The 54,684-nt window shown below is 69.0% G+C and carries 56 protein-coding genes and 1 pseudogene (2 of these 57 running past the window's edge); 35 read left to right on the forward strand and 22 right to left on the reverse strand.

The annotated features are described in order from the left end of the window. Nucleotides 1-176, reverse strand: the 5' end (the start) of a protein-coding gene (lolB, locus tag AC3IRM_RS12840; RefSeq protein ID WP_489203487.1) for a lipoprotein insertase outer membrane protein LolB. It extends 502 nt beyond the left edge of the window; the window shows 176 of its 678 coding nt (coding positions 1-176); its start codon is at nucleotides 174-176; its stop codon lies off the left edge, out of view. Next, nucleotides 173-1,870, reverse strand: coding sequence for a tetratricopeptide repeat protein (locus tag AC3IRM_RS12845; protein WP_489203488.1), 1,698 nt, complete (start codon nucleotides 1,868-1,870; stop codon nucleotides 173-175). Before AC3IRM_RS12845 ends, lolB begins: the two co-directional genes overlap by 4 nt. Before the next feature lie 91 nt (nucleotides 1,871-1,961). Here AC3IRM_RS12845 and hemA point away from each other — a divergent pair, with 91 nt between their 5' ends. From hemA to ppk2, 5 genes are all read left to right on the forward strand, one after another. Then, nucleotides 1,962-3,260 carry a glutamyl-tRNA reductase gene (gene hemA / locus AC3IRM_RS12850; protein ID WP_489203489.1) on the forward strand — a complete coding sequence of 433 codons (1,299 nt, stop codon included), beginning with the start codon at nucleotides 1,962-1,964 and terminating at the stop codon, nucleotides 3,258-3,260. After that, entirely contained in the window at nucleotides 3,238-4,320 is a 1,083-nt protein-coding gene (gene prfA / locus AC3IRM_RS12855; protein ID WP_489203490.1) for a peptide chain release factor 1, read from the forward strand. Before hemA ends, prfA begins: the two co-directional genes overlap by 23 nt. A 75-nt stretch (nucleotides 4,321-4,395) precedes the next feature. Further along, complete coding sequence (moaB, locus tag AC3IRM_RS12860) at nucleotides 4,396-4,917, forward strand: molybdenum cofactor biosynthesis protein B (protein ID WP_489203491.1); 522 nt, start codon at nucleotides 4,396-4,398, stop codon at nucleotides 4,915-4,917. Then, on the forward strand, nucleotides 4,917-5,258 hold the full coding sequence (locus AC3IRM_RS12865) for a helix-turn-helix domain-containing protein (protein ID WP_489203492.1): 342 nt from the start codon (nucleotides 4,917-4,919) through the stop codon (nucleotides 5,256-5,258). Before moaB ends, AC3IRM_RS12865 begins: the two co-directional genes overlap by 1 nt. A gap of 22 nt (nucleotides 5,259-5,280) precedes the next feature. Then, nucleotides 5,281-6,057 (forward strand): polyphosphate kinase 2, encoded by a 777-nt coding sequence (gene ppk2, locus AC3IRM_RS12870; RefSeq protein ID WP_489203493.1) that lies wholly within the window; start codon nucleotides 5,281-5,283, stop codon nucleotides 6,055-6,057. A 12-nt stretch (nucleotides 6,058-6,069) separates the two neighbouring features. Here the strand turns inward: ppk2 and AC3IRM_RS12875 are convergent, their stop codons facing one another. Both AC3IRM_RS12875 and AC3IRM_RS12880 read right to left on the reverse strand, forming a co-directional pair. Beyond that, nucleotides 6,070-6,651, reverse strand: a complete 582-nt coding sequence (locus tag AC3IRM_RS12875) for a TlpA family protein disulfide reductase (protein WP_489203494.1) — start codon at nucleotides 6,649-6,651, stop codon at nucleotides 6,070-6,072. Beyond that, a complete protein-coding gene (locus tag AC3IRM_RS12880; RefSeq protein ID WP_489203495.1) occupies nucleotides 6,648-7,922 on the reverse strand; it encodes a YihY family inner membrane protein in 1,275 nt (424 codons plus the stop codon). The genes AC3IRM_RS12875 and AC3IRM_RS12880 overlap by 4 nt, the downstream gene beginning before the upstream one ends. A gap of 241 nt (nucleotides 7,923-8,163) precedes the next feature. Here AC3IRM_RS12880 and wrbA point away from each other — a divergent pair, with 241 nt between their 5' ends. The 3 genes from wrbA (at nucleotide 8,164) to AC3IRM_RS12895 (ending at nucleotide 9,673) form a co-directional block, all read left to right on the forward strand. Further along, a complete protein-coding gene (wrbA, locus tag AC3IRM_RS12885; protein ID WP_489203496.1) occupies nucleotides 8,164-8,757 on the forward strand; it encodes an NAD(P)H:quinone oxidoreductase in 594 nt (197 codons plus the stop codon). Next, a complete protein-coding gene (locus AC3IRM_RS12890) occupies nucleotides 8,754-9,110 on the forward strand; it encodes a DUF2069 domain-containing protein (RefSeq protein ID WP_489203497.1) in 357 nt (118 codons plus the stop codon). The genes wrbA and AC3IRM_RS12890 overlap by 4 nt, the downstream gene beginning before the upstream one ends. 74 nt (nucleotides 9,111-9,184) lie before the next feature. Beyond that, complete coding sequence (locus AC3IRM_RS12895; protein WP_489205922.1) at nucleotides 9,185-9,673, forward strand: asparaginase domain-containing protein; 489 nt, start codon at nucleotides 9,185-9,187, stop codon at nucleotides 9,671-9,673. 2 nt (nucleotides 9,674-9,675) lie between these two features. Here the strand turns inward: AC3IRM_RS12895 and AC3IRM_RS12900 are convergent, their stop codons facing one another. The 4 genes from AC3IRM_RS12900 to sufT all read right to left on the reverse strand — a co-directional run bounded on the left by AC3IRM_RS12900 (nucleotide 9,676) and on the right by sufT (nucleotide 15,409). After that, a complete protein-coding gene (locus AC3IRM_RS12900) occupies nucleotides 9,676-10,125 on the reverse strand; it encodes a hypothetical protein (RefSeq protein ID WP_489203498.1) in 450 nt (149 codons plus the stop codon). Nucleotides 10,126-10,210: 85 nt separating this feature from the next. Then, entirely contained in the window at nucleotides 10,211-12,529 is a 2,319-nt protein-coding gene (locus AC3IRM_RS12905; RefSeq protein WP_489203499.1) for a pre-peptidase C-terminal domain-containing protein, read from the reverse strand. Between the two features lie 134 nt (nucleotides 12,530-12,663). After that, complete coding sequence (locus AC3IRM_RS12910; RefSeq protein WP_489203500.1) at nucleotides 12,664-14,397, reverse strand: S8 family peptidase; 1,734 nt, start codon at nucleotides 14,395-14,397, stop codon at nucleotides 12,664-12,666. 460 nt (nucleotides 14,398-14,857) lie between these two features. Beyond that, the gene (gene sufT, locus AC3IRM_RS12915) at nucleotides 14,858-15,409 is read right to left on the reverse strand and encodes a putative Fe-S cluster assembly protein SufT (RefSeq protein WP_489203501.1); all 552 of its coding nucleotides are present in this window, start codon (nucleotides 15,407-15,409) and stop codon (nucleotides 14,858-14,860) included. Nucleotides 15,410-15,551: 142 nt separating this feature from the next. Between sufT and AC3IRM_RS12920 the strand changes: the two genes are divergently transcribed. After that, nucleotides 15,552-15,932 (forward strand): hypothetical protein, encoded by a 381-nt coding sequence (locus tag AC3IRM_RS12920; RefSeq protein ID WP_489203502.1) that lies wholly within the window; start codon nucleotides 15,552-15,554, stop codon nucleotides 15,930-15,932. A 12-nt stretch (nucleotides 15,933-15,944) separates the two neighbouring features. Here AC3IRM_RS12920 and AC3IRM_RS12925 read toward each other — a convergent pair whose 3' ends face one another. Continuing rightward, on the reverse strand, nucleotides 15,945-17,333 hold the full coding sequence (locus tag AC3IRM_RS12925; RefSeq protein ID WP_489203503.1) for an NAD(P)(+) transhydrogenase (Re/Si-specific) subunit beta: 1,389 nt from the start codon (nucleotides 17,331-17,333) through the stop codon (nucleotides 15,945-15,947). Nucleotides 17,334-17,376: 43 nt separating this feature from the next. Then, nucleotides 17,377-17,676, reverse strand: coding sequence for an NAD(P) transhydrogenase subunit alpha part 2 (locus tag AC3IRM_RS12930; protein ID WP_310150697.1), 300 nt, complete (start codon nucleotides 17,674-17,676; stop codon nucleotides 17,377-17,379). A 136-nt stretch (nucleotides 17,677-17,812) separates the two neighbouring features. Between AC3IRM_RS12930 and AC3IRM_RS12935 the strand changes: the two genes are divergently transcribed. From AC3IRM_RS12935 to AC3IRM_RS12945, 3 genes are read left to right on the forward strand one after another with little or no spacing between them, the layout of a single operon-like run. Next, the gene (locus tag AC3IRM_RS12935) at nucleotides 17,813-18,424 is read left to right on the forward strand and encodes an RNA polymerase sigma factor (protein ID WP_489203504.1); all 612 of its coding nucleotides are present in this window, start codon (nucleotides 17,813-17,815) and stop codon (nucleotides 18,422-18,424) included. After that, nucleotides 18,421-18,804 carry a hypothetical protein gene (locus AC3IRM_RS12940; protein WP_489203505.1) on the forward strand — a complete coding sequence of 128 codons (384 nt, stop codon included), beginning with the start codon at nucleotides 18,421-18,423 and terminating at the stop codon, nucleotides 18,802-18,804. The genes AC3IRM_RS12935 and AC3IRM_RS12940 overlap by 4 nt, the downstream gene beginning before the upstream one ends. Before the next feature lie 2 nt (nucleotides 18,805-18,806). Beyond that, the gene (locus tag AC3IRM_RS12945) at nucleotides 18,807-19,250 is read left to right on the forward strand and encodes a DUF3106 domain-containing protein (RefSeq protein ID WP_489203506.1); all 444 of its coding nucleotides are present in this window, start codon (nucleotides 18,807-18,809) and stop codon (nucleotides 19,248-19,250) included. A gap of 132 nt (nucleotides 19,251-19,382) precedes the next feature. Here AC3IRM_RS12945 and AC3IRM_RS12950 read toward each other — a convergent pair whose 3' ends face one another. The 3 genes from AC3IRM_RS12950 to AC3IRM_RS12960 all read right to left on the reverse strand — a co-directional run bounded on the left by AC3IRM_RS12950 (nucleotide 19,383) and on the right by AC3IRM_RS12960 (nucleotide 25,124). Continuing rightward, the gene (locus tag AC3IRM_RS12950; protein WP_489203507.1) at nucleotides 19,383-20,495 is read right to left on the reverse strand and encodes an NAD(P) transhydrogenase subunit alpha; all 1,113 of its coding nucleotides are present in this window, start codon (nucleotides 20,493-20,495) and stop codon (nucleotides 19,383-19,385) included. Nucleotides 20,496-20,581: 86 nt separating this feature from the next. Continuing rightward, on the reverse strand, nucleotides 20,582-22,708 hold the full coding sequence (locus tag AC3IRM_RS12955; protein ID WP_489203508.1) for a DUF1631 family protein: 2,127 nt from the start codon (nucleotides 22,706-22,708) through the stop codon (nucleotides 20,582-20,584). 79 nt (nucleotides 22,709-22,787) lie between these two features. Further along, the gene (locus AC3IRM_RS12960; protein WP_489203509.1) at nucleotides 22,788-25,124 is read right to left on the reverse strand and encodes a DUF1631 family protein; all 2,337 of its coding nucleotides are present in this window, start codon (nucleotides 25,122-25,124) and stop codon (nucleotides 22,788-22,790) included. A gap of 71 nt (nucleotides 25,125-25,195) precedes the next feature. On the opposite strand from AC3IRM_RS12960, the gene AC3IRM_RS12965 reads away from it, so the two are divergent. From AC3IRM_RS12965 to AC3IRM_RS12975, 3 genes are read left to right on the forward strand one after another with little or no spacing between them, the layout of a single operon-like run. Further along, a complete protein-coding gene (locus tag AC3IRM_RS12965) occupies nucleotides 25,196-25,789 on the forward strand; it encodes a nitroreductase family protein (RefSeq protein WP_489203510.1) in 594 nt (197 codons plus the stop codon). Then, nucleotides 25,786-26,742: a 5'-3' exonuclease gene (locus AC3IRM_RS12970; RefSeq protein ID WP_489203511.1), complete on the forward strand. Its 957-nt coding sequence runs from the start codon at nucleotides 25,786-25,788 to the stop codon at nucleotides 26,740-26,742. Before AC3IRM_RS12965 ends, AC3IRM_RS12970 begins: the two co-directional genes overlap by 4 nt. 58 nt (nucleotides 26,743-26,800) lie before the next feature. Then, nucleotides 26,801-27,346 carry an NUDIX hydrolase gene (locus tag AC3IRM_RS12975; RefSeq protein WP_489203512.1) on the forward strand — a complete coding sequence of 182 codons (546 nt, stop codon included), beginning with the start codon at nucleotides 26,801-26,803 and terminating at the stop codon, nucleotides 27,344-27,346. A 21-nt stretch (nucleotides 27,347-27,367) separates the two neighbouring features. Here the strand turns inward: AC3IRM_RS12975 and AC3IRM_RS12980 are convergent. The 3 genes and pseudogenes from AC3IRM_RS12980 to prmC all read right to left on the reverse strand — a co-directional run. After that, nucleotides 27,368-27,577, reverse strand: a pseudogene (locus tag AC3IRM_RS12980) (alkylphosphonate utilization protein); the annotation flags it as partial. A 101-nt stretch (nucleotides 27,578-27,678) separates the two neighbouring features. After that, nucleotides 27,679-28,620: a prolyl aminopeptidase gene (gene pip / locus AC3IRM_RS12985; protein WP_489203513.1), complete on the reverse strand. Its 942-nt coding sequence runs from the start codon at nucleotides 28,618-28,620 to the stop codon at nucleotides 27,679-27,681. A gap of 35 nt (nucleotides 28,621-28,655) precedes the next feature. Then, nucleotides 28,656-29,507, reverse strand: a complete 852-nt coding sequence (gene prmC, locus AC3IRM_RS12990) for a peptide chain release factor N(5)-glutamine methyltransferase (RefSeq protein ID WP_489203514.1) — start codon at nucleotides 29,505-29,507, stop codon at nucleotides 28,656-28,658. Between the two features lie 60 nt (nucleotides 29,508-29,567). On the opposite strand from prmC, the gene AC3IRM_RS12995 reads away from it, so the two are divergent. The 6 genes from AC3IRM_RS12995 to rnk all read left to right on the forward strand — a co-directional run bounded on the left by AC3IRM_RS12995 (nucleotide 29,568) and on the right by rnk (nucleotide 34,621). Then, nucleotides 29,568-30,431, forward strand: a complete 864-nt coding sequence (locus AC3IRM_RS12995) for an alpha/beta hydrolase (protein WP_489203515.1) — start codon at nucleotides 29,568-29,570, stop codon at nucleotides 30,429-30,431. Continuing rightward, the gene (locus AC3IRM_RS13000; RefSeq protein WP_489203516.1) at nucleotides 30,428-30,613 is read left to right on the forward strand and encodes a hypothetical protein; all 186 of its coding nucleotides are present in this window, start codon (nucleotides 30,428-30,430) and stop codon (nucleotides 30,611-30,613) included. Before AC3IRM_RS12995 ends, AC3IRM_RS13000 begins: the two co-directional genes overlap by 4 nt. Before the next feature lie 163 nt (nucleotides 30,614-30,776). Further along, nucleotides 30,777-31,340, forward strand: coding sequence for an alkyl hydroperoxide reductase subunit C (ahpC, locus tag AC3IRM_RS13005; RefSeq protein ID WP_159679990.1), 564 nt, complete (start codon nucleotides 30,777-30,779; stop codon nucleotides 31,338-31,340). Between the two features lie 183 nt (nucleotides 31,341-31,523). Continuing rightward, a complete protein-coding gene (gene ahpF / locus AC3IRM_RS13010) occupies nucleotides 31,524-33,107 on the forward strand; it encodes an alkyl hydroperoxide reductase subunit F (protein ID WP_489203517.1) in 1,584 nt (527 codons plus the stop codon). A 73-nt stretch (nucleotides 33,108-33,180) separates the two neighbouring features. Then, a complete protein-coding gene (locus tag AC3IRM_RS13015) occupies nucleotides 33,181-34,092 on the forward strand; it encodes a LysR substrate-binding domain-containing protein (RefSeq protein ID WP_489203518.1) in 912 nt (303 codons plus the stop codon). 106 nt (nucleotides 34,093-34,198) lie between these two features. Continuing rightward, entirely contained in the window at nucleotides 34,199-34,621 is a 423-nt protein-coding gene (gene rnk / locus AC3IRM_RS13020; RefSeq protein WP_489203519.1) for a nucleoside diphosphate kinase regulator, read from the forward strand. Between the two features lie 51 nt (nucleotides 34,622-34,672). On the opposite strand, the gene msrA is transcribed toward rnk, so the two are convergent. From msrA to AC3IRM_RS13035, 3 genes are all read right to left on the reverse strand, one after another. Then, nucleotides 34,673-35,323, reverse strand: coding sequence for a peptide-methionine (S)-S-oxide reductase MsrA (gene msrA, locus AC3IRM_RS13025; RefSeq protein ID WP_489203520.1), 651 nt, complete (start codon nucleotides 35,321-35,323; stop codon nucleotides 34,673-34,675). Nucleotides 35,324-35,407: 84 nt separating this feature from the next. Next, the gene (locus tag AC3IRM_RS13030; protein ID WP_489203521.1) at nucleotides 35,408-36,337 is read right to left on the reverse strand and encodes a DMT family transporter; all 930 of its coding nucleotides are present in this window, start codon (nucleotides 36,335-36,337) and stop codon (nucleotides 35,408-35,410) included. Nucleotides 36,338-36,395: 58 nt separating this feature from the next. Then, nucleotides 36,396-38,531, reverse strand: a complete 2,136-nt coding sequence (locus tag AC3IRM_RS13035) for a diguanylate cyclase (RefSeq protein WP_489203522.1) — start codon at nucleotides 38,529-38,531, stop codon at nucleotides 36,396-36,398. 261 nt (nucleotides 38,532-38,792) lie between these two features. Between AC3IRM_RS13035 and AC3IRM_RS13040 the strand changes: the two genes are divergently transcribed. From AC3IRM_RS13040 to AC3IRM_RS13065, 6 genes are all read left to right on the forward strand, one after another. Then, a complete protein-coding gene (locus AC3IRM_RS13040; protein WP_489203523.1) occupies nucleotides 38,793-40,556 on the forward strand; it encodes a glutamine--tRNA ligase/YqeY domain fusion protein in 1,764 nt (587 codons plus the stop codon). A 106-nt stretch (nucleotides 40,557-40,662) separates the two neighbouring features. Further along, entirely contained in the window at nucleotides 40,663-41,052 is a 390-nt protein-coding gene (locus AC3IRM_RS13045) for a hypothetical protein (protein WP_489203524.1), read from the forward strand. A 27-nt stretch (nucleotides 41,053-41,079) separates the two neighbouring features. Then, nucleotides 41,080-41,640, forward strand: coding sequence for a nucleoside deaminase (locus AC3IRM_RS13050; RefSeq protein WP_489203525.1), 561 nt, complete (start codon nucleotides 41,080-41,082; stop codon nucleotides 41,638-41,640). Between the two features lie 70 nt (nucleotides 41,641-41,710). Further along, nucleotides 41,711-42,760: a 23S rRNA (cytidine(2498)-2'-O)-methyltransferase RlmM gene (gene rlmM / locus AC3IRM_RS13055; RefSeq protein ID WP_489205923.1), complete on the forward strand. Its 1,050-nt coding sequence runs from the start codon at nucleotides 41,711-41,713 to the stop codon at nucleotides 42,758-42,760. Nucleotides 42,761-42,781: 21 nt separating this feature from the next. Next, nucleotides 42,782-43,120 carry a hypothetical protein gene (locus AC3IRM_RS13060; RefSeq protein ID WP_489203526.1) on the forward strand — a complete coding sequence of 113 codons (339 nt, stop codon included), beginning with the start codon at nucleotides 42,782-42,784 and terminating at the stop codon, nucleotides 43,118-43,120. 231 nt (nucleotides 43,121-43,351) lie between these two features. Beyond that, nucleotides 43,352-44,287 (forward strand): DUF808 domain-containing protein, encoded by a 936-nt coding sequence (locus AC3IRM_RS13065; protein ID WP_489203527.1) that lies wholly within the window; start codon nucleotides 43,352-43,354, stop codon nucleotides 44,285-44,287. 10 nt (nucleotides 44,288-44,297) lie between these two features. Here the strand turns inward: AC3IRM_RS13065 and AC3IRM_RS13070 are convergent, their stop codons facing one another. The 3 genes from AC3IRM_RS13070 to ubiH all read right to left on the reverse strand — a co-directional run bounded on the left by AC3IRM_RS13070 (nucleotide 44,298) and on the right by ubiH (nucleotide 47,004). After that, nucleotides 44,298-44,534, reverse strand: a complete 237-nt coding sequence (locus tag AC3IRM_RS13070; RefSeq protein WP_489203528.1) for a hypothetical protein — start codon at nucleotides 44,532-44,534, stop codon at nucleotides 44,298-44,300. A 71-nt stretch (nucleotides 44,535-44,605) separates the two neighbouring features. Further along, entirely contained in the window at nucleotides 44,606-45,784 is a 1,179-nt protein-coding gene (locus AC3IRM_RS13075) for an FAD-dependent oxidoreductase (protein WP_489203529.1), read from the reverse strand. Further along, nucleotides 45,781-47,004, reverse strand: a complete 1,224-nt coding sequence (gene ubiH / locus AC3IRM_RS13080) for a 2-octaprenyl-6-methoxyphenyl hydroxylase (protein WP_489203530.1) — start codon at nucleotides 47,002-47,004, stop codon at nucleotides 45,781-45,783. The genes AC3IRM_RS13075 and ubiH overlap by 4 nt, the downstream gene beginning before the upstream one ends. Nucleotides 47,005-47,093: 89 nt before the next feature. Here ubiH and AC3IRM_RS13085 point away from each other — a divergent pair, with 89 nt between their 5' ends. The 8 genes from AC3IRM_RS13085 to rsmA all read left to right on the forward strand — a co-directional run. Then, entirely contained in the window at nucleotides 47,094-47,684 is a 591-nt protein-coding gene (locus AC3IRM_RS13085) for a hypothetical protein (RefSeq protein ID WP_489203531.1), read from the forward strand. Between the two features lie 10 nt (nucleotides 47,685-47,694). After that, nucleotides 47,695-48,246: a cob(I)yrinic acid a,c-diamide adenosyltransferase gene (locus tag AC3IRM_RS13090; RefSeq protein WP_489203532.1), complete on the forward strand. Its 552-nt coding sequence runs from the start codon at nucleotides 47,695-47,697 to the stop codon at nucleotides 48,244-48,246. Nucleotides 48,247-48,249: 3 nt separating this feature from the next. Continuing rightward, entirely contained in the window at nucleotides 48,250-49,203 is a 954-nt protein-coding gene (locus AC3IRM_RS13095) for a histone deacetylase family protein (RefSeq protein WP_489203533.1), read from the forward strand. 135 nt (nucleotides 49,204-49,338) lie between these two features. Then, nucleotides 49,339-51,807: an LPS-assembly protein LptD gene (gene lptD / locus AC3IRM_RS13100; RefSeq protein WP_489203534.1), complete on the forward strand. Its 2,469-nt coding sequence runs from the start codon at nucleotides 49,339-49,341 to the stop codon at nucleotides 51,805-51,807. Next, on the forward strand, nucleotides 51,804-53,123 hold the full coding sequence (locus AC3IRM_RS13105; RefSeq protein ID WP_489203535.1) for a peptidylprolyl isomerase: 1,320 nt from the start codon (nucleotides 51,804-51,806) through the stop codon (nucleotides 53,121-53,123). Before lptD ends, AC3IRM_RS13105 begins: the two co-directional genes overlap by 4 nt. 1 nt (nucleotide 53,124) lies before the next feature. Next, nucleotides 53,125-54,105 carry a 4-hydroxythreonine-4-phosphate dehydrogenase PdxA gene (gene pdxA / locus AC3IRM_RS13110; RefSeq protein WP_489203536.1) on the forward strand — a complete coding sequence of 327 codons (981 nt, stop codon included), beginning with the start codon at nucleotides 53,125-53,127 and terminating at the stop codon, nucleotides 54,103-54,105. After that, the gene (locus tag AC3IRM_RS13115) at nucleotides 54,102-54,449 is read left to right on the forward strand and encodes a tRNA-binding protein (RefSeq protein WP_489203537.1); all 348 of its coding nucleotides are present in this window, start codon (nucleotides 54,102-54,104) and stop codon (nucleotides 54,447-54,449) included. Before pdxA ends, AC3IRM_RS13115 begins: the two co-directional genes overlap by 4 nt. 37 nt (nucleotides 54,450-54,486) lie before the next feature. Further along, nucleotides 54,487-54,684, forward strand: partial view of a 16S rRNA (adenine(1518)-N(6)/adenine(1519)-N(6))-dimethyltransferase RsmA gene (gene rsmA / locus AC3IRM_RS13120; RefSeq protein ID WP_489205924.1) — the 5' portion only. Its footprint extends 609 nt past the window's final position; the window shows 198 of its 807 coding nt (coding positions 1-198); the start codon lies at nucleotides 54,487-54,489; its stop codon lies beyond the right edge, outside the window.

The raw sequence follows: 54,684 nt of genomic DNA on the forward strand, positions 1-54,684 counted from the left end.
AACGCGAGCTGCGGCAGCGCGCGCACCACGGTTTCACGCGCCACGAGCCGTGCCTGCGCATCGGCAAGCGCGGCGGGCGCGAGATCGACGGTCTGCAGCGGCGGCCGTACCGGCACGCTGGTACAGGCGGCGAGCCCCAACGCCGCGACCGCGGCGACCATGATCCCGAGCTTCATGCGCCGGTCTTCTCCAGCGCGCGGATCAGCGAGCGGTTCTCCGGATCGATGCTGCGGGCTTCGTCGAAATACTTGCGCGCTTCGTCCTGGCGACCGAGCACCCACAGCACCTCGCCGATGTGGGCGGCCACTTCCGCATCCCGCATCATCGAAAACGCACGGCGCAGTTCGACCAGCGCGTCCTCGTTGCGGCCAAGGCGATACAGCACCCAGCCATAGCTGTCGATGATCGCGGCATTGTCGGGCTCCGCCACGCGCGCGCGGTCGATCAGCTCCAGCGCCTCGGTGTAGCGCGTGGTGCGGTCGGCGAGCGTGTAACCCAGCGCGTTGAGCGCAGCCACGTTCTCGGGATCGGCGACCAGTACACGGCGCAGATCGGCTTCGGCACGCGGGATGTCGTCGCGACGCTCCCACATCAATGCCCGCGAGTAGAGCACCGCCGGATCGTCCGGCATCGCGGCGAGGCCGCGGTTGTAGACATCGAGTTCGGCCGGGTCGTCGCCCTGCTGCCGCAGCTCGGCTTCGAGCAGATACGCGTTGCGGCGCATGTCCTCGTCGGACGTGCCATCGGTCTGCAGTTCGCGCAGCCGCGCCCAGGCATCGTCCCGGCGACCGAGCTCGTGCAGCACGCGGGCGCCACGCAGCCGCGCCTGCGCGCGTTCGGGGCCGCCGGGTACCGTCTGGTACCAGTCCAGCGCTTCGTCGTACTGCTCCAGGTACTCGGCCATCTGCCCCAGCAGCAAGCGCTGCGCCGGATTCGGCGTCAACGCCACCGCCTTGACCTCTTCGTAGAGCGCGGCGAGCGCGGTCTTGTTCTCGGCGCGCGCCATCAGCGACGCACGCAATACATAGGTGCGGCCGTCCTGCGGGCCCATCGACAGCGTGCGCTCGGCATCGGCGAGATCGCCCAGCGCTTCGTATTCACCGGCGATGCCCATCCGCAGATCCGGGCCGATCAAGGCCGCATCGCCGAGGGCGGCCAGGGCCTGGCGTGCCTCTTCCGGACGTCCGGACTCGCGCAGCTGGCTCGCGCGCAGCAGCGCCACGCGGGGTTCGCCGGGAAAACGCGCGACGATGTTCTCGAGGATGCGCTCGGTCAGATCGGTGCGGTCCAGCCGCTGGGCGAGGCCGCCGAAGGCCATCCAGGCCTGCAGCGTGTCCGGAATCGCGCCGCTGTCGACGAGTTGCCCGAGCAGGCGCGCGGCCTGGGCCTGGTCGCGGGCGCCGCCGCCCAGCACGGTGAACGCATGCCGCCAGCCCGCCGGATCCTCGCTGCGCAGCATGACTTCCAGCTGGCGGCGGGCCACGCGGTCGCGACCGGCACGCAAGGACAAGGTGGCCTCGGCGGCGTGCATCGGCAGCGAGTCGGGCGCGTGGCGTCGCCACAGGTCCAGGGCCTGCGCGGCGCGGCGATCGTCGCCGGCGAGCAGGGCGATGCGGGTGGCGCGCTCGGCCAGGCCGGGGTCCCCATCAGACTGCCGGGCGGCGTCGAGATACCAGTTGGCGGCCTCGTCGAGGCGACCGGCCTGGACCGCGAACTCGCCGGCAAGTGTGGCGCCGAGCAGATCCTGGTGCAGCGTATCGTTACGGTCGAGATCGCCGCGCTGGGCGTGGGCCGCGCAGGCCAGTCCCAGCAGGGGCACCAGCAGTGCCGCGCGCAGCCGCGCGGTCCGGGGCGGAGAGAAAACGGGCATCTGGAGCAACCGGGCCGTAAAATGGGCGCCTTCGTCCGCAGCTTATCGCAAGCGCCTGAACGGAATCGCCTTCCGACAGGCACGCCAGCCCATGAGCCTTTACGCACTCGGCATCAACCACCAGACCGCGCCGGTCGCCCTGCGCGAACGGGTGGCGTTTGCCGGCGATGCGCTCGATGCGGCGCTGGCCCAGCTGCGTGCGTTGCCGGCGGTGCGCGAGGTCGCGTTACTGTCCACCTGCAACCGCACCGAGCTGTATGCGGTGTGCGACGACGACGGCAGCGCGCTGGCGCACTGGCTGGCGACGCATCCCGGCGACGATGCGTCGCTGGCCGGCGGCTCGCTGCAGGCCTATCTGTACCAGCATCGCGGCGCCGATGCGGTGCGGCATCTGTTCCGCGTCGCCACCGGTCTCGATTCGCTGGTGCTCGGCGAGCCGCAGATCCTCGGCCAGGTGAAGCAGGCCTGGGCCAGCGCGCGCGCAGCCGGCACCCTCGGCAGCGATCTCGACCGCGTGTTCCAGCATGCCTTCGTCACCGCCAAGCGCGCCCGCAGCGAAACCCGCATCGGCAACAGCCCGGTGTCGGTCGCATCGCTCGCCGTGCGGCTGGCGCAGGAATCCTTCGCACGCCCGGCCGATTCGGCCGTGCTGCTGATCGGCGCGGGCGAGACCATCGAACTGGCCGCGCGCCATCTCGCGCAGGCCAACGTCAAGCGCCTGCTGATCGCCAACCGCACCTACGCGCACGCGCAGGAACTGGCCGCGCGCCACGGCGGCATCGCGCTGCCGCTCGACGAACTCGACCGGCATCTGTTTCTCGCCGACATCGTGCTGTCGGCGACCGCCAGCCGCACGCCGATCATCGGCCGCGCCCAGGTCGCCGCGGCGTTGGACGCACGCAAGCACCGGCCGATGCTGCTGATGGATCTGGCAGTGCCGCGCGACATCGCGCCCGAGGTGGCCGAACTGCGCGACGTGTTCCTCTACACCGTCGACGATCTGGAACGCACGCTCGACGACAACCGCCGCGGACGTCGCGAAGCCGCCGCGGATGCGGACGCGATCATCGACCTGCAGGTCACCCGCTTCAGCGAATCCAATGCCGCGCGCGGCCGGCTGGCGCCGGTCAAGCGTCTGCGCGCGCACGGCGAAGCAGTCCGCGGCGAAGCCCTCGCCCGCGCCCGCCAGCAGCTTGCCGCCGGACAATCACCCGACGCCGTGCTGGAACTGCTGGCGCACACCCTGACCAACCGGCTGCTGCACCTGCCCACTGCCGCCCTGCGCGAGGCCGCGCTGCGCGGCGACGACACCTTGGCCGACAGCCTCGACGCCTTGCTGCCGCCCGAACCCGAGCCCCGGACACCCGATGCTGCCGACCCTGCGCCGTAAGCTCGAAGCGCTGGCCGAACGCCGCGAAGAACTCGAACGCCTGCTGTCCGACCCTGCGACCGTCGCCGACCAGGCGCGTTTCCGCGCCCTTTCGCGCGAGTTCGCCCAGCTCGAGCCGCTGTCGAGCGCCCTGGCCGACGAGCGCCGCGCGCTCGACGATCGCGACGCCGCGCGCAGCCTGCTCGACGACGCCGACATGCGCGAAATGGCCGAGGAGGAGATCGCCGCCGCCAACGCGCGCCTGGAAACGCTGGAAGCCGATCTGCTGGCGCTGCTGGTGCCGCGCGACGCGCGCGACGAAGGCGGCTTCTATCTCGAGATCCGCGCCGGCACCGGCGGCGACGAAGCGGCGATCTTCGCTGGCGACCTGTTCCGCATGTACCAGCGCTACGCCGAGCGGCAGGGCTGGCGCGTGGAAGTGGAATCGGCCAGCACCGGCGAACACGGCGGCTTCCGCGAGGTCATCGCCGCGGTCGACGGCAGCGGCGCGTACGCGCGGCTCAAGTTCGAGTCCGGCACGCACCGCGTGCAGCGGGTGCCGGAGACCGAATCGCAGGGGCGTATCCACACCTCGGCCGCGACCGTCGCGATCATTCCGATCGAAGATGCCGGCGAGCCGATCGAGCTGAATCCCGCCGATCTCAAGGTCGATACCTTCCGCTCGTCCGGTGCCGGCGGCCAGCACGTCAACAAGACCGACTCGGCGATCCGCATTACCCACATCCCGAGCGGCGTCGTCGTCGAATCGCAGACCGAGCGCAGCCAGCACGCCAATCGCGACAAGGCGATGAAGCGCCTGCGCGCGATGCTGGCCGAGGCCGAGGCCGAGCGTCGCGCAGCCGCGACCGCCGAGGTGCGCAAGCTGCAGGTCGGCAGCGGCGATCGCAGCCAGCGCATCCGCACCTACAACTATCCGCAGGGCCGGATCACCGACCATCGCATCGAGGGTCTCACCCTGTATGACCTGCCGAACGTGCTGGAAGGTAATCTCGACGGACTGATCGCGCGGCTGTCGCAGGAACACCAGGCCGACGAGCTGGCGCGCATGACCGCGCAGTGAGCGCGCGTGCCGGGCGGCGCACATCGCCGCTGGCGCACGATGTCTCCGTTCCATGCGCTGCGGTACCCTCGCTGCATGAGCAGCCAATCCGATTTCATCCCCTTGCAGATCTGCGTGTTGACGGTCTCCGACAGCCGCACCCTCGACACCGACAGTTCGGGCGACTACCTCGTCGAGTCCTTGACCGCCGCGGGCCACGCGGTGGCCGAACGCGCCCTGTTGCCCGACGACCGCTACGCGATGCGCGCCCTGGTGTCGAAATGGATCGCCGATTCCACCGTCGATGGCATCCTCGTCACCGGTGGCACCGGTTTCACCGGCCGCGACTCGACGCCCGAAGCCCTGCTGCCGCTGCTCGACAAGGAGATGCCGGGCTTTGGCGAACTGTTCCGCGCGATTTCCTTCGATGAGATCGGCACCTCGTCGCTGCAGTCCCGGGCCTTCGCCGGTCTCGCCAATGCGACGTTCGTCTTCGCCCTGCCCGGCTCGACCTCGGCGTGCCGGACCGCGTGGGAGAAGATCGTCCAGCGCCAGCTCGACGCACGCACGAAGCCGTGCAATCTGGCGACGATCCGTCCGCGCCTGAAAGAAGTCTGATGGCGCTCGACCAGACCCTGCGCCTGCTGGTCAAGGCAAGCGGCCTGAGCGTCGGCGAACTGGCCGCGGCGATTCCACGCGCAGGCGCGGCCACGGTCTCGGCCTGGCTGCGGGGCGAAAAGACGCCCGGACAGGACCAGCTCGATGCGCTGGCGAAAGCGTTCGGGGTGCCCGCCGGCGCACTGCTCGCAACGCTTGCCAGCACGCTGGATCCGGCGCGCACCAAGGGCGAGCACGATCTGCTCGCCGCCTATCGCGCGCTCAACACCCGGCAGCAGGGCGCGCTGCTGGAAGTCGCGCGCACCATGGCACAAGCGCCGCCGCGCAAGTCGCGCGACTAGCCACCCCTCACAGGAGTCCGTGATGCAACCGCTCAAGCGCAGGGCATACGAAGCCGCCCTCGAACCCATGCAGATCGAACTGGCCGCGGTCGCACGCTGGCTCCAGCACAGCGGCCGCCGGTTGCTGGTGCTGTTCGAGGGCCGCGACACGGCCGGCAAGGGCGGCGCGATCCAGGCGATCGCCGAGCATCTCAACCCGCGCCAGTGCCATGTGGTGGCGCTGCCGAAACCCAGCGACCGCGAAGCCGGCCAGTGGTACTTCCAGCGGTATGTGACCCACCTGCCCTCGGCCGGCGAAATCGCCCTGTTCGACCGCAGCTGGTACAACCGCGCCGGCGTCGAATCCGTGATGGGGTATGCAACGCCCGCACAGGTCGACGGCTTCCTGGACCAGACGCCCGGCTTCGAACGGCAACTGGTCGACGACGGCATCCTGCTGTTCAAGTACTGGCTGGGCTGCGACCAGGCGCAACAGGAGGCGCGGTTCGCCGAACGCCTGCATGACCCGCTCAAGCGCTGGAAGCTCTCGCCGGTCGATGTCGCCGCGCGGTCGCGCTACGACGACTACACCCGGGCGCGCGACGCGATGCTGCGCGAGACCCACACCGCGCACGCGCCATGGACGCTGGTGGACTTCAACGACCAGCGCCGCGGACGCCTGACCCTGATCCGCGACCTGCTCGACCGGCTGCCCGACAGCCACGTCGACGCCCCGGCGCTCCGCTTTCCCGCGCTCAAGCGCAAGCCGCGGCAGGAGCGCTACGACGTGCTGCAGCCGATCGCGCCGTTCGAGCCCTGAGCGCGGCGAGCCTCAGGCCTGGATGTCCGGACCGCCTGCGGCCGCGATCATGGCTTCCAGGCTCTCGGCAGTCACCGGACCGAGGATCTTGTCCACCACCTGGCCTTCGGGACCGATGAGATAGGTCATCGGCAGGCCTGGCGGCGTATCGAAATCGGCGGGCGGATCGAAGGTGTCGACGATCGCGATCGGATAGACCACCGGATGCTTCTGCAGGAAGGCGCGCATGTCGTCGGGCTCGATCTCCTCGTAGGCCAGCCCGACCACCTGTACATGCTCGCGCATCGCATCGAGCGCCGAGAGTTCCGGCATTTCCTTCAGACACGGCGCGCACCAGGTCGCCCAGAAGTTCACGACCACCCACTGGCCGCGATGTGCGGCGAGGTCGAAGCTTCCGCCGTCGATCGTGTCGACCTTCAGCGCGGGACGCGCTTTCGACGCAGCCTCCACGGGCGTGGGCGCGCTATCCGCCGGTGCCTGCGCATCCACCGGCGTGGCGGCGTCACGCGCAGCGCCGTCCGCCGGGGCCTGGGCGTCGGGCTTGCAGGCGGCGAGCAGGAGGGCGAGGGCGACACAGGCGGCGAGACGGTTCATGCGGAGATCTCCGGAGATTCGTAGAGGCTGCCGACCCGCCGCTTGAGCAGGTCGCGCAGCGGAATGCGCAGGTCGTCGAGTGCGGCGGACGCGGTCACGCCCAGCGCATCGTCACGACACGGCAGATGGGCTTCGGCGACCGGAATACGCAGATCGCAGGCCTCGTAGAGCTCGCCGACACTGAGTCCATCGAGATCGCGTGCGAGGATCCACTCACCGGATTCGGCGCGCCGCAGCAGTGCGATCTCTTCGAGCTGCGCAAGCATCTGCTGCACCAGTGCGTCGGTGAGCATCGGCTCGAGCGCCTGGATCTCGTCGCTGTGCAGACCGCGCCCCTGCACGCGCGCGGCCGAGAACCGGCCCAGCATCCGCAGCAGACCGTAGAGCTCGAAACCGGCCGGCAGACGCATATGCGCCGGCTGATAGCGGAACGCCGAGATCGACGCAGCGAACGATGCGCCGAGCAGGATCGCGACCCAGCTCAGATACACCCAGAGCAGGAAGATCGGCAGGAACGCGATCTGTCCGTAGATCTTTTCGTAGGCGTCGAAGCTGCCCAGATACAGGCCGATCGCCCATTTCACGATCTCCGACAGCATCACCGCCAGCGTCGCGCCGGCCAGCGCGTGCCGCCATTGCACGGTGCGGTGCGGCACCACGCGGAAGATGGTGGTGAACGCGGCGAGCTCGATCAGCATCGGCGCCGCCCAGAGCATGAGGCCGCGCAGCAGGCGTCCCGAATCGGTGCTGAAGATCTCCAGCGCGAAGAACCGCGCCGAGACCGCCAGACTCGCGGTCGCCACCAGCGCGCCGAGCGTCAGCACGGTCCAGTAGACGAGGAAACGCCCGAACGTCGGCCGCGCCGACTTCACCCGCCAGATGCGGTTGAACGTGGTTTCCACGCTGAGCAGCGTGACCAGCACCGAGATCACCAGTGCGATCACACCGATCGTCGTCAGCTGGCCGGTATTGGTCGACAGTTGCAGCAACACCTGCTCGACCGCGCGCGCCGAGTCGGGCACGAAGTTCGAGAAGATGTAGTCGCTGAGCTGGTCGCGCCACTGTCCGAACGCCGGAAACACCGACAGCACCCCGAAGACCACCATCGACAGCGGCACCAACGCGAACACGGTGGTGAACGCGAGCGCGCCGGCGGCTTCGAACAGGCGATCGTCGAGAAAGCGCCGCCACAGAAAGCGCGCGAAACTCAGCGCGCGCGCGCGGTCGGCCATCCGTTCGGTCCAGCGGTTGAAAGTGGCGAGTGGCTCCATCGGCGAAGCGTAGCAAAGCGGTTTGCCCGGCGATGCATCGATGATGGCGTCAATGCGGCATTTCCACCGAAACGCGGGGCCATCAGCCTGGCGGGGCCGGTACCCGGGACATGCGCGCAGTGCGATTCCCCCCAACACGCCGCCCACTGCGCGAGAATGCGGGTGCGCAACGTCATCGAGTCTCCTGACGCGTCAGCGGGTCCCTGACTCCGCACACCCCTCTTCGCACACAGGCGCCGCCATGCCCGACATCCTCGTCCTCTACTACAGCCGCAACGGATCGGTCGCCCGCCTCGCAAAACAGATCGCGCGTGGCGTCGGCGAAGTCGAGGGCATGCAGGCGCGGCTGCGGACGGTACCGCCGGTCGCGGCGATCACCCAGCAGGCGGCGCCACCGGTGCCCGACGACGGCGCGCCCTATGTGGAGCGCGAGGATCTGGCCGAATGCACCGGCCTGCTGCTCGGCAGCCCCACGCGGTTCGGCAACATGGCCGCGCCGCTGAAGCATTTCCTCGATGGACTGGGCGCCGAATGGGCCAGCGGCACGCTGGTCGGCAAGCCCGCCGGTGTCTTCACCTCGACCGCCACGCAACACGGCGGCCAGGAAGCGACGCTGCTGACGATGCTCGTGCCGCTGCTGCACCACGGCTGCGTGATCGCCGGCATCCCCTACACCGAGCCGGCACTGACGACCACGCGCAGCGGCGGTACGCCGTACGGCGCCAGCCACGTCGCCGGCCAGCAGGACGACCCGCAGCCGACCGAGGACGAAGCCGTGCTCGCGCGCGCGCTCGGCCGGCGCATCGCCAGCCTCGCCGCGAAGCTCGGCGCATGAGCGATCTGCGGCCACCCGCCACCCGCGTGCTGGCGACCTCGCTGGTGTTGATCGCGGCGCTGTACGCAGCCTGGTACCGCAACGATGCGCACTTCGGTGCGGCCCTGCTGGTCTTCGTGCTGCCGCCGCTGCTGCTGCTCGCCGGCGTGCTGCTGCGCCGGCCGAGCGCGCCGCTGTGGTCCGGCATCGCCGCGCTGTTCTGGTTCTCGCATGGCGTGATGTACGCCTGGTCGCATCCGGAACTCGGCCTGTGGGCGTGGGCCGGGATCGCGCTGTCGCTGGCGGTCGTGTTCTCGGCCAGTCTGCCCGGCATGCGCGCACGCTTCTCGAAGCGCCGTCCGCCCGCGGACTGAAGAACACCCGGGACGCGTCGGGCATCGCCGCCGGTATCATGGGCGGCCCGCTTCACCGCCAGGACCGCATCACGATGGACGAGCTGCTGATCGTCACCACCGGTGGCACGATCGACAAGATCTACTTCGACGACAAGTCGGACTTCCAGGTGGGCGATCCGCAGATCGGACGCATGCTCGAGGAACTGGGCGTCGCGTTCCGCTTCCGGGTGATTCCGATCATCCGCAAGGATTCGCTGCACATCAACGACGAGGACCGCGAACTGATCCGCGCGACCATCGCCGCGCAGCCCGCGAAGCACGTACTGCTCACCCACGGCACCGACTCGATGGTCGAAACCGCCAACGTGCTGTCGTCGATCGCCGACAAGACCATCGTGCTGACCGGGGCGCTGAGCCCGGCGCGGTTCCGCGGCTCGGACGCGGAGTTCAACATCGGCACCGCCGTCGGCGCCGTGCAGTCCAAGCCGCCGGGCGTCTACGTGGCGATGAACGGCCGAATCTGGGATCCGCTGAAAGTCCGCAAGAACGTCGAAGCCAACCGGTTCGAACCGCTGGGCTGAGTTCAGTCGACCGTGGGCCCGCGCATCGGCATGTCGGTGCCCGGACCGATCGACATGCGCGCGTCGGGTTCCGCGTACTCGACGTCGGGGTCGGCGTTGAGCGCATCGAGCAGCCGCTGCGATTGGGCGGCATCGAGTGTGGGATCGATCGACACGACATCGGCACCGACGGCGAGCCGGCGCAGCCATGTCACCTTGCCGGGCATGCCCTTGGCATCCACGAGACCCGCGCCGCGCGCGCTTCCGGCGATGCGATCGGCGACCAGCGCCGGGTCGCGTTCCGGCGCGCTGCCGGGTGCGTATCGGACGATGAAACGCTGTTGCATGGCGGTGACCTCGCTGGACGTGGTGGCGGGCGGATCGCCGCCCATCGCGCACCCCGAAAGCAGCAGGGCCGTGACGAAAAACGCGGCGCCGAAGCGCCGCGCGATCTCATGATGGAATCGATGCATGGCGGTCTCCGCGGTACACGCCGGTGCGTGCGACGCAGCGATGATGCCTTCACCCCCGGCATGCCAGGGGTGAACGCGTCGGCCGCTACCAGGTCGCGACCAGCGAGGCACCGCTGAAGGTCGCGTAGGCGTTGACCAGCACGTGGTACGTGCCCGCCGGCGGATTGCTGACGGTGCAGGTCTCGGTGTTGCCGCTCGCCCACGAACGGCAGTCGAACGTCGAGGTGGTCGGCTGGGCGCCGGCACGGACGTAGAGATCCGCGTCGCCCGTGCCGCCACTCAGGGCGACGCGCAGGCTGCTGGTACCGGCCGGCACCTGGATCGTCCAGAACTGCTGGCTGCCCGTCGCGCCACTCAGGCCGGTCACCGGTACGCCGTTCAGCAGACCGCCATCGCCACCACCCTCGCTCGGGGGGTTGTGACGCGCCTGCACGCTGACGTTGGCGAATGCGGAGATGCCGACCACCTTCACGTAGTAGGTGCCGGCTTCGACGTTGGCGATGCGCACCACTTCATTGTTGCCCGGACGCTGCGAGATGAAGTCGTAGGCATCGGCCTGCGGCTCTGCGTCCTGGCTGACATAGAGGGTGACGTTGCCGCTGCCGCCCGAGGTCGTGATGGTCAACGGACCGCTGACGTTCTCGGGCACGGTGATGCTGTACAGCAGCGTGTCACCCGCCGCACCCGACAGACCCGGGACGGGCGTGCGGTTGGTCAGCTCGGTCGCATCCGGCGTGAGGTCGCCCACTTCCACCTGCTGGGTACGGGTGCGGGTATTGCCCGCGTCGTCGGTGACGGTCAACGCCACCGAGTAGACCCCGGGCGCGTCGTAGGTCTTGACCGGGTTGGCGTCGGTCGACGTGGTGCCGTCACCGAAGGCCCAGGCATGCCCGACGATCTCGCCGTCGTCGGTCGAGGTATCGGTGAAGGTCACGGTCAGGGTGTCGTTGTCGACGCTGAACTCGAACCCGGCCACCGGCACGCCCGGGGTGCCGCCGCCGTCGGCACCGATGGTGTCGACGAACGCATCACCCGTGCCTGCGGCATCGAGCCAGTCGCTCAGGCGTGTGGCTGCCGTGCCGCCGCCGGTCCACGACGTGAACAGACGACCGTACCAGTCGACGTGATCGTCGCCGGTCGTCGAACACGAGGCGTAGCCGCCATGCAGCTGGCCGATTACGCGCCCTTCGGGGCTGTAGATCGGCGAACCCGACGAACCGCCTTCGGTGGTGCCGCGCTGGTTCCACTGCACCCACAGATGCGTGTTGCCGCTGTTGCCGAGGTAGCCCTCGACGCGCAGCGGATTGTCGGAGTGCGTGATGCGCTTCTCGGCGACGCGCGGATGATGGATGCCGGTCGCGCCCGCCGGGGCCAGATCGCGACGGTCCCAGCCCGACCAGCTCAGGTTGAACGCCGGGTCTGCGGCGTCGTCGAACTCGAGCAGGGTGAAATCGGACGGCGCGTAGGTCGCGCGGACCACCGCGCCGGTCTGGTTCTGCGCCAGGCTGCCGTCGCCATTGGCGCCGCTCTCGGGGCTGCCGGGCGTGCGGCAGGTCGAGTTCTGGTAGTTCCAGTAGACGACGATGCTGGCCGCCGCGTCGGCGGTGCCCATCTGGCAGTGGTTGGCGGTCAGGAAGTACATCTTCCGGTCGCCGGCGGTGTTGTTGACCAGCGAGCCGCTGCAGTATTCGACGCCGAAACGCGTGTAGGCGCCGACGGACGGAATTTCGTCGCGGAAATCGTCGCCGTCCGGGCACACCACGTCGACATTGCAGCTGCCCGACACGCCCTTGGTCTGTGCGAGCGCGCCTTCGCGGGCAAGACGGCCGAAGCCCAGGTAATCATGGTTGACGCTGCTCAGACGCAGCTTGAGTTCGCCGACCCGCGCCTTCGGCACGACCACTTCGACGACCGCGTTGTCGCCCGGCACCAGCGGCGTCCACAGGCTGCCGCTCGTCTTGTTGTCGGCAGCGGTGAACGCGCGGATCGCTTCGGGATTGGCGTTCCTGTCCAGGCCCTCGGGATAGATCAGCAGACGCGCGCCTTCCGGCAGGTGGAACTCGGAGAACCCGAAGTTCAACGACAGCGCGTCCTTCGATTCCACGCGCAGGCGCCACACCAGATTGCCGCCCGCGATCTCGTCCCAGTCACCGGAATTGTTCGGCGTGAGGTTCACGGCGTGCGGCGTCGCGAACCGGATCGGGCGCTGGCCCATGGCGCGGTCCTGCCGCGCGTCCTCGGCGCGCAGACGCGCGGCATCGACGGCCGGCATGCGCTTGAGTTCGACCGTCTGTTCGGCCGGCAGGCGGTTGTCGAATGCGGCCGGCCGCGCGTCGCGCGTCGCCGCCGCGGCCGCACCGACCGACAGCGTGCCGGCGGTGATGCAGGCGATGAGTGTCTTCATCCTGTTCTCTACCCCTCGTTGGTGACCAGAAAAACGGAGCACACCGCGTGCGGCGTGCTCCGCCGGCGGCGGGCATCACGATCACGATGCCCGCTGCCTGCCCTTCCTTCCCCCGAACTTTCCCCGCTTCGCCCTCAGTTGTGGCTGGCGCGCAGCGTCACGCCGGAGAACGATGTGTAGCCGCGGACGAGTACGTGGTACGTGCCCGCCTGCGGCGTCGCGAACGAGCAGCTCTCGGTGTTGCCGGTGCGGTACGGCCGGCAGTCGTAGGTCGACGTGGTCGGCGCACTGCCGCGGCGCACGTACAGATCGGCATCGCCGCTGCCACCCGAGATCGCGATGACCAGGTTGCGCGCGCCCGACGGCACGGTGAACGTCCAGGTCTGCGCGCTGTTGGCCGCGCCCGATACGCCGGTGACCGGCACGCCGTTCTGCAGACCGCCGGTGCCCGGGCCCGGGTCGGGATTCGGCACGGTACCGCCGGTTGCGGCCGCAACCGCGGCAGCGGCGTCGACGATGCCGGCGCCGATCGGCTGCGACGGCGTCGACGGGAACGCACGCGCGGTGCTGGTCAGCAGGGTCTTGATCTGCGCCGGTGTCTTGGCCGGATTGGACACCGACTGGATCAGAGCGACGACGCCGGCGACGTGCGGTGCCGCCATCGAGGTGCCGTCGTAGGTCGCGTAGCTCTCGCTGCCCGGCGTGGTCTGGCCGCTGTTGAGCGTGGAGACGATGCCCGAGCCCGGCGCCGAGATCGTGATGCCGGCGCCGTAGTTCGAGAAGCTCGATCGCGCGCCGGTGCTGGTGTTCGACGCGACCGCGATGACGTTGCTGCAGTTGGCCGGCGAGAAACCAGACACATTGGCGTTGCTGTTGCCCGCGGCGATGACAAGCGTGGTGCCGCGGCCGACCGCGCCGTTGATCGCGCTCTGCATCGCGTTGCCGCAGGCGCCGCCGCCGCCGAGGCTGAGGTTGATGACCTCCGCCGGGTTGGCATTCGCCGGCACACCGCTCACGGTCCCGCCCGACGCCCAGATCACCGCATCGGCGATGTCGGAGTCGTAGCCGCCACCACGTCCGAGGACGCGGACCGGCACGACCTTCGATTCGGGCGCGGTGCCCGCGACGCCGACGCCGTTGTTGGTGACCGCCGCCACGGTGCCGGCCACGTGGGTGCCGTGCCAGCTGGAGGCGCGGCCGCCGGAGAAGTCGCCGGGATCGCTGGGATCCGCGTCGCGGCCACCGCCATCGCCCGCCACCGTGGGATCGATGATGAAGTCGTAGCCGGGCAGGATGTTCGCGTTGAGATCGCTGTGGTTGGCAATGCCGGTATCGAGCACCGCGACCACGGTGCCCGCGCCCTTCGTGACGTCCCAGGCCTGCGTGGCGCGGATGCCGCCGGGGCCGGTGCCGAACCCGTACTGCTGGCTGAAACGCGGATCGTTCGGCGTCCAGAACACCTGGTTGAGCTTGTCGACTTCGACGAATTCGACATTCGGATCGGCAGCGATCTGCCGCATCAGCGACTCTGCGTCCGCGCGGTCGAGCTTGCGGCTGGTCCGCACGACATCGGCGCCCAGCGTCATGCGACGGACATGTTCAAGACGCAGCTGCTTGCCGCCGCCACTGACCGCGATCCGGCCGGCGGATGCGCGCAGCGCGGTGTCGATCGCCGCCGGATCGGCCTGCACGGTCGACCCGTCGCGGTACTTCACGATGAAGCGGTCATGGGTGTCGGCGGACTGGAGGCCGCTGAGGTTGAGCCGCTCCGTCGCATTGAGTGACAGCGGCGCGAGCGCCGCGAGCGCGAGGGACGTGGCGGCGACGAGCAGGCGACGGCGCGGCGCGTGACGCAGATGATTCGACATCCGATAACCCCCAAAGCAGTGGGTGAACCGCGCGGCGGCGGCAGATCGGGAGCCGTCGCTACCGTCTTGATTCCCGGCAACGCTGACTCCGCAGAGAACGCGGACGTGACAAAACTGACCGCAAACTGACGCTACGCGACAGCGCGGCCGGTTCGCAACGCAGGAAAGCGTTAATTTTTCATGAATAATGGCGAAACCCGTCACATATTGACGATTTGGGTCATGAGTCCGGGGGCCAAACGCACGCTGAATGGAGCGGGGCGATCGCGGCCGGTCGGGCATCCCTCCCGTTCGCGCACTTGCGTTGACACCGGACGACAGCAGGCGCGCCGGCGCACCCGCGAACGCAGCGGTTCGCAGGGTCGATTCAGTGGCTTGGGAACGGCCTCACGCGGCCGGGGCGATGACGCGAGGCGCCGGCTTCGATACGGCTGACGCGGCGAACAGTCCGTCGAACGGGTCAGAGCATGCCGGTTTCGAGGCGCGCGGCTTCCGACATCATCGAGCGGTTCCACGGCGGGTCGAACACGAGCTCCACATCGGCCTCGACGACCGTGGGGATCAACTCCAGCTTGCTGCGCACGTCATCGACGAGGATGTCGCCCATGCCGCAGCCCGGCGCCGTCAGGGTCATCTTGACCTCGAGCCGGCGCTGACCATCGTCGGTCGGCTGCACGTCCGCTTCGTAGATCAGCCCGAGATCGACCACATTGATCGGGATTTCCGGATCGAAACAGGTCCGCAACTGGTTCCAGACCATGCGCTCGACCGCGGCATCGTCCGCGCCGTCAGGCAGTTCGAGGGGCACCGGCGGTTCCTTGCCGATCGCATCGGCATCGCGACCGGCGATGCGGAACAGATTGCCCTCCACGAACAGCGTGTAGCTGCCGCCGAGCGCCTGGGTGATGTAGCCGGCGCTGCCCGCAGGCAGGGTCACGTGCTCGCCAGCCGGCACGAGGACGGCGGCGCAATCGCGCTCGAAACGGACGGGTTCGCTGCTGCGGGAGTACATAGGACCATCAGATGGTGGCCAGGGGCGGCCACGACAAGTGCTGTCATTGTATCGCCGCGCGCCGGTATGCTGGCCGGCCGTTTCCGCGATGCAGCCTTCCATGCCGCCAAGGCACCACCCCCAGGGCGCTCGGCGCTGGCCGATGGCAACCGCTCTGCTGCTGCTCGGCAGCTTCGGGATCGCGGCCGCCTGGATCCTGCTTGCCGATGCGCGCGGCACCCAGACGAGCTGGATGGCGGTCATCGCGGCATTCGATGCGGCCTGGCTGCTGCGTCTGGCCCGCGCGCGCCCCGGCCTGGCCCGCGCGCTCGTCGGCATGGCGGCGACCGTGCTGGCCATCGTGGTGGCGAACTTCGGCATCGTCGCCGCCCAGCTCGCGCGCCCGATGGGCATGCTGCCCTGGGAATCCGCCCTCAAGCTCGGGCCGCAGCACGCCTACACGCTGGCGACGCTGGCCAACGCCCCGGTCGATCTGGCCTGGATGGGCGCCGCGATCGTCATTGCCGCGGTGGCGTCACGCTGACGCGCCGGCGGCTCAATGGCCGCCGTCGAGCGCCTTGAGTTCCGCGACCAGCGCGCCCGCGGCTTCGGCCCCGTCGCCGTAGAGCATGCGGGTGTTGTCGGCGTAGAACAGCGCGTTCTCGATGCCGGCAAAGCCCGTGCCCTTGCCGCGTTTGATCACCACGACGCTCTTCGCCAGCACCACGTCGAGGATCGGCATGCCGTAGATCGGGCTCTGCGGGTCGGTCTTCGCCACCGGGTTGACCACGTCGTTGGCACCGATCACCAGCACCACGTCGGTGTTCGGAAATTCCGGATTGACGTCGTCCATGTCGACGATCAGGTCGTAGGGCACGCCGGCCTCGGCCAGCAGCACGTTCATGTGTCCCGGCATGCGGCCGGCGACCGGGTGGATCGCGAAGCGCACTTTGACCCCGCGTTCGACCAGGCGCTGACTCAGCTCCCAGATCTTGTGCTGCGCCTGGGCCACGGCCATGCCGTAGCCGGGCACGATCACGACGCGCTCGGCATACGCCATCAGCGCGGCGACATCGGCCGCTTCGATCGGTTTCTGGCTGCCTTCGATCGCAGCCGCGGGGCCGCCGGCGCTGAAACTGGAGAACAGCACGCTGGCGATCGAACGGTTCATCGCCTTGGCCATCAGCCGGGTCAGCAGCATGCCGGCCGCGCCGACCATGGTGCCGGCGATGATCAGCGCCTCGTTGCCGAGCACGTAACCCTCGAAGGCGACTGCCAGGCCCGTCAGCGCGTTGTAGAGCGAGATCACCACCGGCATGTCGGCGCCGCCGATCGGCAGCGTCATCAGCACGCCCAGCGCCAGGGCCAGCACGAAGAACACGACGATCGCCGGCATACCGAGTGCGTGCACGATCAGTCCGCCGGCAACCAGCGCGCCGACGAGCACCGCCAGATTGAAAAGCTGCTGGCCGGGGAACACGTAGCGCTTGTCCATGCGCCCGTCGAGCTTGGCCCAGGCGATCACCGAACCCGACAGCGCGATCGCACCGATCAGCGCGCCCAGCACCGCGAGTACCAGCGACAGCCGCGCCGGCGCTGCGCCGGCCGCCGACCAGCGCAGCAGCTCGACCGCCCCGATCGCCGCGGCCGATCCGCCGCCCAGGCCGTTGTAGAGCGCGACCATCTGCGGCATGTCGGTGATCGCGACCTTCTTGCCGGAGATCCATGCGAGCCCGGTGCCGAGCGCGATCGCCACCAACATCAGGCCGATGTTCGCCAGCCCCGGGACGAAGAACGTGGCCACCGTCGCCAGCACCATGCCGACACCGGCCCACTGGATGCCCGAACGCGCGGTACGCGGCGAGGCCATTCGCTGCAGGCCCAGCAGAAACAGCGTCGCGGCGATGAAATAGCAGGCAGCGACGAGCCACTGCAGGCCGCTCATGCGATGCGTCCCGTACGCACCAGAGCCGGACGGCAAGCGGCCATCACTCCGGCTTCCCCGGCCGGCCCGACGGCTTGAACATCTCCAGCATCCGCTCTGTCACCACATAACCGCCGGCGGCGTTGCCGGCCCCCATCAGCACGGCGATGAAGCCGATGACCTTCTCCAGCGTGGTATCGGCATGGCCGAGCACCAGCATCGCGCCGATCAGCACGATGCCGTGGATGAAGTTCGAACCCGACATCAGCGGGGTGTGCAGGATCACCGGCACCCGCGAGATGATCACGTGGCCGGCAATCGCCGCCAGCATGAAGATGTACAGCGCCACGACACCATCGATCATTCCGATTCCCCGGGTCCGTCGTCCGCATCATAACCGCCGTTGAACGGCGCGCCAGCCGCGCGGCGCACACCACGTCAACCGCCGCTCCGGGCACGCGTTGACCTGTGCACACCCCGCCACTGGCGACGACCCGACGATGGATGGCAGCCACTTTCCCGACCCGCATGCGCACATCGCGCACGGTAGGCTTGGCGACGTGACCGACTCCTCCGTCGCGGCCGACGCCGCCATTCCCGTGCAGCCGACAACGCTGGAAGGCTTTCTCGCCAGCGTCGAACGCCGCGCCTTCCGCTTCGCCGAACTCGGCCTGCGCCATCGCGAAGACGCGCTGGACGCGGTCCAGGACGCGATGATCAAGATGCTCGGCTATCGCGACCGTCCGCCATCGGAATGGACACCGCTGTTCTGGACCGTGCTGCGCAGCCGGATCATCGATGTGCAGCGGCGGCGCACGTTCCGGCTGAGCTGGCTCAGCGATGCGCGCATGCCCGACGGGGAAGAAATCGACTGGGCAGATGCCGGCCCGGACCCGGCCCGCAACCACGACGGACGCGAGGCCTGGGGGCGATTGACGGAGGCATTGCGGCAGCTGCCACGGCGCCAGCGCGAAGCGTTTTCGCTGCGCGTGCTCGAAGAGTTCGATGTCGAGACCACCGCCCGCATCATGGGATGCGGCGAGGGTTCAGTGAAAACCCATCTGTTCCGCGCCCGCGAGGCGCTGCAGAAGCACCTGGAGGAATTCCGATGAACAGGCCTCACGACCCGCAGGACGATGCCGCACTGCGCGCGCTCTACCGCCAGGCGCAGGACACGATCACGCCCGCGACCACCGCGCGCCTGCATAGCGCACGGCACGCCGCCGCCCAGGGCGCTGCGCCCGCACGTCGCGGGTGGGGCCTGCCGTTGGCGACCGGCTTCGCCGCGGTGTTCGCACTCGCCATCGGCGCGCGCATGCTGATCCCCGGTGTGGATGCGCCGGCGCAGACCGCAACGCCGGTCCTGGCGGCAGCCGACTCGGCCGCGCATCTCGATGAAGGCGTGGATGAGGCACTGGCCGGTTACGACGAATCCCCCGATTTCTATCGCTGGCTCGCTGCCAACGAATCCACCCTGCTTGCCGTGGAATGACCATGTCCCTGACCCGTACCTTTCTCCTCGCCGCGGCACTGCCGGTGCTGCTTTTGTGCGACAACGCCGCGCTGGCCCAGTCCGCGCCATCGCCCACGTGGGACCAGCTCACGCCCGCGCAACGCGAACAGCTGATCGGCCCGGTGCGCGAGCGCTGGAACGGCGCCAGCGCCGAGGAACGCAGCCGCATGCTCGAGCACGCGCGACGCTGGCAATCGATGACGCCGGCCGAGCGCGCAGAAGCGCGCCACGGCATGCACAGCTGGAAGCAGTTGCCGCCCGATCAACGCGAGGAAGCGCGCGCGCTCTATACCAAACTGCGCACGCTGCCGGACGCCGAGCGCGAAGCCCTGCGCGAGCGCTGGAAGCAGATGACGCCCGAACAGCGCCGCCGATGGGCCGCGGAAAACCCGGCTCCGCCGCGTCGCGAATCGCGCGGCCCCTGATCGGCGCCGGCTGAGAATCGCGCGGGCATCCTCACCACGCGATGCCATCCGAAGGCCGGGAAGAGCACAGCAAAACCGGCGGTTCGATAAAGCGCTGCCGCACTCCGGAGATCCGGCCGCGTTGCAGCGACCTCAGGCTGCAGCGCCCCGCGCTGCGGCCCGCGCCGGCCACACCGTCTTCGCCAGCAGCTCATCGCTCCAGTCCGGCGCCAGCGCACCATCGACCAGCAGCAGCTGGACGAAATTGAAGACGTTGCGCGCGAACATTTCGCTGGCATGCGTGGCGCCCATCGACGCGAGATCCAGTGGTCCGGCGACGACGACGCCGCCGACATCGATCGTCTCTCCCGGCCGCGTGACCTCGCAGTTGCCGCCGCTCTCCGCCGCCAGATCGACGATCACACTGCCCGGGCGCATGCCGGCGACCATGGCCGCGGTGACGATCTTCGGCGCGGGCCGCCCCGGCACCGCCGCCGTGCAGACGACGACGTCGATGCCCCGGAGGTGATCGCCGAGACGTTGCTGCTGTTCGGCACGCTCGTCGTCGGTCAGCGCGCGCGCGTAACCGCCCTCGCCTGCCGCACTGACGCCCAGATCGAGAAAGCGACCGCCCAGCGATTCGATCTGTTCGCGCGTTTCCGGGCGCACGTCGAAGCCCTCGACCTGCGCGCCGAGGCGCTTCGCGGTCGCGACCGCCTGCAGACCGGCAACGCCGGCGCCGACGATCAGCACCTTCGACGGCCGGATCGTACCGGCCGCGGTCGTCAGCATCGGAAAGAAGCGCGGCGCCAGCTGCGCGCCGATCAGCACGGCCTTGTACCCCGCCATGCCGGCCTGCGAACTGAGTACGTCCATCGATTGCGCGCGTGTCGTGCGCGGCAGACGTTCGAGCGGAAACGCGATCAGGCCGCGCGCGACGATCGCCTCGCCACGTGCAGCATCGGCTTCCGGCTGCAGCACGCCGACCAGCGTCGCACCGGGGTCGAGCTGCTGCAGGCACTCGATCTCCGGCGGACGCACGCACAGCACGACAGCCGCACCGGACAACGCCGCGTGCGCATCGTCGACCAGGGCCGCGCCGGCATCGGCATACGCGTCATCGGAAAAATGGGCGGCACTGCCGAGTCCGCGCTCGACGCGCACCTGCGCGCCGGCCGCCACGAGCTTCTTGCAGGTCTCAGGCGTCAGTGCCACGCGCCGTTCGCCCACCGCGGTCTCACGCGCAACGCCGATCGTCACCGCCATCGACCTCGTCCTCTGCCCTGGGAGTCCACCCCATCCTAGGGTATGTCGCCCGTCGTAGCGCACACACCCCGTAGCGCCGTAGCGGGTCAGCCCAGGCTCGCCTGCGCGGCGAGCGTGGACAGCGCCTGGGATACCGCACCGCCGCCGGGACGTGCCTGCAACTGTCCAGCCTCGATCATCGCGTGCAGTTCCGCCGGCATCAGCAGCCACTCGCGTGCGCCGGTCGCGTTGACCAGCAGGCAGGCCCCACTGAGGGAACTACGCCAGGCCAGGCGCAGCGTGCGTGCCGCACCTGCGCCTGCGGGCTGGACGAAACGCTGTCCTTCCGCAAACGTGGTATCTGCCAGGCCGGCCTGTGGATCCGCATCGTCGGACAGAAGCGGCGCGTCCTCGCCGGTCGGCAGGGAGGGCTCATGCATCTTTCGGAGCGTGGGGCTGGCGTGTTCTGCAACCAGGCCGGCCAGACGCGTTTCGGTCGCATCCGCATCGTCGCCCGACTGCGCGCAACAGTCACGCAATGCGGGCAGGATGCCGAGGAGACGATCTGCCACAGCACTGCCGCCATCGTTGGCGGCCAGCCCGTCCGATTCGACCAGGGCGTCACCGAGCGACAGCACCTCGCGATAGCGATCGGACGTTTCTCCATCGCGCAGCCATGACTGCGCCAGGGCCCGGCGCCATTCGGTGTCCAGGAAGCCGGCGACCGAAGGCAGCAGCGGGCGCCCTTGGAGTCGTCGCGTCACTTCGAGCCGCGCCTGCCGCCGCGCCGCATCGAGACGCTCGCGACCGCGCAGCGCCTGCCAGGTGCGACGCTCGACAGCTTCCGCGCGGCGGCGGCCCGCGGCGAGCGCGCCATCGATCTGCGCGAGCTGGGCGGGAAACACCCGGCCATCGCCGTGCGGAGAGTCAAGCACCGCGTCGGCGGCGCGATCGGCGAGTGCCTGCGCTTCGACCGACTGCGGATCGTCCGAATCGACGCCGTCCCACAACTCCACCAGTGCCGACAGCAGCTGCATCGCAGGCGGCGACGACGGTTCGAAGAGATGTGCATCCTCGAGCGCAAGATGCAGCCAGACCACCGAGAGAAGCGCGAGACGTTCAAGCGCATCGGGCGCGAGCTGGTGGCGGGCGGCGAGCAGATCGAACAGCGCGCCCACCAGAATCAATGCCTCGTCCTGTTCACCGTCGAAAGCGACCGCGTGGCGATCAATGCCGAGGCCGGAGGCAACCGCATACAGGCCCTCTCGCAGACGGATCGCATGGCTCTCGCCAGGTGGCAGGCGGCGTTCGGACTGCAGCAAGGCGAGCGTGGACAGGAATTCGTCGCGACGGAAACTCCGTTCCGCAGCGTCCAGCTCGGCGCGCCGCGCATCGCGCTGACGCCGTGCATGGCGACGGAGCAGATTGCCGCGTGGCGCGTCAGTGCGCACCGCGGGGGATACGCCGGTTCCCGCTTGCGCCACCGCATTGCCCTGCTCCCAGATCCGGGTCTTGTTGGCCGGCAGCGCGTCGGTGGATCCGCCGAGCCCCGCAATCAGGGCCGCATGGTCACTGTCTCCAGCCAAGGCACAACCGGCTTCGGCCAGACGCGTATTGCACCAGGCATAGAGCGCACCCAGCTCGGCATCGAGCAGTGCTTCATGCCGACGCAGCAGGGACGCACGCAAGCGGCGACCGCAATCGCCGGCCTCGAACGCACGCAGAAAGCAGTCGACCAGAAAACGCGAGGCCAAGGGATTGGACGGCCGGCCGCGGTAATGCAACCGACCGGCCAGCGTGTGCAGTCGACGATCGATGATGTCGCGCACGCTCTCGAAGCGCCGGTCGAGTGCCTCTGCCACCGGCTGGCCGATCAACTGCGCCTGCAGTTCATCGTCCGAAAGCAGGGAAAACGCGCTGCGTGCATGGGTGACCGGCGGTTCGGGCCAGGCGGCGAACACCTCGCCCATCGCCTTCTGCCAGCGGAGTTCATGCTGGATGAGTTCAGCGGCGAGCACCGTCAGGCTGGTGAGATCTTCCGCATCCTCATCGTGCCCCGGAGCATCCGGCGGTGACTCGTCGGCGGTACGCTGCAGTCGCGCCCGTTCGGAACGCAAGGCCTCGCCGAGCAGCGGCATCAGACGCGCGGTGACCTCCCGGCGGATGCTTTCCATCAGCTGCGCGGGCGTATCCGCCCGCGAGGCATCGCCCGGTCCCTGTGTCGACACGGGCATCGCGCCCACTCCGTCCCTCGAATGATCGCGAGACAATAACGCAAGCGCTGTCGACGCGTCTTAACGCACCTGCGCCGTGTCAGGCAGTCGCTGCGTCGCTGGCAGGGTCGTTCGCGGCGTTGAGCTGCTGCCACAGCTGCTTCATCGCCTCGTCGAACGGCGCATCGACCGCGCGCACCACCGCACGACCGGAGCCGACCAGCGCCGCCAGTTCCTCGGGCGAGACGACCATCCGACGGATGCCGCGGCGGTTCACGATCAGCAGGCGATGGGTCAGCGGGCTGATCCATGCGATACGCGCCGCGGACTCGCGGCCGTTGTTGTCGACCAGGCGCAACCACTGACCGACGCGCAACTGACGCATGCGCGCGGCGATGGTCGGATCGAAGCCAAGCCCCTCATGACCGCCGGCGAGGCGCAACGCAGGATCTGGCGCGTCCTGCTCGATATCGGGCGACTGCGGCGCATGCACGCTGCGCGGTGTATCCGGCAGCGCCAGCGCGGCGATGATTCGCGCCACCGCATCGCGAGCAGCGTTCGCATCGAGGCCACAGCTGGAATAGCACTCGGCCAGCGGCACCTGCAGCGCGAGCAGTTCGTCGGCGACCGCGGTGCCCAGCGCGTGCGCGGCATCGAAGTCGACCTGGACCATGGCATCGCCGACTCCGATCGCGGCGAGGTGACGCGCCGAATCCGGTCCATCACGCAACCAGGTCTGGGTGAGGTGGTGGCGCCAATGGCGATCGAGGAAGAATGCGACCGCCGCAGTGAGCCGACGCTCGGACAGGCGCGAGGCGACCATGTCATCGACGCTGCGGCGCGCCTGCTGCAACCGCTCGCGGCCATGGATGGCCTCGGCCGCGCGTCGCTCCGCGACGTCTGCCCGTCGCCGCTGCTGGTCGAGCCGCTCGCGCAGCTCGGCTGCGGCCAGTTCAAACACGGCCTGATCGCTTTCATATTCATCCACGACACGATCGACCACCCGACCCGCCTGGTCCAGCAGATCGCGATCCTGCGGCGTATCGCCGATGTTCCCGTCGCATGCCTCGGTCACCGCGTCGAGCAAGCGGCGCGCGGGGTGCGCACGCTGGTTGAACATCGAGTCGTCGGTCAGCGCGACCTTGACGTAAGGCATCACCAGTCGACCGTAGATATCGCGCGCCTGCAACAGCAGATCGTTGGCATCGAACAGCGCCTGGAACAGGATGCCGACCAGATCGATCGCATCTTCGTCCTCACTGCTCAGCGGTGTCTGCTCGGTGTCCACGCCCAGCTCGCGCAACCCCCGCAGTAGTTCGTCACGGATTACGTCACCAAGGCGGCGACGGTCATCGCCCACGAGCGCGCGGGCGAACGGCGCGGAATCGTCACCCTGCAGCATCCGCGCGACACTCAAGAGCTGCGACATGTCCAGTACCGGGCCGCCTGCACCGTCAGCACCCGTATCGGCGGCGGCGCCATGCGCACGATGTTCGCGCCACTGATGCAGTTGCTCGCGCACCAGATCGCGGTACCCCCGCGGGGCGTTCGCGCCGGCAGGTACATGCCCATGCGTCGCCAGCACATCCATCAGACCAGCCGATAACGGCCCATAAGCCAGCGCTTCCGCACCCCCGGCCTCGGCAGCACTTTCGGACTCCGTGTGCGCCACCACCCCTCCATCGGGCACCCAGCCTTCTCCGGCGGCGTCGCGGCGAGTGGAGCGCGCCGGGCCGGCGTTAAACGTGGCCGATCGCGTTGCAACGTGCGGCGAGACGGCGACCGGGCCGATCCCTGCCGCGTCCAGCGACGCATTGGCCCGGGCGTAGACGTCGCTCAGAATGCCCGGCAGACGCTTGTCGAGCTGGTTGAACACCATCGTACGCAAGCCGGCAGGCAATTCATCGGCCTTGAACAGGCGCATGAACGCCATGACCGGGACTTCCGGACGCAGCGGATTTGCATGCACGCCTTCAATGCCAAGACGCGCAGCCAACGCGTCCAGCCGGTCACCAAGAGCGGTCAGAGGATGTAGAAACTGATGGTCCATCAGCTCGATGATCTGCTGCGCGGCCAGATTCACTTCGAGCTCGCCTTCCGACATCAGCGACAGCCCGTCTGCCATCGGCGGCGCGGGACGGTCGGCCAGCCACTGGTCGAATTCGGTATCGATCGCCTTGCGAAATCGCGTCGCAAGTTCAAGCGCACGTTGGCTCAGATCCAGCACCGCCATGCGCTCGTCCTGCGCCACCATATAGTCGTGATGGGCGAGCGCGGCCAGCCGGACCTGCTCCTCGATCGCGCTCCAGAAGCCCGACAACACCCCGCCGAGCCCGGTCACGGCGTCGTGGCGCAGTGTCTCAAGCACGCGCGCGCCCTCGCGGGCATAGCCCGCGCGCGCGCCGGTGCCGCCGCCGATGTCGTGTTGATGCGTCATTGTGGAGGAGAGTCGGAGAAGGGCAGACTGCCCCGTGCATAAGATTCCGCAACCCGGGCGATAGATCTGTGATGAGATCCTCAAATACTGAACACGAGTCCCTCCAAATGCTGGACGCGCGCCGTTCCGTCCCCGCCAAGCAGCTCGGGGCCCCCGGTCCCGACGACGCGACCCTGTTGCGCATGCTGCAATCGGCGGTGCGCGTCCCCGATCACGGCAAACGAGTGCCGTTCCGTTTCTTGCGCATCGCCGGCGCCGATCGCGATACGCTCGGTGAGCGACTCTCGGCACGGTCACTTGCCCGCGATCCAGGGATCGGCGAAGGCGCACTGGACAAAGACCGACAGCGTTTCTCCCACGCGCCACTGGTGATCACCGTCGTCGCCGTGCTCGACCCCGACGACACCAAGATCCCCGAAGTCGAGCGCCTGCTGACGGCCGGCAGTGTCTGCTTCGCGCTGTTGCAGGCGGTACAGGCCCTGGGTTTCGGCGGATGCTGGCTGACCGGATGGCCTGCCTACGATGACGAGATCCTCGCCCTGCTCGGGCTCGGTCCCAACGAGCGCGTCGCCGGCTTCATCCATATCGGCACGCCGCGGATCGAGGCGCCGGAGCGCGATCGGCCGGATCCAGCCGCGTTGCTGACCGACTGGCACGCGCCGTGACCCTGCCGCCGCAGGCACTGCAGGCCACGCCAGCGCCGCCCACCGCGCCGCTCTACCTGATCGATGCCAGCCTCTACGTGTTCCGCGCCTGGCATTCGATGCCCGACGAATTCCGCGATGCCGACGGCTGGCCGACCAATGCCGTACATGGCTTCGCGCGCTTTCTCGCCGAGCTTGTCGAGCGGGCGAATCCGCAGTACATCGCGGTCGCGTTCGACGAAGCGCTCGACAGCTGTTTCCGCAACCGCATCTACCCGGCCTACAAGGCCAACCGACCACCCGCGCCCGACGAACTGCGTCGCCAGTTCGCGCACTGCAAGGCGCTGTGCAGCGCGCTCGGGTTCGTGGTTCTGGCCGATACCGAATACGAGGCCGACGATCTGATCGGCAGCGCGCTGCTCGCCGGGCGTGCGCGTGCGCATCACGGCGTGATCGTCTCGGCCGACAAGGACCTGTCGCAGCTGCTCGAGGGCGCGGACGAGCAGTGGGACTACGCGCGCGGCGTCCGCTGGACCGCGGCCGGCGTGCGCGACCGTCACGGTGTCGAAGCGCACCAGATCGCCGATTACCTCGCGCTGTGCGGCGACGCGGTCGACAACATTCCCGGCGTGCCCGGCATCGGCAACAAGACCGCCGCGAGCCTGCTGCACCATTTCCGCACGCTTGACGCGTTGCTGGAACGCAGCGACGAAATCCAGTTCCTGCGCTTCCGGGGCGCCGGCCAGGTGGGTCCGAAACTGCGTCAGCACGCCGAGGCCGCGCGCCTGTACCGGCAGCTGACGACGATTGCCTGCGATGCGCCGCTGGGCGAAGGCACCACCGGATTCGCGCGTCGCACCGGCGATACGGCAGCGCTGCATGCATTGTGCGAAGCCCTGCGTTTCGGCCCCCTCACGCGTCGTCGCCTGCATGCAGTCGCCGGCCTGGACTACGCGCCGCCCGCGATGGCCTGAGCGCGCGCTGTCGGTCGTCACCGCCGCGCGTTAGCATCGGCGCATGACGAATCCATCGATGCGCGAACACACTGAAGTCCTGTATCAGGGCGACTGGCTGCGGCTGGTGCGCCACGGCACATGGGAAGCCTGCGAACGCACGCACGGCGGCAACGGCATGGCCGTGCTGGTGATCGCGGTGACGCCCGACGACGAAGTGCTGTTTGTCGAGCAGTACCGCGTGCCGCTGGGCGCGCGCACGATCGAAATGCCTGCCGGCCTGGTCGGCGATGGCGGGTCCACCGATTCGCTGGAAGACGCCGCGCGCCGCGAACTGATCGAGGAAACCGGCTGGTCCGCCGGTCGAGTCGACGTGCTGCTGACCGGCCCGACCACCGCCGGCATGAGCAACGAGCGCGTCGCATTCGTGCGTGCACGCGAGCTGACGCGCGTCGGTGACGGCGGCGGCGTGGACGACGAAGCGATCATCGTCCACACCGTGCCCCGCGCCACCGCGCCGGCGTGGCTGATGCGCAAGCACGCGGAAGGTTTCGAGCTCGACCTCAAGCTCTGGGCCGGCTTGTGGATGGTCGACTTCAATCCGGACGGTTCGCCGGCAGATTGAGCTGCCGCAGGCGCGATCTGCTCAGGCCTTCTTGACGAACTCCGCCCGCAGCACCAGGCCCTTCACCTTCTCGACGTTGCATTCGATCAGGTCGGGGTCGTCGGTCAGGCGGATGTTTTTGGCCAGCGTGCCGCGCTTGAGCGTGACGCTGGTGCCCTTGACCTTGAGGTCCTTGATCACGGTGACCGCGTCACCGTCGGCGAGACGCGCGCCGTTGCTGTCCTTGACGACGAGTTCTTCTTCAGACATCGGTATTTCCTGTGCGCGACGGACCCGCCGTCGCGCATCGAGAAGGGAGATGACGTCGCCGCAGATCGACTGCGGCGCGTGCGTCAGGCGAAGCGGTCGGTCGCACGCACCAGCGCGTCGACGTTCTCGGCTTCGAACGCGGAGTGGCCCGACGCCGGGGTGACGACCAGCTCGGCCTTCGGCCAGACCTGGTGCAGATCGAACGCGCTCTGCACCGGACACACCACGTCGTAACGGCCGTGGACGATGACGCCGGGAATGTCGACCATGCGGTAGGCATCGCGCAGCAGCTGGTCGTCGACCTCGAAGAAACCCGCATTGGTGAAGTAGTGGTTTTCGATACGCGCGAAGGCCAGCGCGAACTGCGCATCGGCGTGGCTGTCGGCGAAATCGGCATCGACGTGCAGGAAACTCGTCGCGCCTTCCCATACGCTCCACGCGCGCGCGGCGGCCAGGCGGGTCGTTTCATCGTCACTGGTCAGGCGCTTGTGGAACGCGGCGATCAGGTCGCCACGCTCGGCCTCCGGAATCGCGGCAATGTACTGCTGCCAGGCTTCTGGAAACAGGCGCGAGGCGCCTTCCTGGTAGAACCACTCCAGCTCCCAGCGGCGCAGCATGAAGATGCCGCGCAGGATCAGTTCGGTGACCTGGCGCGGATGGGTCTGCGCGTAGGCGAGTGCCAGCGTCGAGCCCCAGGACCCGCCGAACACCTGCCAGCGGTCGATGCCCAGATGGGTGCGCAGGGTCTCGATGTCGGCGACGAGATCCCAGGTGCTGTTGTCGACGAGATCGGCGTGCGGCGTCGAACGCCCGGCGCCGCGCTGGTCGAACAGCACGATCCGGTACTTGGCCGGGTCATGGAAGCTGCGCATCTTCGGGCTGCAACCGCCGCCCGGACCGCCGTGCAGCAGCACCACCGGCTTGCCCTTCGGATTGCCGCACTGCTCGTAATAGAGCGTGTGGCGGTCGTCGACGGCGAGCATGCCGGTGTCGAAAGGCTCGATGGCGGGATAGAGCTGGCGCATGCGCGTGGATCCGGGAAAAACCGGCCGCCAGTCTATCAGCCGGCCTTTTGGACACCGGGCGCACGGCCCAGCGTCACGCGGTCGCGGGCCTCGAGATCGCACGCGGTCTCGACCTCGACGAGGCCTGCCTGTTCGAACAGCGCGCGCACTGCCGCCCCCTGCGCGAAGCCGTGTTCGACCAGCAGCCAGCCGCCGGGCAGGAGGTGCGCGAGCGCACCCGCGGCGAGAATGCGGATGGCATCCAGACCATCGGCACCCGACGACAGCGCCGCGGCCGGTTCGAACCGCAGATCGCCCTGTGCCAGATGCGGGTCCGCATCTTCGATGTAGGGCGGATTGCTGGCGATCACGTCGAAGCGCGCGCCGCCCAGCGGCGCATACCAGTCGCCGTGGGCGAAGCGCACATGTGGCACGTCCAGCGCTTGCGCATTCTCACGCGCGACCGAGAGTGCGTCGACGCTTGCATCGGTCGCCAGCACTGCGACATCCGGTCGCTCACGGGCGATCGCCAACGCGATCGCGCCGCTGCCGGTGCCGAGATCCGCGACGTGGGCGTCGCCCGCCGGCAACCGTGCCAGCGCGAGCTCCACCAGCAGTTCGGTTTCCGGCCGTGGGATCAACGTAGCCGGCGTCACCGTCAGATCGAACCCCCAGAACCCGCGCACGCCGGTCAGATAGGCGACCGGTTCACCGGCGGCGCGGCGCGCGACCAGCGCTTCGAAACGCTCGGGCACGCCATCAGGCGCGGGATCGCGTGCATGCGCGAAGAGCCACGTCTGCGAACGGCCGGCGGCATGCGCCAGCAGCCAGCGCGCGTCGACGGCATCGATGCGTCCGGCGGCATCGCGCAGCAATGCATCCAATGCGGGACTCGGATTCGTAATCATGATTTCACATCGTAGCCGGGCCCTGCCCGGGCATGGTGTCGCACCTCGAGGAGATCACCGATGCGCCGTTCGATCCACGCCTGTGTCGCCGCCACCCTCGCCCTGCTCGTTTCGGGCTGTCAGAGCGCGTTTTTCGGCTTCGTCAATCGCGACAGTACACAGCCGGATGCCACTGCGGTCTACGACACGACGCGCGGGCTGGCGCTGGACATCTACCGCCCGCAGAACGCGGCGCCCGATACGCCGGTGGTGCTGTTCTTCTACGGCGGTTCCTGGCAGTACGGCACGCGCGCGCAGTACCGCTTCGTCGGCAGCCGGCTGGCGCAGAACGGCGTGGTGGCCATCGTTGCGGATTACCGCACCTGGCCGGCCGCCGGCTTCCCGGCCTTCATGGGCGATGCCGCGCACGCGGTGCGCTGGACCGTCGACAACGCGGCCGAGTACGGCGGTGACCCGAAGCGCGTGTTCGTCGCGGGCCATTCCGCCGGCGCACAGATCGCCGCGCTGCTGGGCACGGACGCGCGGCACCTGGCCGCGGTCGATCTGAAACCTCAGGATCTGGCCGGTGTGATCGGCCTGTCGGGCCCCTACGACTTCGTGATCAGCGGCAAGCTCGAAGAGATCTTCGGTCCGCGCAGCCAATGGCCCGAAGCGATGGCGATGAAGTTCGTCGATGGCGACGAGCCGCCGTTCCTGCTGATCCATGGCGACGGCGATCGCACGGTCGACGTCGGCAACAGCCGCAAGCTGGACTTCGCGTTGCGCCGCAAGGGTGTGGACTCGACGCTGGAGATCATCTCGGGCGGCAATCATTTCGTCACCGCCGCGGCGTTCTACGACCCGGAGCGCGCCCCCGAGGTGCTGCCAGCGGTCCGGATGTTCATCGGTCTGGATCCGGCCGAGGCCGAATCACAGACAAAATGAAGGCGGCCGAAGCCGCCTTCAAAAATTCCGTGGACGTGTGGGAGGGAGGTACGGACACGGAATCCGATGTGCGGCCTTTTGGGCCGCTGGCACCGCGTGAAAACCGCTTCGCGGCGCCTGTTGACCCGATATTGCTGCAGCGCAACAGCGATTGCAAGCGGCAATGTAACCGTTTCCGGTGACACTATTCTGCGTTGATCCGCGCTCGGGAATTGATAGCCTCCACCTATCGATAGAATTCTTATAATCGATTTCCCATATCGATAGATGGCGCCTAATCTATGCGCAGCCGGATTCGCCGGCCGCGATTCCAAGTCGCACGCCTTCCCCCGTCCAGGAGCTTTCATGTCCCTCATCAACACCGAAGTCCAGCCGTTCAAGACCACCGCGTTCCAGAACGGCGAGTTCATCGAAGTCAGCAACGAGAGCCTCAAGGGCAAGTGGTCGGTCCTGATCTTCATGCCGGCTGCCTTCACCTTCAATTGCCCGACCGAAGTCGAGGACGCCGCCGACAACTACGCGCAGTTCCAGAAGCTGGGCGCCGAGGTCTACATCGTCACCACCGACACGCACTTCTCGCACAAGGTCTGGCACGAGACCTCGCCGGCCGTCGGCAAGGCCCAGTTCCCGCTGGTCGGCGATCCGACCCACCAGCTGACCCGCGCGTTCGGCGTGCACATCGAAGAAGCCGGCCTGGCCCTGCGCGGCACCTTCGTGATCAACCCCGAAGGCGTGATCAAGACCGTCGAGATCCACGACAACGCGATCGCCCGTGATGTCAGCGAGACCCTGCGCAAGCTCAAGGCCGCCCAGTACGTCGCCGCCAACCCGAACGAGGTCTGCCCGGCCAAGTGGAAGGACGGCGAGAAGACCATCGCCCCGTCGCTCGACCTCGTCGGCAAGATCTGATTGAACCACCCGACGGGGCTGACCATTGCGCCGTCTCCGCCCCCATCCCGCCCTATGCGGATGGGGGTGGACCGCAGCCGGCACCCTCCCCCGCCGGTTGCGGTCCACCCCTCTCCCCCGGTTCCGATGCGCCGCTTTGCCGGCGCGTCGCGGACGCCCCCACCCGTCGTCAGGAGCGTTGCCATGTTGGAAGCCGATCTCAAGGCGCAGTTGAAGGCCTATCTGGAGCGCGCGGTGCGCCCGATCCACATCGTCGCCTCGGTCGACGACGGCGCGAAGTCGCAGGAGTTGCTGTCGCTGCTCGAAGACCTCAAGGACGCGAGCCCGAAGATCACCGTCGACAGCACCGGTGACGACGCGCGCAAACCGTCGTTCGCACTGACCTCGCCGGATACGGACATCGACGTGCGCTTCGCCGGCCTGCCGATGGGTCACGAGTTCACCTCGCTGGTGCTGGCGCTGCTGCAGGTCGGCGGCCATCCGTCGAAGGCGGCCAAGGACACGATCGAGCAGGTCGCGGCCCTCGATGGCGACTACCTGTTCGAGACCTACTATTCGCTGTCGTGCCAGAACTGCCCGGACGTGGTGCAGGCGCTGAATCTTGCATCCGTGCTGAATCCGCGCATCCGCCACGTGGCGATCGACGGCGCGCTGTTCCAGGCGGAAGTCGAAACGCGCGAGATCATGTCGGTGCCGACGGTGTTCCTCAACGGCCAGAAGTTCGACCAGGGCCGCATGACGCTGGAGCAGATCGTCGCCAAGCTCGACACCGGCGCGGCGAAGCGCGAAGCCGCGAAAATCGCAGCGAAGAAGCCGTTCGACGTGCTCGTCGTCGGTGGTGGGCCGGCCGGCGCGGCCGCGGCGATCTACGCCGCGCGCAAGGGCATCCGCACCGGCGTGGCCTCCGAGCGGTTCGGCGGCCAGGTGCTGGACACCATGGCGATCGAGAACTTCATCTCGGTCAAGGAGACCGAAGGCCCGAAGATGGCCGCGGCGCTCGAGCAGCACGTGCGCGAGTACGACGTCGACGTCATGGACCTGCAGCGCGCGACGCAGCTGGTGCCGGCCGGCGATGACGGTCTGGTCGAGATCGCGCTCGAGAACGGCGCGTCGCTGAAGTCGCGCACCGTGGTGCTGTCGACCGGCGCGCGCTGGCGGCAGATGGGCGTGCCCGGCGAAGACCAGTACCGCAACAAGGGCGTGGCCTATTGCCCGCACTGCGACGGTCCGCTGTTCAAGGGCAAGCGCGTGGCGGTGATCGGCGGCGGCAATTCCGGTGTGGAAGCCGCGATCGATCTGGCCGGCATCGTCGCCCACGTCACCCTGATCGAGTTCGACGCGCAGCTGCGCGCCGACGAAGTGCTGCAGCGCAAGCTGCGCAGCCTGCCGAACGTGCGCATCGTGACCAGCGCGCAGACGACCGAAGTGCTCGGCGACGGCGCGAAGGTCAACGCGCTGGTCTACCGCGACCGGGTCGGCGGCGACAGCCACCGTGTCGAACTGGAGGGCGTGTTCGTGCAGATCGGTTTGCTGCCCAATACCGAGTGGCTCAAGGGCGTGGTCGCGCTGTCGCCGCGCGGCGAGATCATCGTCGACGATCGCGGCCAGACCTCGGTGCCCGGTGTATTCGCCGCTGGCGACGCGACGACGGTGCCCTACAAGCAGATCGTCATCGCGATGGGCCAGGGCGCGACGGCTGCGCTCAGCGCGTTCGACCATCTGATCCGCGTGCCGGTCGTCGAGACGGCCGAGGCCGAAGCGGCGTGATCCCGAGCGCGGCCCGCGTCCTGCACATCCCGGCGTCGCCTGCGCGACCCGGGACGTGTGCGGAGTGCGCGCCGTGAACCTGCGCGACCTGCGCTATCTGGTCGCGCTCGCCGACGAGCGGCATTTCGGTCGCGCCGCGGCCGCCTGTTTCGTCAGCCAGCCGACGCTGTCGACGCAGATCCGCAAGCTCGAGGAAGAGCTCGGCGTCGCCCTGGTCGAACGCGCGCCGCGCAAGGTCATGCTGACGCCGATCGGCGTGCAGGTCGCCGATCGCGCGCGCCGCATCGTCGGCGATGTCGAACAGATGAAGGCACTGGCCCGGCGTAGCATGGACCCCGAAGCCGGCTCGATCCGGCTCGGGCTGTTCCCGACGCTGGGCCCGTACCTGTTGCCGCATGCGGTGCCGCCGTTGCGCGCGCGGTTTCCGCAGCTGGAACTGCTGCTGGTGGAAGAGAAGAGCGACGTGCTGCTGACGCGGCTGCGCGACGGTCGTCTTGATGCGGCGATTCTCGCGTTGCCGGTCGACGAGGACGCGCTGCATGCCGAGTTCCTGTTCGAGGAACCGTTCCTGCTCGCGGTCTCCGATCAGCATCCGCTGGCCGCGCGCGAACGCCTGAGCCTGCAGGAGCTTTCGTCGCAGAAGCTGTTGCTGCTCGAGGACGGCCACTGCATGCGCGAACAGGCGCTGGATGTGTGTCGCCTGTCGGGCGCCGGCGAACATGCCGAGTTCCGCGCCACCAGTCTGGAGACGCTGCGGCAGATGGTGGCCGCGAACGTCGGCGTCACACTGCTGCCGATGCTCGCGACCAAACCGCCGGTCGCCCCGTCACCGCATCTGCGCCTGCTCGATTTCAGCGACACCCGCCCGACCCGGCGCATCGCCCTGGTCTGGCGCCGCAGCTCGGCCATGCACGCGTTCCTGCTGGAACTGGCGGGCGTGCTGCGCGATCTGCCGCCGACGTTGTTCGAGCACGCTGCACCCTGAGTCATTCCCGCGCACGCGGGGCACGGCACAATGGACCCCGGGCGGCGCACTGCGTCGCCTTTCTCGTGGGCGCCGTTCGAGCGCCCTCCAACTCCAGGAGATCCTCATGTCATCGCAATCCAAAAGCGGCCTGCCGCCCTCCGACGCACCGTCGATCCGTTTGACCCGTCAAGACCTCGCGCGCCTCGACGCGCTGCTCGATTCACCAGCCTACCGCGCACACCCGGGCGCAACTGCGCTCCAGCGCGAACTCGATCGCGCCGACCTGCTGCCGGACGATGCGCCCGCCGACGCGACCGTCGGCATGCATGCACGCGTGACCTGCATCGACGACGCCACCGGCGCCCGACACACGCTCACCCTGGTCTACCCGCACGAAGCGGACGTGGATAGCGGCCGCGTGTCGGTCCTCGCGCCTGTCGGCACGGCCCTGCTGGGATTGACGATCGACCAGTGCATCGACTGGCCGGTCAGCGGCGGTCGCACCTTGCGCCTGCGCGTGCTGGACGTCGCGCCCGCCGATCATTGATCGCGCTGCGTGCGGCGCCGACCCGGGCGCCGCACGGTGCACCGCATCGATTCAGAGCGGCACGCCGACCTGGCAGGCAACGCCCGTACCGCCGATCCCGCAATACCCGCCAGGATTCTTGTGCAGGTATTGCTGGTGCTCGTTCTCGGCGTAGTAGAACGGCGGCGCCTGATCGAGGATCTCGGTGGTGATGTCCGGATAGCCCGCTGCCTGCAGCTTCGCCGCGTATGCGTCGCGGCTGCGATGGGCGAGCGCGGCCTGCGCCGGCGTCGTGCAGTAGATCGCCGAGCGGTACTGGGTGCCGGTGTCGTTGCCCTGGCGCATGCCCTGGGTCGGATCGTGGCTTTCCCAGAAGGTCTGCAGCAGGGTTTCGAACGCGACCTGCGCCGGGTCGTAAACCACCAGCACGACTTCGGCATGACCGGTCTGCCCGGAACACACCTCGCGATACGTCGCGTTCGGCGTCACCCCGCCGGCATAGCCGACCGCGGTCGTGACCACACCCGGCAGCGACCAGAACTTACGCTCCGCCCCCCAGAAGCAGCCCATGCCGAACTGCACCTGTTCCAGACCTTCGAACGCGTCCTGCAGCGGCCGGCCGTGCACCGCATGCGCGTTGTGCAGCGATACCGGGGTATCACGACCGGGCAGCGCGTCCTGGGGTCGAGGCAGACGCTGTTTCCAGGCTCCGATTCCGAGCATCTCGATCTCTCCGGGTCGCGGCACAGTGCCGTCCTCCCTGCATGCGGGCGGGCGCACCCGCTTCCAAGGTGTCGGGCCCTGTTCTCAGGCCGGCTGCGCCGGAATCCGCGCGCGGCCCTTCAGGCTCGCGAGGAAGATACCGGCCAGGGTGAAGGCGAGCCCGAGCCACTCGCGCGGCAGGGTTTCACGCTGCAGCACGAGGATGTCCAGCAGGAACGCGCAGACCGGCTGCACGAGCAGCAGCAGGCCGACCAGCGCGACCGACAGGTGCTGCATCGCGCGCGAGATCAGGATCCAGCTCAGACAGTGGCCCAGCGAGGCGAGCAGCAGCAACCAGCCCAGCGCCCGCCAGGTCGGGATCGCGAACGAGACGCCCTCGGCGACACCCGCGAGTCCCAGCAGCCCCGCGCACAGCAGCGACACCATCGCCAGCACCTGCGCCACCGGTGCGGACGCCGCGGCCTCGGACGCGCCGGCGTTGCCGGCCCGCTGCACATGACGCAGGCCGATGTTGTAGACCGCGTAACACAGGCCTGTCGCGAGCCCCAGCCACACGCCCCAGCGATAATCCGCCGGCAGCGTCGCCCAGTCCGCGCCGAGCATCAGCCACAGGCCGAAGAACGCCAGCGCGATGCCGGCGACGAACCGCAGGCCGATGCGTTCGCGGAACAGCACCACGCCGGCCAGCGCCATGAAGAACACCTGTGCATTGGCCAGCAGCGTCGCCAGTCCCGGGCCGATCAGCAGGATGCTCCGGTGCCACAGCCACAGATCGGCGGCGAAGGCAGTCGCCGGCAACAGCGCCAGCCACCACATGCGTTGCGACAAAGGTCGCCAGTCGCGTTGCAGATGCACGAGCAGCGCCAGCAGCACGCCGGCGAACAGCATCCGGTAGAAGGCCGAGACCGTCGGGGGCGTGCCCGCGAGGCGCACCATCAAGCCGTTGGTGCCGATCAGCGCGGCACCGGTCAGCATCCACGCAAGGGCGGCGCGACCGGCCGGTGTTTTGTGCATCGGTTGGACTCGCGTGGAGAGCGCGCAGCGTAGCAGCGCTGCACTGCAGCTTTCAGCTTCAGCTGAAGACCGCGGGCGCCACCTGTACGCAGTTCCGGCCCTGCCGCTTGGCCGCATACAGCGCCTTGTCGGCACGTGCGACCGCGGCGGCCGGCGTGTCTTCGCCGCGCTGGCGGGTGGCGATGCCGATGCTGACCGTGAGCCGCACGCGCTGGCCTTCGTGGCGCACCTCGCAGTTCTCGACCGCGGTGCGCATGCGCTCGCCGACCGCACGCGCCTCCGCGCCGTCACGGCCGGGCAGCACCGCGATGAACTCCTCGCCGCCGTAGCGGCCGAACATGTCGGCGTCGGACAGCACGCTGCGCAACGCGGTCGAGACCGCGCGCAGGCAGTCGTCGCCGCACGCATGCCCGTGACGGTCATTGACCGACTTGAAGTGGTCGAGGTCGATGAAGAGCACGGAGACCGGACGCCCGGTGCGCTCGGCATCGGTGAAGGTGCGTTCGATCCAGATGTCGATCGTGCGGCGGTTCATCGTGCCGGTCAGCGCGTCGATTTCCGCCGAGCGCCGCAGCTTGACGGCGGCAGCGGCCTGGTCGACGTGCAACTGCACCACCCGCGCGAGCTCACCGATCACCGACATCTCGTCGGTCGTGAACCCTTCGTCGCCGGCGCGGCGCAACAGCAGCACGCCCCAACCCGGCGCGCGCACCTGGAACGGCACCAGCGCTTCCATGGCCACCACCGGCCCACCCACCGACGGCCGCACCGGCTGCTGCAGGGCGAGGCCCGCGGTCGCCTGCCGGCGCAGCAGCAGGCCACGGCGATTGATCTCGTGCTCCACCGACGGCAACGCTTCGGACGGCTCGACCAGCAGATGGTCGCGCCCCTGGTAGCCGCGCAGCACCGCGATGCAGGACTCGGTGGGCACCAGCGGCAGCAGATGATCCATCAGCAGGCGGAAGCCCTGCCACGGAATCTCGCCGGGGTCGAGGCCGTGCAGCTGGGTCTGCAGCGCAGTCGACAGGTTCGCACGCGCGGATTCGCGCCGCATCTTGCGCTCGGTGTCCTGGCGCGCGAGCCGGTCGCGATCGCGGGCCTCGCGGTAATCGCCGATGCGATGGGTCAACGCGAGCGCGAGCAGCAGCGCGAACGCCACCGCTGCGCCCTGGTAGCCGAAATGCAGCATCGGCCCGTCGGGCGCCAGCCCATGCCGCGCCAGGGCCACCCACACGCCGGTCATGACGGTCGGCACGGTCGCGGCCGTCAGCGCCCACGCCATCGGCACGCCGCGACGCCCGGCGTCGACCAGCATGCCGAGCACTGCGCACCCGGCGACTGTCCATCCCACCGCGCTGAGCGCCTGCGACGCCTCCGCAAGCCCGGGCAGATCGAGCAGGAACACCGCGGCCAGGACGACCAGTCCGATGCCGATACCGCGCACCAGCCGCGCATGACGATAGGCGAGGCCGCGCATCGCATAGGCCTCGATCAGCCACAGCGCCGCCGCCGCGTGGATCAGCGTCAGTGCCGACACGCCCTGCAGCCGCCACAGACCGAAAAAACGCACGCCCGGCAGACCGTACAGATGCCCGTTCATGGCCTGGAGCAGCAGCACCAACGCGACGGTGAACCCGAAGAAGCCGATGAACAGCCGGTCGCGGGACGCGTACGCCAAGGCGAGTGCGAGCGCCGCCAGGGTCAGGAGTCCGCCGTAGACACCGCCCGCCAGCGCGACACCGGAACGCTCCACCCGTCGGATGTCGGTCGCCTGCGCGAGCACCGGCCGCAGGCTGCCGCGCAGTCCGCCCTCCACCTCGACATCGAGCGCCATCGGTCCATGCGCATCGCGCGGCAGCAAAAACGCGTATCCGGCCGGCAGGAGGCCTTCATCGTCGCCGACGTTGAAGAAGTCCAACGGCTCGCTGCGCCAGCCGTCCGCGGCGACCAGCTGCAGCCGACTGAGCGGCTCGCGCGGGAACCACAGCGCCCAGCGCGTCGTCACCTCGGCCGGCAATTCGAAATGCAGCTCGACCAGGCCGTCCGGCCGCGTCTGCACCTCGACCGGAATGCTCTCGCCGGGACGCAGCTGGGTGGCGGAGACCAGCGCTGCGAACAGCCCCATCAGCAACACGAGGCAGGCGGCGAGCACCCAGCCGTGGCCGGGCATTGCGCGCGACACGGTCAGCTCCATCGACACGCCTGCCCGTCGACCGCACAGGGCCGTTCTTGGATCTGTCCAATGCCCCGATGCGCTGGATCGCGCATGCGCCGCCCCCTTGGTGTCCGCTGATCCATCGCAACTCGCGTGCCACGGTTTCCGTACCGCCGTCACAAAATTATGGCAGGACCCCGTCACGGAAATCCCCACGATGCCGTCACGCCTGGCCCAGCGCGTCGCTTGTGGACGGTCCGCTACACTGCACGGCTTTCCGCCACCGCCGTCCGAGCCTCCATGTCTTCCGTCGAACCCGCCGTTCCGCCGACCGATCCCGCCACGCCGGCACGCCAGGACTTCATCCGGCAGATCGTCCGCGAGGATCTGGCCAGCGGAAAACACGGCTCGGTGCGCACGCGCTTCCCGCCCGAGCCCAACGGTTACCTGCATATCGGCCACGCCAAGGCGATCTGTCTGGATTTCGGCATCGCCGCCGAGTTCGACGGGCGCTGCAATCTGCGCTTCGACGACACCAACCCCGAGAAGGAAGATCTCGAGTTCGTCCGCGCGATCGAGGACGACGTGCGCTGGCTGGGCTTCGAGTGGTCCGAGCTGCGCCACGCCTCGGACTACTTCGACGTCTATTACCGCGCCGCCGAGAAGCTGATCGCACAGGGCGATGCCTTCGTCTGCGATCTGACCGCCGAGCAGGTGCGCGAGTACCGCGGCACGCTGGTGGAGCCGGGCCGCAATTCACCATTTCGCGACCGCGGCGTCGACGAGAACCTGGACCTGTTCCGGCGCATGCGCGCGGGCGAGTTCGCCGACGGCACGCGCACGCTGCGGGCGAAGATCGACATGACCAGCGGCAACATGAACCTGCGCGACCCGGCGCTGTACCGGATCAAGCAGGTCACGCACCAGAACACCGGCGACGCCTGGCCGATCTATCCGATGTACGACTTCGCCCACGCGTTGGGCGATTCCATCGAGGGCATCACCCATTCGCTGTGCACGCTGGAGTTCGAGGACCACCGCCCGCTGTATGACTGGGTGGTGGATCGCGTCGATCTGGCCGGCAATCCGGACCTGCTGGCCTCGCTGAGCGAGCGCGGGCTGCCGAACGTCGCCGCCAAGCCGCGCCAGATCGAGTTCTCGCGCCTCAACATCAATTACACGGTGATGAGCAAGCGCAAGCTGACCCAGCTGGTCGGCGAAGGCCTGGTCGACGGCTGGGACGATCCGCGCATGTACACGCTGCAGGGCCTGCGCCGCCGCGGTTACACGCCGGCGAGCCTGCGTCTGCTGGTGGACCGCGTGGGCATCAGCAAGCAGAACTCGGTCATCGATTTCTCGGTGCTCGAAGGCGCGCTGCGCGACGATCTCGACGCCCGCGCGCCGCGCCGCATGGCGGTGGTGAACCCGCTGAAGCTGGTGTTGACCAACCTGCCCGACGGCCATGCTGAAACCCTGAGCTTCCCCAACCATCCCAAGGACGAAACGCAGGGCGTGCGCGAGGTGCCGTTCTCGCGCCAGCTGTGGATCGAGCACGACGACTTCGCCGAGGTGCCGCCCAAGGGCTGGAAGCGGCTGATCCCGGGCGGCGAAGTGCGTCTGCGCGGCGCTGGCATCGTGCGCTGCGACGAGGTGATCAAGGATGAGGGTGGTGCGATCGTCGAGCTGCGCGGCACGCTCGATCCCGAATCGCGTCCCGGCATGGAAGGTGCGAACCGCAAGATCAAGGGCACGATCCACTGGGTCAGCGCCGCGCATGCGGTCGAAGCCGAAGTGCGCCTGTTCGATCGTCTGTTCCTGGTGGAAAAGCCCGACGACGAATCGACCGGGAAGACCTACCGCGACCACCTGAATCCCGAGTCGAAGCGCAGCGTGATCGGCTACGTCGAACCTGCGGCGGCCTCGGCCGCGCCCGAGCAGTCGTTCCAGTTCGAGCGCCTGGGCTACTTCGTCGCCGACCGCGTCGACCACACGGCCGCCAGGCCGGTGTTCAACCGCAGCGTGACACTGCGCGACACCTGGATGGCGGACAAGACCGGCGGCTGAAACCCGCCGTCGGCCTCGCAGCAGAGGATGCCGCCCGTCCGCCGCGTGCCGGACGCCGGCCCGGCGCTTCGGCCGGTCAAGCGTCGAAGCGGTTAACATCCCCGGCATGAACCGTCTGCGCGCCCTGTCGTTCCGCCTGTTGCCTGCCCTGCTGTGGCTGGCGCTGGTGGCATGCGCGGCGCCTGCAGCGCCGGTCGCCGAGTCCGCGCCGCCGGCAGGCGCGGCGGTCATCGATGGCCCCGTCGCCCCCTCGGGTGTCCCCGATCTCGACACCAGCTGCCGCGTCGACAGCGACTGCGCGGTCAAGAACGTCGGCAGCTGCTGCGGTTACCAGCCGGCCTGCGTCAATGCGAATGCGCAGGTCGATCCCGAGGCGGTGCAGGCAGACTGCGCACGCCGCGGCATCGCCGGGGTCTGCGGCTTCGTCGAGATCCAGTCCTGCGCCTGCGTCAACTCGCGCTGCGAGGCGCCCGCGCCGGGCAGCCTGCTGCGCTGATCCCCTGCTTCTTTTCCGGAACGTCCAATGCTGTATGCCCAGGTCCACCTGACCCTGCCCGCGTGGGTGCACGAACACGTCGATGCTTCGCGCGATTACCCGGGCGACGACGCCAAGGTGGCGCTCGCGATCGAGCTCTCGCGCCTGAACATCGAGGCGCAGAGCGGTGGCCCGTTCGGCGCCGTCGTATTCGGCAACGACGACCGCATCATCGCCGTCGGCGTGAACCGGGTGATGCCGCACAGCTGCTCGGTCGCCCACGCCGAGACGATGGCCTACATGCTCGCGCAACAGCGCCTGCAGACGCCGCGCCTCAACGAGCGCCGCGGTCCGGTGACGCTGGCGACGTCCTCGCAGCCGTGCTGCATGTGCTACGGCGCGACCGTCTGGGCCGGTATCGACCGGCTACTGATCGGCGCGCGTTCCGAAGACGTCGAGGCGCTGACGCCGTTCGACGAAGGTCCGTTGCCCGAGGACTGGATCGGCGCGCTCAACGAGCGCGGCATCGAGGTCGTGCGTGACCTGCTGCGTGAGGACGCGCGTGCAGTGCTGCGCGCCTATGGCGAAACCGACGGGGCGAAGTACTGACATGACCGATCTTGATCACGACCAGACCGCTGCCGGGCCGGCCGACGACGCCGCATCGCCGCTGCATGCGATCAGCGGCCTGCTGTGCTACTGCCGACCGGGCTTCGAGCCCGACCTCGCCGCGGAACTGACCGAGCGCGCCGCCGGCGTGCATGTCGCCGGCTACGCGCAGACCAAGCGCGGCGACGGCTACGTGCTGTTCCATTCCGACAACGGCCCGTCGCTGACCAGCGAACTCCCGTTCCGTGAGCTGATCTTCGCGCGCCAGAAGATGATGCTGCTGGCCGAACTGCGCGATCTCGACCCGACCGACCGCATCACGCCGATCTTCGAAGTGCTGGCCGGCCGCGGCCGCCATGGCGAACTGATGGTCGAGCACCCCGAATCCGACGAAGGCAAGCAGCTCGCGGGCCTCGCCCGCAGCTTCGCCAATGCGCTGCGTCCGGCGTTGCGCAAGCGCGGGTTCCTGAGCCAGAAGGACGAGGCGCGCTTCCCGCGCCTGCATGTGTTCTTCGTGTCGGGCACGCACGCCTACATCGCCCAGTCGATCGTCGGCGACAGCGCGCCCTGGGCGATGGGCATTCCACGCCTGCGCACGCATGCCGATGCGCCTTCGCGCTCGGCGCTGAAGCTCGAAGAGGCCTTCATGGCGCTGCTCACCGAACGCGAGCGCAATGCGCGCATCAAGCCCGGCATGCGCGCGGTCGATCTGGGCGCGGCGCCAGGCGGCTGGACCTGGGTGCTGACGCGCGAGCACATGCGCGTGGTCGCGGTCGACAATGGGCCTATGCAGGCCGAACTACTCGAAACCGGTCTGGTCGATCATCACCGCGTGGACGGCTTCCGCTACCAGCCCGTCGGCGCTGTCGACTGGATGGTCTGCGACATGGTCGAACAGCCGCGCAAGGTCGCCGAGCGCATGGCGACCTGGTTCCGCGAAGGCTGGTGCCGCAATGCCGTCTTCAATCTCAAGCTGCCGATGAAGAAGCGTTGGCAGGAAACGCTGCTGGCGCTGGATCTGTTCGCCAACAATGCCGGCGAGCACGAGAACCTTGTGATCCGCGCGCGCCAGCTGTACCACGACCGCGAAGAGATCACGGTCTACGCCAGCGTCGAATAACCCGGAACCGGAGAGCGCCTCATGGCTGCAGGCTGGATCACCGTCGTCGCCCCGTACCTGCCGGAAATTGTCCGGCTGGCGCGGCCGATCTTCACCCGTACGCCGCCGCTCGTCGATCTGGGGCAGCAGCGCCGCAACGACGTGATCGACGCGCAGATCACCGAGCTGCAGGACGCGGCGAGCCAGAACGCCGATTCGATCGGCAAGCTGGCCGCTGACATGCAGAAGACCATCGAGGTGCTGCAGCTGGGCGCGGCGCGTGTCGAACAGCGTCTGCTGCGCGCGCAGGCACTGGCGGTGGTCGCCAGCACCGTCGCTGCACTGGCCTTCGGTCTCGCCGCCTGGGCGCTCGCGCGCTAGAACCGGTTCGAGATCCGTCCTGAGCGCCGCGGTACGCGCGCACGGTGGGCGACACCCGGCGCCCACTGTTCGGGCCCGAGGCAAACGCTGTCAGCAACCACGTTATGCGGCGCCTTCCGAGCCCCGCACGCGCGCCATTCGGCAAGCGCAGCAGGGCCTCGCACCGGTGCTGACGCAGCCGCCACATCGGCGCTGCATACTGCGCGCGCCCTCAACTCCGGATCTCCCCGCATGGCGTCCAGCCTGCTGACCCTGCTCGACGATATCGCCACCGTGCTCGACGACGTGGCGGTGATGACCAAACTCGCCGCGCGCAAGTCCGCCGGCGTGCTCGGCGACGATCTCGCCCTCAACGCGCAGCAGGTCACCGGGGTCACGGCCGATCGCGAATTGCCGGTGGTCTGGGCGGTCGCCAAGGGCTCGGCGCGCAACAAGCTGATCCTCGTGCCCGCCGCGCTCGCGATCAGCGCGTGGCTGCCGTGGCTGGTCACGCCGCTGCTGATGGCCGGCGGTCTGTTCCTCTGCTACGAAGGTTTCGAGAAAGTGCTGCACAAGCTGCTGCACAAGGCCGAGGACGACGCCGCCAAGCCCGGCCGGACCGCCGCGCTTGCCGGCGCCGATGTCGACCCGGTGGCGTTCGAACGCGACAAGATCCGCGGCGCCGTGCGCACCGACATGATCCTCTCGGCCGAGATCATCGCGATCACGCTGGGCACCGTCGCCGGCGCTGCGTTCCTCACCCAGCTCGGCGCGCTGGCGGCGATCTCCGCGCTGATGACCATCGGCGTCTACGGCCTCGTCGCGGGCATCGTCAAACTCGACGACGCCGGCCTGTACCTGAGCAGGCGCGCATCCGGCGCGGCGCAGGCGATCGGTCGCGGCATCCTGCGCGTCGCGCCGTGGCTGATGAAGACGCTGGCCATTGTCGGCACCGCCGCGATGTTCCTCGTCGGCGGCGGCATCCTGACCCACGGCGTGCACGACGTGCAGACCTGGATCAACGACGCGGCAAGCGGGCTGGGTGCGCTGCCCGAGGTGGGCGTGGTGCTCGGCGCGGTGCTGCCGACGGTCATCAACGCGGTCGTCGGCATCGTTGCCGGTGGCATCGTGGTGGGCATCATCGCCCTCATCCGACGCATGCGCGGCAAGCCCGCGCTCGCCCACTGAAGGCGCGTGATCAGCAGGGCAGGACGAACGCGCCCAGCCAGACCAGCAGGCCGGCGAGCCACACGCCCAGCATCACCACGCACGCGCCGAGCAGCCACAGCGCGCGCAGGCCCGCTCGCAGTGCACGGGTGCGCCGCCAGACGAGCAGAGGCGCGGCGAGCCCGACGCACAGCGCGAGTGCAAGCACGCCGTAACCGAGCGCGACGAACCCGCCCGGTCTGACCGATTCGACCGGGCACTGGGTCATTGCGAACGCGGGTGACGCGGTGCAGGCCAACACTGCAACGGCGCCGGCCTGCACGGAAGCGGGCAGCGACCTCAAAGCCCGGCAGCCCGCTTCCACAACAGATTGCGCAGTGGTGGCAGCGCGTGTGCGATGCCGAGTGCATGGCTGCGCAGCAGCACCGGCAGCAGGGCGTCGTTCGAGTAGGCGCGGTTGATCGCTTCGAACGCGTGCGCGGCCACGGCACTCTCGCTGCGCCGCGTGCGCGCCCAGCGCGCGAGCCGTTGCGGCGCATCCCAGCGCGCGCCGCGACGCCGTGCAGCGGCGACACTGTCGACCAGATCGATCACATCGCGCAGGCCAAGGTTCACGCCCTGCCCGGCCAGCGGGTGCACGACGTGCGCCGCATCGCCGATCACCAGCACGCGGCCCTGCAGCTGCGCATCCGCCAGCTGGCGCCGCAGCGGAAACGCGGCGCGCGACGAGACAGGCGTCAGCATGCCGAGCCGGCCACCGGACGCGCGCGTCACTGCATCCGCGAATGCCACGTCGTCGAGTTCGCGCATGCGCGTCGCTTCATCGGCGGGCAGTGTCCAGACGATGGAACTGCGACCCTGTTCGACCGGCAACAGCGCCAACGGGCCGGTTGGCAGGAAGCGCTGCCACGCGGTATCACGATGCGGCTCCGTGCTTTCGACATACCCGACCACGCCGGCTTGCGCGTAGTCGTGCGCGCGGGTGCCGATGCCGGCGAGCGTGCGCAGCGTCGATGCGGCACCGTCGGCAGCGATCGCCAGGCGCGCTTCGATCCGGCTGCCCGCATCGAGCCGCAGGGTCACGCCGTCGGCGTCCTGTTCCAGCGCGTCCACCTGCGCCGGCGCGCGGACGTCGACGCCGGCCGCAGCCAACCGGGCCCACAGCCGGTCGACCAGCAGACCGTGTTCGACGATCCAGCCGAGTTCGCGCATGCCGAGCTGGTCGGCGTCGAAGACCAGTTCACTGCCGCCGCCGGCGTCCCAGACCTGCATACGCAGGTAAGGATGCGCGCGCGCGGCACGCACGCTGTCCCAGGCGCCGACCGAACGCAGCAGGCCGGCGCTGTCGTGGGCGAATGCGTAGACGCGCAGATCCGGATCTGCCGCCGACCATGCGGCAGGCGCACGCGCCTCGAGCAGCACCACGTCCAGATCCTGCGCGGCCAGCGCCAGGGCGCACGCGGCGCCGACCACGCCCCCACCGACGATCACGACATCGCGTCGATCGCGGCGGCTCATGCGGCGGCTCCGCGGCACAGCGCCGGCACGTCGCCGCGATAGCCCATCGCCCCACCGGCGAGCATCGCCTGCAGCGCGGAATCGCGATCGATCGCCAGAAGCCCGAGACTGCGCAGTGGCCGCAGCAGGCGCGCCGAATTGGACGTGACACGCGCGAGGCCGTCGGAGAACGCCAGCGTGCGGGTGCGATCGTCCAGGCGGCGGGCGGCGTGGCGTTCGAGCAGTTCGGGCGCGCCGGGATCGGCAGCGCCCGCGATGCACTCTGCCAGGGTCAGCGCATCGCGCAGGCCGAGGTTGAAGCCCTGCGCGCCGATCGGATGCAGACTCTGCGCCGCATTGCCCACCAGCACCGCGCGCGTGTCGATACACCGCTCGGCCACGACGCGCCGCGCCGCATGACGACTGCGCGGACCGACCGCGAGGAAGCGGCCGGCGCGCCAGCCGAATGCCTGCTGCACGCGGGCCAGGAACGCCGCGTCATCGAGTGTGGCGACCGCATCGGCCTCGTCGCTGGCGACGCCGTGGACCAGGCCGTAATGCCGGTCGCCACGCGGCAGCAGCGCGGTCGGGCCGGCATCGGTCAGGCGTTCGAAGGCGCGGCCATCCGGCGCACGTGCCGCGCGCAGGCGCGCGATGAACAAGGTCTGCGCGTAGTCATGGATATCCGCACCGATGCCGAGCGCCTGCCGAACCGCACTGTCGGCCCCGTCGGCGCCGACCACGAGTCGTGCCCGCACGCGGGTTTCGCCGTCCGGCCCGTCCAGCCGGACCACGCGATGGCCGTCCTCGATGCCGTCGAATCCGGCAAAGCGTGCCGGCCGGTAGCGGACCAGTCGCGGCAGTTCCGCCAGCCGTGCTTCGAGCGCCTCGCCGAAATCGCGCGCGACCACGACCTGTCCGAAGGCCTCGCGTCCGTAATCGGCCGCCGCCAGCTTCACCCGGCCGAAGTCGCCGGCGCGACTGACGTGGATCTCGCGGATCGGGCCCCCGGGCGCACGCAACTTCTGCAGCACGCCGAGCGCGGTCAGCGCATGGACCGTCGCCTCGGCAAAACTGAGGTTGCGCTCGTCGAAGACCGCCGGCATCGAACCCGCCGGCGTCGAGTCGACCATCGCGACCTCGACGCCGGCGCATTCGAGCGCAATGGCCAGACTGGCGCCGACCAGACCGCCGCCGACGATGAGGACCGGATGCACCGGCTCTGGAGATGTTTCGACCATGCCCGCGATGATACGCGCCGCGTCCTGCGCCCCGGGTCGCCGCTCCGTTAGAATGCGCCCTCGACCTGTTGCTGTACCGGAGCCCTGCGATGACCGTCACCGCCCGCCGCGCCACGATTTTCGCCCTGCTGGCCGCGCTGATGGCCGCGACCCGGCTGCACCACTTCGGAGCGGTGCCCGATGCCTCGTGGGCGGTGTTCTTCATCGGCGGCTTCTATCTCGCCAACTGGCAGCGCTGGGCGTTTCCGGCGCTGATGGCGCTGGCGGTCGCGGTGGACTGGTTCGTCATCAATAGTCAGGGGCTGTCGTTCTGGCAGCACTACTGCGTGTCACCGGCCTACTGGTGCCTGGTGCCGGCGTATTTCGCGCTGTGGGCCGGTGGCGGTCTGCTGCGTCGCCGCCTGTCGGCGTCCGCGCCGGTTGCGATCGGCCAGCTGGTCGTCGCGCTCGTGGCCTCGGTCGCCATTTGCCATCTGCTGGCGCAGGGCAGCTTCTACTGGATCAGCGCCTCGGTCGCCGATCCGACCTTCGCGGGCTGGTGGAAAAACTACAGCGACTGGCTGCTGCCTTACCTGCGCGTCGCCGCGCTGTACGTCGGTGCCGCGGCGATGGCCCATGTGCTGCTGACGCGCGTGCTGCCGAAGCCGGCGACCGTCGTCCGCCCGCTGCGCGCCGACTGACGTCGCGCGGATGGGCAATCGCCTCTCGAAGATCTACACCCGTACCGGAGACGACGGCTCGACCGGGCTCGGCGACGGCGCGCGGGTCGGCAAGGACTCCTTGCGCGTCGCCGCCTACGGCACCGTCGACGAGGCGAACTCGACGATCGGCCTGCTGCTGGCCGCCGACGTGCCGGACGACATCCGGGATCTGCTGACGACCGTCCAGCACCAGCTGTTCGATCTCGGCGGCGAGCTGTGCATCCCCGGCCACGCCGCGATCGAGGATGCCGACATCGAGCGCCTCGAACAGCAACTCGACCATTACAACGACGACCTGCCGCCGCTCAAGGATTTCATCCTGCCCGGCGGCGGCGAGGCGGCGGCCCGCTGCCATATCGCCCGCACCGTGGTGCGCCGCGCCGAGCGCGAGTCGGTGGCGCTGTCGCGGGTCGAGGACGTCCGCCCGCAGGCGGTGCGCTATCTGAATCGCCTCTCGGACCTGCTGTTCGTGCTGGCCCGGGTGCTGGCACGCGCCAGTGGCCACGGCGAAGTGCTGTGGCACCACACGCGGCGGCGCTGAGCGATGCACCATCCGGTCGGCTTCGACAGCGGTGACCAACGGCGGGTGCCGGTGTTCTCGCATCCGAGCCTGCTCGACCACGACACCGGCCCCGGCCATGCCGAGCGCCCGGAGCGACTGGCCGCGGTCATCGAAGCGCTGCGTGCAGCCTTCCCGGATCTCGATCTCCGCAAGGCGCCGCCGGCCACCCGCGGGCAACTGCTGCGCGTCCATGACGCCTCGCTGCTCGCGACCATTCTCGACGCCCAACCGACCGGCCGCATTCCGCTCGACAGCGACACGGTGCTCTCGCCGGGCTCGGCCCAGGCCGCGCTGCATGCTGCCGGCGCCGGCGTGGCAGCGGTGGACGCCGTCCAGGGCGGCAGCGAGCGCCGGGTGTTCTGCGCCGTCCGCCCGCCCGGCCACCACGCCACCGCCGACATCGCGATGGGCTTCTGCCTGTTCAACAACATCGCCGTCGCCGCCGCGCATGCACTCGACCGCTATGGCCTGACCCGGATTTCGATCGTCGACTTCGACGTGCACCACGGCAACGGGACCCAGGCGATCTTCGAAGCCGAACCGCGCGTGCAGTACGTCAGCTCGCACCAGTTGCCGCTGTTTCCAGACACGGGCCGACGCGATGAACGCGGGGTGGGCAACATCGTCAATGTGCCGCTGCCTCCGGGCACCGGCAGCCAGCGCTTCTGCGAGGCCTGGCGGGAACGGCTGCTGCCCGAGATCGACGCATTCGCCCCCCAGCTGCTGATGATCTCGGCGGGATTCGACGCCCACTGGCGCGACCCGCTGGCCCAACTGCAGCTCGACGCCGAGGATTTCGGCTGGCTGACCGGTGAACTCGTCGCGCTCGCCGAACGGCACTGCGAGGGGCGGGTCGTGTCGATGCTGGAAGGCGGCTACGACCTGCAGGCGTTGCGCGAAAGCAGCGTCGCCCATCTGCGCGCGCTGATCGGCTGAGGCGTCCGTTGTTGCGCTTTCCGCCTACCGGAAAGCGTCGATACCGCAGGTGAACGGGGCTTATGGAGGCCGCATTGCTGCTGCCCTGTGGATCGGTCATGCTGGCGCCCGTTTTTCCCGCTGAACGGATCGACCGTGCGCACAGCCCTCCGCCTGCTCCCCCTGCCGTTCTGCATCGCGGTTTCGCTGTCCGCTCACGCCGACGAACGGCTTCGTCCAAGCTACTGGGCACTGTGTCCGATCGAAGACGCGGTACCTGCCTTCACTGACGCCCAGGCCCCGGTCGGTACGGTCGAGCAGCGCGAAGCACAGCCTACCGACATCGATGGCGACGCCTTCGACGGCCTGGCGGGTGTGGACAGCGACTTCACCGGCAATGTCACCGGCAACGTCACCCTGCGTCGCGGCGACCAGTTCCTGGGCACGGACGATCTGCAGTTCTCCCAGGACGACGGCACCTTTGTCGCCGACGGCAACGTGCGCTACCAGGACCGCGGCATGCGCATCGTCGCCGACCGGGTGGAAGGCGACACGATCGCCGAGTCCTATCGCATGGACAGCGTGCAGTACCAGCTGACCGCACGCCGCGGCAACGGCGGCGCCGACCACATCCGCATGGACGGCACCGTCGGCGCACTGCTCGGGTCCACCTACTCGACCTGCACCCCCAGCGACCGCTGGTGGGAACTCAAGGCTGGCCGGATCGACATCGACACCGACATGGGCATGGGCACCGCGCGCAACGCGACCCTGCGCGTGGGCAAGGTGCCTGTGCTGTACGTACCCTGGTTCCGGTTCCCGATCGACGAGCGCCGCCTGTCGGGCCTGCTGTTCCCGCGCATCTCGCAGTCCGGTCGCAACGGCTTCGACTACACCCAGCCGATCTATCTCAACCTGGCGCCGAACTACGACATGACGCTCGAGCCGCGCTTCATGAGCAGGCGCGGCGTGCAGTTGGGCACCGAGTTCCGCTTCCAGACCGACCGGACGCGCGGCGAGCTCGACGTCGCTTACCTGCCGTCGGACAAGCTGGCCAGCCGCGAGCGCGAGCTGGAAGAGGAGCAGGTGCCCATCGTCGAGAACCGGCGCAAGGCCGACCGCGCGTTTCTCGGTTTCGGCGGTTCGCTGGACATCAATCCCACCTGGCAGGGCCGCGCCAACCTGACCTGGATGAGCGATCCGCGATATCTCGAGGATTCGAGCAACAACGTCGACGGCATTTCCTCGGTCAGCGCGTTGAGCCAGATCGGCGTGTTCGGCCAGGGCTCGTCCGGCGACCGCGGCTACTGGAACGCGAGCGTGCTGGGCGACTACCAGCTGCTGACCGACTACACGCTCCCCGAATCGGTCCTGCCCTACAACCGCCTGCCGCACGCCTCGTTCAGCTGGCAACGCCCGTACGGCAACTGGATCAATGCCGGCGTCGACACCACCGCGACGCGGTTCGCGCATCTCGACGATGCCGCGCGTCCCGGTGGCACACGCCTCGACCTCAAGCCCTACATCTCGCTGCCGTTCGAGGGCGCGGCTTGGTTCGTGCGGCCCACACTGGCGTGGCGCCACACGAGCTACGCGCTCGATCGCGCGCTGACCGACCAGATCGCCGAGCAACGTGCGCGTGCCGAACTCGGCATTCCGGGCAACGTGGCGGTGCCGGCCGATACGCTGGCGCTCTACCGCAACAGCTCGCCCAGCCGCAGCCAGCCGATCGGCTCGATCGATGCCGGGCTGTTCTTCGACCGCAACACCAGCTGGCGCGGCGAGGAATATCTGCACACCCTCGAGCCGCGGCTGTTCTACCTGAACTCCCCGTTCCGCGACCAGTCCGCGCTGCCGCTGTTCGACACCACCCCGCTGACGTTCGGCTGGGGCCAGCTGTTCCGTGACAACCGCTATTCGGGCGCCGATCGCCAGGCGGATGCCAACCAGGTGACGATGGCGGTCAGCACGCGCCTGATCCGCGAGTCGGACGGCCGGGAGAAGCTCTCGGCCAGCCTGGGCCAGATCGTCTATCTGTCCGACTCCCGCGTCGCCATTCCCGGCGAGGCACAGGTCGAACAGGGCCGCTCGGCCTGGGTCACCGACGCGACCTACGCGATCAACGATCGCTGGACGGTCAGCGCCGGGTACCAATGGGATCCCAAATTCCGCCGCGAGGACCTGATGTCGCTGCGGACGCGGTATCTGATCGGCGACGAGGGCATCGTCAACTTCGCGTACCGCCGTCGCGCGGACCTGATCGAGCAGGCCGACCTGTCGTTCCTGTATCCGATCAGCCCGGCCTGGAGCGTGGTCGGCCGCTATTACTACTCGTTCACCGACAACCGGCTGCTCGAAGCGGTGGCCGGCGTGCAGTGGGACAGCTGCTGCCTTGCGGCGCGTGTCGTCGGCCGTCGTTACCTGCGCAACCGCCAGGGCGAGCTGAACAACGCCATCATGTTCGAACTTGAACTGAAGGGTCTGGGCTCGGCCGGACCCAACACGGAAGACCGTTTGCGCCGTGCTATTCTCGGTTATTACCGCGACGACCTCTATCTCGTGCCGCCGTCGGAGCTGCGCAACAGCGACGACGATGAGACCCTGACCCCCGGCCTGAGCCAATGAAGACACTGATCTATTCCCTCGCGGCCGCTGCCGCGCTGTTCGCGTCGACTGCGCACGCGCAGGACCTCCAGCCGCTGGACCGTATCGCCGCCGTCGTCGACGAGGACGTGATCCTCGCCAGCGAACTCGAACGCGCCGTGACCAACATCCGGGGCCAGTACGCGACCCGCCAGGACCAGCTGCCGCCGCAGGAAATTCTCGAGCGCCAGGTGCTCGAGCGCCTGATCACGATGCGCCTGCAGACCGCGAACGCGCAGCGCACGGGCGTCCGCATCAGCGACCAGGAAGTCGACCAGGCGATCGCAGCGATCGCCCAGCAGAACAACTTCTCGATCGAGCAGCTGCGCCAGCAGCTGGCGGGCGACGGCATGTCGTTCGACGATTTCCGCACCTCGCTGCGCGAAGAGCTGATGATCCAGCGCATGCGTCAGCGTTTCGCCCAGACCCGCATCTCGGTCAGCGACGCGGAAGTCGATGCGGCGTTGTCGGCCGAAGCCACCGGTGCGCAGTACCGCCTCGCCCATATCCTGGTGGCGCTGCCGGAAGGCGCGACGCCGGAGCAGATCCAGACCGGCCAGCAGAAGATCGACGGCATCAAGTCGCTGCTCGACCGCAACGAGATGGAATTCTCGGCAGCGGCCGTGCGCTACTCCGACAGCCCGAACGCGCTGGAAGGCGGCGATCTGGGCTGGCGTCGCGCGGACGAGATCCCGTCCGCCTTCGCCACGGCGGTCACCGGCCTGCAGCCTGGCCAGACGATCGGTCCGATCCGTGGCCCGAGCGGTTTCCAGATCCTGCAGTTGGTCGATCGCCGTGAAGCCGCGCAGTCGGCAGATACCGGTTCGGTCACAGAATTCCAGGCGCGCCACATCCTGATCCGCAGCGCGCCGGGTGACGATGCCGCCGCCAAGGGTCGCGCCGACAGCCTGCGTGCCCGCCTGGTCGGCGGTGCCGATTTTGCCGAGGTGGCCCGCGAGAGCTCCGAGGACAACGCGACCAAGGCCAACGGCGGTGATCTCGGCTGGTTCACCCAGGACGAGTTCGGCCCGGACTTCGGCAGCCAGGTCGCCGCGATCGGCGATGGCGACGTCTCCGAGCCGTTCCGCACCCAGGCCGGCTGGCACATCGTGCAGCGCCAGGCGACGCGTCAGAGTGCCGGCAACGACAACAACCGTCGTGCCCAGGCGCGCGAGGCCATCGGCCAGCGCAAGCTCGAGGACGAATGGGACCGCTACGTGCGCGAACTGCGCGGCGAAGCGTATGTCAGCGTCCGCATCGGTCCGAACCGCGATCCCGAGATCGGCAGCGGCGGCTGATATGCGACCCGTCCGGCTGGCGCTGGTCCCGGGCGAACCGGCCGGCGTCGGACCGGAACTGTGCGTGCGTGCCGCCTGGCACGCCTGGGACTGCGACCTCGTCGCCATCGGCGACCGTCCCACCCTGCAGCGCGCGGCCGATGCGATCGGCCTGTCGATCGACTTCACCGACGCGGAAACCGTCGATGTGCCGCCCGGCACGCTGCGCCTGATCGAACTGCCGCACGCTGCGGCCACCCCGTTCGGAACGCCCGATCCGCGGAATGCGCGCAGCGTGCTCGACGGGCTGCTGCACGCCGCCGCAGGCTGTCGGGATGGGCGCTTCGATGGCATGGTCACCGGCCCGGTGCACAAGGCGGCGATCAATGCCGGCGGCGTGCCCTATACCGGCACCACCGAACTGCTGGCCCACGATGCCGGCTGCGATGTCGTGATGATGCTGGCCAACCCGACGCTACGGGTCGCGCTGGCGACCACACATCTGCCGCTGCGGGCCGTGCCCGATGCGATCACCGCACCGCTGCTCGAGCGCGTGCTCGACATTCTGGACACGGCGCTGCGTACGGACTTCGGCATCGCCGCACCACGCATCGCCGTGCTCGGGCTCAATCCGCATGCGGGCGAAGCCGGGCATCTCGGCTGTGAGGAAATCGACACCATCACGCCGGCACTCGACCGCCTGCGCGCGCGCGGCCTGATGCTCGAAGGCCCACTGCCGGCGGATACCGCGTTCCTGCCCGCGCGTCTGGCCAATGCCGACGCGGTGCTCGCGATGTATCACGACCAGGGCCTGCCGGTGCTGAAGTACAGCGGCTTCGAGTCCGCGGTGAACCTCACCCTCGGCCTGCCCTATCCGCGTGTCGCCGTGGATCACGGCACCGCGCTGGAACTCGCCGGCACCGGCCGCGCCGATCCGTCCAGCCTGTTCGCCGCGATCGCGCAGTGCACCGCGCTCGGTCGCAACCGCAGGTCTGCTGCGTGAGCACGGACGACACGATCGGCTGGGACGACTTCATGCGGGTCGATATGCGGGTGGGCCGCGTCGTGTCGGCCGAGCCTTTTCCGGAAGCGCGACGACCCGCCTGCATCCTCCAGGTCGATTCCGGCCCCGAGCTCGGCGTGCGCAAGTCCAGCGCGCAGATCACCGCGCACTACACGCCCGAGGCGCTCATCGGCCGGCTGGTGGTGGGCGTGGTCAATTTACCGCCCAGGCAGATCGGACCGCTGATGTCCGAGTGCCTCGTGACCGGCTTCCATGATGTCGACGGCCAGGTGCGCCTGTGCATGCCCGACGGCGACGTCGCGCCCGGCGCCCGCCTGCTGTGATCTCCCTTTCCATACATCCTGGCTTGACCACACGATGATGCGTTCCCCTGCCGCACCCGGCGCGTTCTCCGAGCCGCCGAAAAAATCCCTCGGCCAGAACTTCCTGCACGAGCGCGGCGTCGTGGATCGCATCGTGCTCGCGGTGAATCCACAGCCGGGCGAGCGGCTCGTCGAGATCGGGCCCGGCCAGGGCGCGATGACGTTTCCGCTGCTCAAGCGTCACGGCGCGCTGACC

The sequence above is a fragment of the Luteimonas sp. KH_071 genome (assembly GCF_057838005.1).

Bases quoted from the DNA above. Each gene is read 5' to 3' on its own strand.
- AC3IRM_RS12880 (WP_489203495.1), bottom strand. From the start codon at position 7,922: ATGGAGCCACTCGCCACTTTCAACCGCTGGACCGAACGGATGGCCGAC.
- AC3IRM_RS13035 (WP_489203522.1), bottom strand. From the start codon at position 38,531: ATGGAGCTGACCGTGTCGCGCGCAATGCCCGGCCACGGCTGGGTGCTC.
- AC3IRM_RS12960 (WP_489203509.1), bottom strand. From the start codon at position 25,124: ATGACGCATCAACACGACATCGGCGGCGGCACCGGCGCGCGCGCGGGC.
- ahpC (WP_159679990.1), top strand. From the start codon at position 30,777: ATGTCCCTCATCAACACCGAAGTCCAGCCGTTCAAGACCACCGCGTTC.
- AC3IRM_RS12920 (WP_489203502.1), top strand. From the start codon at position 15,552: ATGGCAACCGCTCTGCTGCTGCTCGGCAGCTTCGGGATCGCGGCCGCC.
- AC3IRM_RS12865 (WP_489203492.1), top strand. From the start codon at position 4,917: ATGGCGCTCGACCAGACCCTGCGCCTGCTGGTCAAGGCAAGCGGCCTG.
- ahpF (WP_489203517.1), top strand. From the start codon at position 31,524: ATGTTGGAAGCCGATCTCAAGGCGCAGTTGAAGGCCTATCTGGAGCGC.
- AC3IRM_RS12890 (WP_489203497.1), top strand. From the start codon at position 8,754: ATGAGCGATCTGCGGCCACCCGCCACCCGCGTGCTGGCGACCTCGCTG.
- AC3IRM_RS13095 (WP_489203533.1), top strand. From the start codon at position 48,250: ATGCACCATCCGGTCGGCTTCGACAGCGGTGACCAACGGCGGGTGCCG.
- AC3IRM_RS12845 (WP_489203488.1), bottom strand. From the start codon at position 1,870: ATGCCCGTTTTCTCTCCGCCCCGGACCGCGCGGCTGCGCGCGGCACTG.
- AC3IRM_RS12965 (WP_489203510.1), top strand. From the start codon at position 25,196: ATGAGATCCTCAAATACTGAACACGAGTCCCTCCAAATGCTGGACGCG.
- AC3IRM_RS13045 (WP_489203524.1), top strand. From the start codon at position 40,663: ATGAACCGTCTGCGCGCCCTGTCGTTCCGCCTGTTGCCTGCCCTGCTG.
- AC3IRM_RS13070 (WP_489203528.1), bottom strand. From the start codon at position 44,534: ATGACCCAGTGCCCGGTCGAATCGGTCAGACCGGGCGGGTTCGTCGCG.
- AC3IRM_RS13090 (WP_489203532.1), top strand. From the start codon at position 47,695: ATGGGCAATCGCCTCTCGAAGATCTACACCCGTACCGGAGACGACGGC.
- AC3IRM_RS13060 (WP_489203526.1), top strand. From the start codon at position 42,782: ATGGCTGCAGGCTGGATCACCGTCGTCGCCCCGTACCTGCCGGAAATT.
- AC3IRM_RS12995 (WP_489203515.1), top strand. From the start codon at position 29,568: ATGCGCCGTTCGATCCACGCCTGTGTCGCCGCCACCCTCGCCCTGCTC.
- AC3IRM_RS13075 (WP_489203529.1), bottom strand. From the start codon at position 45,784: ATGAGCCGCCGCGATCGACGCGATGTCGTGATCGTCGGTGGGGGCGTG.
- AC3IRM_RS12925 (WP_489203503.1), bottom strand. From the start codon at position 17,333: ATGAGCGGCCTGCAGTGGCTCGTCGCTGCCTGCTATTTCATCGCCGCG.
- pip (WP_489203513.1), bottom strand. From the start codon at position 28,620: ATGCGCCAGCTCTATCCCGCCATCGAGCCTTTCGACACCGGCATGCTC.
- moaB (WP_489203491.1), top strand. From the start codon at position 4,396: ATGAGCAGCCAATCCGATTTCATCCCCTTGCAGATCTGCGTGTTGACG.
- ppk2 (WP_489203493.1), top strand. From the start codon at position 5,281: ATGCAACCGCTCAAGCGCAGGGCATACGAAGCCGCCCTCGAACCCATG.
- sufT (WP_489203501.1), bottom strand. From the start codon at position 15,409: ATGTACTCCCGCAGCAGCGAACCCGTCCGTTTCGAGCGCGATTGCGCC.
- hemA (WP_489203489.1), top strand. From the start codon at position 1,962: ATGAGCCTTTACGCACTCGGCATCAACCACCAGACCGCGCCGGTCGCC.
- AC3IRM_RS12935 (WP_489203504.1), top strand. From the start codon at position 17,813: ATGGATGGCAGCCACTTTCCCGACCCGCATGCGCACATCGCGCACGGT.
- prfA (WP_489203490.1), top strand. From the start codon at position 3,238: ATGCTGCCGACCCTGCGCCGTAAGCTCGAAGCGCTGGCCGAACGCCGC.
- AC3IRM_RS13030 (WP_489203521.1), bottom strand. From the start codon at position 36,337: ATGCACAAAACACCGGCCGGTCGCGCCGCCCTTGCGTGGATGCTGACC.
- AC3IRM_RS13050 (WP_489203525.1), top strand. From the start codon at position 41,080: ATGCTGTATGCCCAGGTCCACCTGACCCTGCCCGCGTGGGTGCACGAA.
- AC3IRM_RS13065 (WP_489203527.1), top strand. From the start codon at position 43,352: ATGGCGTCCAGCCTGCTGACCCTGCTCGACGATATCGCCACCGTGCTC.
- AC3IRM_RS12945 (WP_489203506.1), top strand. From the start codon at position 18,807: ATGTCCCTGACCCGTACCTTTCTCCTCGCCGCGGCACTGCCGGTGCTG.
- wrbA (WP_489203496.1), top strand. From the start codon at position 8,164: ATGCCCGACATCCTCGTCCTCTACTACAGCCGCAACGGATCGGTCGCC.
- AC3IRM_RS13000 (WP_489203516.1), top strand. From the start codon at position 30,428: ATGAAGGCGGCCGAAGCCGCCTTCAAAAATTCCGTGGACGTGTGGGAG.
- AC3IRM_RS12975 (WP_489203512.1), top strand. From the start codon at position 26,801: ATGCGCGAACACACTGAAGTCCTGTATCAGGGCGACTGGCTGCGGCTG.
- AC3IRM_RS13105 (WP_489203535.1), top strand. From the start codon at position 51,804: ATGAAGACACTGATCTATTCCCTCGCGGCCGCTGCCGCGCTGTTCGCG.
- AC3IRM_RS12930 (WP_310150697.1), bottom strand. From the start codon at position 17,676: ATGATCGATGGTGTCGTGGCGCTGTACATCTTCATGCTGGCGGCGATT.
- AC3IRM_RS12950 (WP_489203507.1), bottom strand. From the start codon at position 20,495: ATGGCGGTGACGATCGGCGTTGCGCGTGAGACCGCGGTGGGCGAACGG.
- AC3IRM_RS12875 (WP_489203494.1), bottom strand. From the start codon at position 6,651: ATGAACCGTCTCGCCGCCTGTGTCGCCCTCGCCCTCCTGCTCGCCGCC.
- AC3IRM_RS12910 (WP_489203500.1), bottom strand. From the start codon at position 14,397: ATGTCGAATCATCTGCGTCACGCGCCGCGCCGTCGCCTGCTCGTCGCC.
- ubiH (WP_489203530.1), bottom strand. From the start codon at position 47,004: ATGGTCGAAACATCTCCAGAGCCGGTGCATCCGGTCCTCATCGTCGGC.
- AC3IRM_RS12905 (WP_489203499.1), bottom strand. From the start codon at position 12,529: ATGAAGACACTCATCGCCTGCATCACCGCCGGCACGCTGTCGGTCGGT.
- msrA (WP_489203520.1), bottom strand. From the start codon at position 35,323: ATGCTCGGAATCGGAGCCTGGAAACAGCGTCTGCCTCGACCCCAGGAC.
- pdxA (WP_489203536.1), top strand. From the start codon at position 53,125: ATGCGACCCGTCCGGCTGGCGCTGGTCCCGGGCGAACCGGCCGGCGTC.
- AC3IRM_RS13085 (WP_489203531.1), top strand. From the start codon at position 47,094: ATGACCGTCACCGCCCGCCGCGCCACGATTTTCGCCCTGCTGGCCGCG.
- AC3IRM_RS12940 (WP_489203505.1), top strand. From the start codon at position 18,421: ATGAACAGGCCTCACGACCCGCAGGACGATGCCGCACTGCGCGCGCTC.
- rnk (WP_489203519.1), top strand. From the start codon at position 34,199: ATGTCATCGCAATCCAAAAGCGGCCTGCCGCCCTCCGACGCACCGTCG.
- prmC (WP_489203514.1), bottom strand. From the start codon at position 29,507: ATGATTACGAATCCGAGTCCCGCATTGGATGCATTGCTGCGCGATGCC.
- AC3IRM_RS12900 (WP_489203498.1), bottom strand. From the start codon at position 10,125: ATGCATCGATTCCATCATGAGATCGCGCGGCGCTTCGGCGCCGCGTTT.
- AC3IRM_RS13040 (WP_489203523.1), top strand. From the start codon at position 38,793: ATGTCTTCCGTCGAACCCGCCGTTCCGCCGACCGATCCCGCCACGCCG.
- AC3IRM_RS12895 (WP_489205922.1), top strand. From the start codon at position 9,185: ATGGACGAGCTGCTGATCGTCACCACCGGTGGCACGATCGACAAGATC.
- AC3IRM_RS12955 (WP_489203508.1), bottom strand. From the start codon at position 22,708: ATGCCCGTGTCGACACAGGGACCGGGCGATGCCTCGCGGGCGGATACG.